The following is a 57,671-nucleotide window of genomic DNA, read 5'->3' as shown; positions in this document are numbered from 1 at the left end:
CCAAGTCGCTCTTCACCGACCAGCTCGCCGCGGTCGAGGCGGTCAGCGCGGCCCGCGGTGACGAGTACACCAACCTGGCGCTGCTCACCGACGGCCTGCGGGCGGAGCGGGAGCAGGGCATCACCATCGACGTGGCGTACCGCTACTTCGCCACCCCGCGGCGGAAGTTCATCATCGCCGACACCCCGGGGCACATCCAGTACACCCGCAACATGGTCACCGGCGCCTCCACCGCGGACCTGGCGCTGATCCTGGTGGACGCCCGCAAGGGCCTGGTGGAGCAGTCCCGCCGGCACGCCTTCCTCTGCTCGCTGCTGCGGGTGCCGCACCTGGTCCTGTGCGTGAACAAGATGGACCTGGTGGACTGGTCGCAGGAGGTGTTCGAGCGGATCGCGGACGAGTTCACCGCGTTCGCGGCGAAGCTCGACGCGCCCGACCTGACCGTCATCCCGATCTCCGCGCTGCGGGGCGACAACATCGTGTCCCGGTCGGAGAACATGCCGTGGTACGAGGGCCCGTCGCTGCTGCACCACCTGGAGCGGGTGCACATCGCCTCGGACCGCAACCTGGTCGACGTCCGCTTCCCGGTGCAGTACGTGATCCGGCCGCAGTCCACCACCGTCACCGACTACCGGGGCTACGCGGGGCAGGTGGCCTCCGGGGTGCTCAAGCCCGGCGACGAGGTGATGGTGCTGCCGTCCGGGTTCACCAGCCGGATCGCCGCGGTGGAAACCGCCGACGGCCCGGTGGACGAGGCGTTCCCGCCGATGTCGGTGACGGTCCGGCTGACCGACGAGATCGACATCTCCCGGGGCGACATGATCTGCCGGCCGAACAACGCACCGGCCGTCGCGCAGGACATCGAGGCGATGGTCTGCTGGATGGACGAGACCCGGCCGCTCCAGGTCGGCGGCAAGTACGCGATCAAGCACACCACCCGCTCGGCGCGGGCGATCGTGCGTGGGCTGCACTACCGGTTGGACATCAACACCCTGCACCGGGACGAGGCGCCCGGCGAGCTGAGGCTCAACGAGATCGGCCGGGTGCGGCTGCGGACCACGGTCCCGCTGCTGGCCGACGAATACCGGCGTAACCGGACCACCGGCGGCTTCGTCATCATCGACGAGGCCACCAACCGCACGGTCGGCGCCGGCATGATCGTCGAGGCCGGCTAGATGTAAGGAGGGGCCCCTTATTAACAGACGTCTGTTAATAAGGGGCCCCTCCTTACACCTCAGTCGAGGCGGTGGGCGCCGCCGGCGGGGAGCACGGTGAGGGTGCCGGGGGCGGCGAAGCCGCGCTCGGCGTACGCGTCGGCGACGGCGGTCGCCACCCGCTCGGCGGCGGCCGCCTCGACCAGGGCGAGCACGCAGCCGCCGAAGCCGCCGCCGGTCATCCGGGCGCCGAGCGCCCCGGCGGCCAGCGCCGCCTCGACCGCGGTGTCGATCTCCGGGACGGTGATCTCGAAGTCGTCCCGCATCGAGGCGTGCGAGGCGGTGAGCAGCGGGCCGATCTCGGCTACCCGGCCGGCGCGCAGCAGCTCGACGGTGTCCAGCACCCGCTGGTCCTCGGTGACCACGTGCCGGACCCGGCGCCGGGTCTCGTCGTCGTCGAGGCGGGCCAGCGCGGCGTCGAGGTCGGCGGTGGCGACGTCCCGCAGGGCGGGCACCCCGAGCCGGGCGGCGGCGCGCTCGCAGGACGCCCGGCGGGCGGCGTACTCGCCGTCGGCGTGCCGGTGCGGGGCCCGGCTGTCGATCACCAGCACGGCCAGTCCGGCCGCGTCGAGGTCGAAAGGGATCTGCTCGACCTCCTCGGTGCGGCAGTCGAGGAAGAGGGCGTGCCCTTTCCGGCAGCGGATCACCGCGGACTGGTCCATGATCCCGGTGGGCGCGCCGACGTAGTCGTTCTCGGCCCGCTGGGCGAGCCGGGGCCACCGGTCGGCGGGCAGGTCCAGCCCGCCCAACTCGACCAGGGCGGCGAGCACGGCCGACTCGACGGCCGCCGAGGAGGAGAGCCCGGAGCCGACCGGCACGTCGGAGGCGATGGCCAGCCGGGCGCCGGGCACCTGGTGGCCGGCGGCGCGCAGCGCCCAGACCACGCCGGCCACGTAGGCGGCCCAGCCGGTGACCCGGCCGGGCGCGTCCGCCTCGGCCGGCCCGAACTCCACCGGGTCGGCGGAGAGCTCCGAGCGGACCGTCCAGCGCGCGTCGTCGCGCGCCGCCGCGGCGACCACGGTACGCAGCGGCAGCGCGAAGGGCAGCACGAAGCCGTCGTTGTAGTCGGTGTGCTCGCCGATCAGGTTCACCCGGCCGGGTGCCGCCCAGCGGCCCGCCGGTGCGGTGCCGTACGTCTGGTGGAAGCCGGCGGAGGCGCGGGCCGCTACGTCGGTCAACGCTGCTCCAGCCGGTGGTCGCGGTAGAACGTCCAGGCGTCGCCGACCATGTCGTGCAGGGTCGGCTTCTCCGGCACCCAGCCCAGTTCCTCGCGGGCCAGCGCGGCGGAGGCGACCAGCTCGGCCGGGTCGCCCTCGCGGCGGGGGGCGATCTCCACCGGCACCGGCGCGCCGGTGACCTCGCGGACCACCTCGACCACCTGCCGGTTGGTGAAGCCGTTGCCGTTGCCCAGGTTGTAGATGCGGTGCCGGCCCGGCACGGCGGCGGTCAGCGCGAGCAGGTGGGCCCGGGCCAGGTCCTCGACGTGGATGTAGTCGCGCACGCAGGTGCCGTCGGCGGTGGGGTAGTCGTCGCCGAAGAGCTGGAGTTTCTCCCGCCGGCCGGCGGCGACCTCCAGCGCGATCGGGATCAGGTGGGTCTCCGGGTCGTGCCGTTCGCCGATCGCCCGGCCACCGCGCAGGTACGCCCCGGCCACGTTGAAGTAGCGCAGCGAGACGGCGGCCAGGTCGTGCCCGATCGCCTCGGAGGTGAGCGCCATGTCGACCGCGAGCTTGGTGGCGCCGTACGTGTTGGTGGGGGCCTTGACCGCGGTCTCCGGGATGGGCAGTTCGACCGGGTTGCCGTAGACGGCGGCGGTGGAGGAGAAGACCAGCCGGGGTACGCCCGCGGCGCGGACGGCGTCGATCAGCGCGAGCGAGCCGACGGTGTTGTTCCGCCAGTACAGCTCCGGCTTCACCATGGACTCGCCGGCGGCGATGAGGGCGGCGAAGTGCAGCACGCCGTCGAAGCCGGCGTCGGGGGTGAGCACCCGGGCCGCGTCGTGCACGGGCAGGTCGACGTGGGTCGCCTCGGGCGCGAGCGCCACCCGGTGCCCGGTGCGCAGGTCGTCGAGGACGACCACCTCGTGGCCGTGGTCGAGCAGCATCCGGGTCACCACGCTGCCGATATAGCCGGCGCCGCCGGTGACGAGCAGCTTCACGTCGGTCCTCCTGCCTGGCGGCGCGTCCGGCGACCGTCCGTGATCATCCTATGGTCGCCCGGGCCGCCCGGCCCGGTGAGCCGCCGCGGCCATTCCATCATGAAACAACGGATTCGAACAGAGCCGAACATTCCGGTGCCGCCACGCCGGCCCGTCGCCGCCGACCGCCGGTGCGGCGGGGCGTCGATGTCTACCATCCAAGTCATGCGGGAAGCCGCGCATCCCGACCCCCGGCGTCGACCGTCGAGGCGGGTTCGCCGCGAACCGGGCCGGGTGGCCCGGACCGTCGCCCGGCTCGTCGTGCGCGCCGCCGACGGGGCCACCCGCCTGGTCACCGACCTGCTGGGGGCCAGCCCGACCGCCGGCCGGGAGCGGATCAGCGAGGCCGAGCTGCGCGACCTGGTCGCCGCGAACACCGTGCTGGACCCGGTGGAGCGCCGGATCATCGACGAGGTGCTGGAGGCCGGGGCGAGCCTGGTCCGCGAGGTGATGATGCCCCGCACCGAGGTGGTCTTCCTGGCCGCCGAGCTGACCATCGCCGAGGCGGCCCGGCTGGTCCGGGCCGAGACGCACACCCGCTACCCGGTGGTGGACGGCACCCACGACGACGTGGTCGGCTTCGTGCACCTGCGGGACGTGCTGCTCCGCCCGGACGGCGACCGGTGCCTCACGGTGGGGGAGCTGACCCGGGAGGTGAAGCGGCTGCCCGGCAGCAAGCGGGTGCTCCCCGCGCTCAACGAGATGCGCCGGGAGGGCCATCACCTCGCCGTGGTGGTCGACGAGTACGGCGGCACCGCCGGCATCGTCACCTGCGAGGACCTGATCGAGGAACTGGTCGGGGAGATCCGCGACGAGCACGACGACCCGTCCGACCCGGTGCTCGACGGCCTGCCCGCCGTGGTGGACGGCCGGCTCAACCTCGCCGACTTCGCCGAGCGTACCGGCGTCCCGCTGCCCTCCGGCCCGTACGAGACGGTGGGCGGGTTCGTGATGGCGGCGCTGGGCCGGCTGCCGGTCGCCGGGGACGAGGTGCCGGTGCCGGCCGGACCGGGCCGGGTGGCGGCCGGCGCCCCGGACGAGCCGGCCGAGGGCTGGCTGTTGCGGGTGCTGGCCCTGGACGGGCGCCGGGTGTCCCGGCTGGCGGTCTCGGCGGTGCGACTGCCCGGGCAGCGGCGCGAGGCGCGGCAGCCGCCCGGGGCGGTACCGGCGCGGGCCCGACCCGCCGGCCCGTCATGACGTACGCCAGGTCTTGCTGACAGAATTGCCGCCATGTCCGACGTACCCGCCCGCCCGCGCGTCTTCTCCGGCATCCAGCCGACGGCCGACTCGTTCCACCTCGGCAACTATCTGGGCGCGTTGCGGCACTGGGTGGCCCTGCAGGACAGCCACGACGCGTTCTACTGCGTGGTCGACCTGCACGCGATCACCGCCGGGCACGACCCGAAGGTGCTCCGCCAGCGCAGCCGGGTGGCCGCCGCGCAGCTGTTCGCGCTGGGGCTCGACCCGGAGCGCAGCACCCTGTTCGTGCAGTCGCAGGTGCCCGAGCACCCGCAGCTGGCCTGGGTGCTCGGCTGCATCACCGGCTTCGGCGAGGCCAGCCGGATGACCCAGTTCAAGGACAAGTCGCAGCGCCACGGCAGCGAGCGGGCCAGCGTCGGCCTGTTCACGTACCCGATCCTGCAGGCCGCGGACATCCTGCTCTACCAGGCGAACGCGGTGCCGGTCGGTGAGGACCAGCGCCAGCATCTGGAGCTCTCCCGCGACCTGGCGCAGCGGTTCAACTCGCAGTTCGGCAGGACCTTCACGGTGCCGGCGCCGCACATCGTCAAGGACACCGCGAAGATCACCGACCTGCAGGACCCGACGGCCAAGATGTCGAAGTCGTCCTCCTCGCCGGCCGGCATCATCGACCTGCTGGAGGATCCGTCCCGCTCGGCCAAGAAGATCCGGTCGGCGGTGACCGACACCGGCCGGGAGATCGTCTTCGACGCGGAGACCAAGCCGGGCGTGTCCAACCTGCTGACGATCTACTCGGCGCTGGGCGGCCGGAGCATCGACGACCTGGTCGCCGCGTACGACGGCAAGGGCTACGGCGACCTGAAGAAGGACCTCGGCGAGGTGGTGCGGGAGTTCGTCACCCCGATCCAGGCCCGCACCAAGGGTTACCTGGACGACCCGGCCCAGTTGGACAAGCTGCTCGCCGCCGGCGCCGAGAAGGCCCGGGCGGTGGCCGCGCCGACCCTGCACGACGTGTACGAGCGGGTCGGCTTCCTCCCGCCGGTGCGCTTCGAGTAGCGGCCCCGGCGACGGAGATGGGTGACCAGTGAGGGCTTCAGGGGTGGCGCGGAGCGTGGAGCGCGGCGGTGGAGCGCCGGTGGCCGGGGACACCATCCAGATCGGGATCGCGGTGGACATCCCCGAACCGTGGGGCGGGATGCTCACCCAGCGCCGGGTCGAGGCCGGTGACCCGCAGGCCGTGCCGGCGCACGTGACGCTGCTCGGGCCGACCGAGATCCCGGTCGCGGCGCTGCCGGCGGTCGAGGCGTACCTGGCCCGGGTCGCCGCGGCCCACCTGCCGTTCCCGCTGCACCTGCGGGGCACCGGCACGTTCCGGCCGGTCACCCAGGTGGTGTTCGTGGCGGTGGCGGCGGGGATCAGCGAGTGCGAGTTGCTGGCCGCCGCCATCAACGCCGCGCCGGAGCTGCACCGCGAGGCCCGCTTCCCGTACCACCCGCACGTGACGGTGGCGCAGGACGTCGCGCCCGAGGCGCTGGACAAGGCGTACGAGGACCTGGCCGACTTCTCCGCGCTCTTCGAGGTGGAGGCGTTCACCCTCTTCTCGCACAGCGGGCAGGCCAGGTGGCAGCCGCGCCGCGACTTCCGCCTCGGCGGCTGAGCCCGCCGTCGTGAACGTGCTCGGCCGCATCGAGGCGGGCCTCAACCGCCGGGTGGACGCCACCCGGGAACGCCTGCCGGGCTTCGACCATCTGTGGCGGGCCGGCACCCTGTACGCGGACGTGCTGGGCGGGCGGCTGGCGGCGGCGATCGCCTACTACGGCTTCTTCGCGGTCTTCGCGCTTGCCCTGGTGGCGTACTGGATCTTCGGGACGATCCTCGAGGACAACGACGAGGTCAGCGACGCGGCGGAGCACTTCCTCCGGGAGAATCTGCCCTTCCTCGACCCGCAGCAGATCGCGCAGAGCAGCAACACCATCGGGGTGGTCGGCCTGGTCATCCTGGTCTTCACCGGGATCGGCTGGGTGGAGGCGATCCGCTCCTCGCAGCGGCTGATGTACGGCCTCAACCAGCAACCGGGCAACCTGGTGGTCCGGCGGCTGGTGGACCTGGGCGTGCTGCTGGTGGTCTTCGTGATGCTGGGCATCTCGGTGGCCGCCGTCGACGCGCTGGGGTCGCTGCTGCGCTTCCTGCTGCGCAGCACCGGCTCGGTCGGCCTGACCACGGTCAGCGCGGTGCTCAGCGTGCTGATCAACGCGGTGCTGGCCACGGCCCTGCTGGTGGCCGTGCCGAGGCTGCGGATGAGCCGCCGCCGGCTGCGGCCGGTGGTGCTGCTGGTGGCGGTCGGCATCACCCTGCTGAACACGGTGGGGCGCTACTACGTGGTGCGCACCGAGCGGAACCCGGCGTACACCGTGGTGGCGACCGCGGTCGGCCTGCTGCTCTACCTGTACCTGCTCAACCAGCTGGTGCTCTTCGGCGCGGCGCTCGCCGCCACCAGCCGGTACGGCCGGGTGGTGGACCTGGCCGACGGGACCGCGGCCGACGAGGTGGACGTGGAGGTCGACGAGGAGCTCGACGAGGGGCGCGACCCGGGGACGCCGGGAGGGGCGGGTTGACGTGCGGATCGTGATCGACGCGGGCTCGGCGGTGCCGCCGTACGAGCAGGTGCGCGGGCAGCTCGCCGGGCAGATCGGCACGGGCCGGCTGGCGGTGGGCACCCGGCTGCCGGCCGTCCGGCAGCTCGCCGCCGAACTCGGGCTGGCGGTGAACACCGTGGCGCGGGCGTACCGGGAGTTGGAGGCGGCCGGGCTGGTCGAGACCCGGGGTCGGCACGGCACGGTGGTGGCCCCCGGCCGGGACGACGCGACCGACCGGCTCCAGGCCGCCGCCGTCGGGTACGCCGCCGAGGCGGTCCGGCTGGGCGTGCCGGCGGACCGGGCGGTGGCCCTGGTACGGGCCGCGCTGGCCGCCGCCCGGCCGGAGTGACCTGATCCGGACAATCGAGGAAAAAGATGAATAGGGGCAAATGCCGCCCAGGCCGGTGAGCCGACCGCGCATGATGATCCCGTGGGCGCTCTCGTGACGCTGGACCTGCCGGACGACTCCCCGATGCTCGGCCTGCCGTGGATCATCACGTTCGGCCCGTTGACCGAGGCGGACGAGTGGGAGCCGGTGGTCTGCGGGCCGTACGAGCGGGCGCACGCGCTGGCCCTCGCCGAGGCGGTGGTGGCCGAGGAGCAGCTGATGGCGGTGGTCGAGCCGCTGCTGCCGGCGCTGTCGGCGGAGGAGATCCGCGGTGAGATCGCGGCCGCGCAGATCGCCGCCGAGGACGAAGCGGCCCGGGCCGAGGAGTCCGACCTCTACGGCGACTTCGAGGACGTGATCGACGAGGAGTTGGAGCGGGCCGCCGAGCAGCAGCCGGTGCCCCAGCCGTCGCCCGCGCCGAGCCGGGACGAGCTGCGCGCCGGCCTGGCCCGGATCGCTGCGCAGCTCACCGCGAAGGACTGAGCCCGGGGCGGGCGGTGGCCCGACGGTGGTCGAGCGGTGGCCTGACGCTGGTCGGGCGGTGGCCTGACGCTGGTCGGGCGGTGGCCTGACGGTGGTCGGGCGGTGGCTTGCGCTGGCCCGGCGGTTGGGCCGGAGCTGTCCGCCTCGCCGGTGACTCGGCGTCGTGTCCGTTGGCGCGCACTGAGCGTATTCATCAAGCGACCGACACCCACCCCTCTCGCCGCCTTTGCTCTGCTGCCGCAGCCGCAACACCGCGTCTGAGCAGCGGTTACCCGTGGCTGCGCCATCATGTGTCGATCACGGCGAGTAGCTGTTGCCGGGAGGGAAGCAGAGCAAAGGTGGCGGGGAGGGAGGTCGCTGGCAGGCGGGCGGACACGGAGGGTGAGCGCGGGGGTATGCCCCGCGGTGCCGCATCCGCTCCCCGGCGAGCTGCCCCAAAGGCCGTCGGCGGGGGTCAGGTGGGTGCGCTGTGCCTGCGCCACGTGGGCGGTCGGGCCGTCCGGTGACCCGCGCGGGGCGGCCTCGACGTCCGCGGTGGACGGCGGCGCCCCGGGAGGCGGACCTCCCGAGGCGCCGACGCCACCTCACCCCCCACCACAAGGGGTCGGTTGCCCAGTCGCCCGTCGGCGCGGAGCACAACGGACGACCAGGTCATCAGCGGGTTACCCGGCTCAGCGCCGTTCGAACCACGCAGCCGCGTCCACCGGCAGGACGTGCCCGTCGCCCCGCTCGGTGAGGTCGGCGCTGGCCACGACCGGCCGGCCGTGGCCGGCGATCGTCACCTCCGCGCCACTGATGTTGACCACGCAGGTCAGCACCGCGTCGCCCGCGGACCGGCGGAAGGCCAGCACGCCGGGCTCGGTCTCCAACCAGGTGATCGGGCCGGTGCCGGCCAGCGCCGGGTGCTCGTGCCGGATCCGCAGGGCGGCGCGGTAGAGCTCCAGCGTCGAGCCCGGCGCGCCGGTCTGCGCGGCCACCGACAGCGCCCGCCAGGTCGCGGGGGCCGGCAGCCAGCTCAGCTCGCTGCCGGCCGGCCCGAAGCCGTACGGGGCCAGCTCGCCGCTCCACGGGATGGGCACCCGGCAGCCGTCCCGGCTCTCCCCGGTGCGCAGGAACGACGGGTCCTGGCGCAGCTCGTCGGGGAGGTCCAGCACCTCCGGCAGGCCCAGCTCCTCGCCCTGGTAGACGTAGGCCGCCCCGGGCAGGGAGAGCATCAGCAGGGTGGCGGCGCGGGCCCGGCGCAGGCCGATCTCGCCGTCGCCGTACCGGGTGACGTGCCGCTGCCGGTCGTGGTTGGACAGCACCCAGGTGGTCGGGGCGCCGACGATTGCCGACTCGGCCAGCGCGGTGTCGACCACCTTGCGGAACGAGTCCGCCGACCAGGTGGCGTCCAGGAAGTCGAAGCTGAACGCCTGGTGCAGCTCGTCGGGGCCGATGTAACGGGCCAGCCGCTGCGGGGTCTCCGCCCACGCCTCGGCGACCGCCATCCGGCCGCCGGGGTAGCTGTCGAGGATAGGCCGCCAGGCGCGGTAGATGTCGTGCACCTCGTCCTGGTCGAAGTACGGCAGCCGGCCCTTGCCCAGCAGCTCGGACTGGCGCTGGCCGGTGGTCATCGAGTTGAAGCCGACGTCCGGCAGCCCTTCGGCCTTGATCATCCCGTGCGCCACGTCGATCCGGAAGCCGTCGACGCCCCGGTCGAGCCAGAACCGCAACACGTCCTCGAACTCGGCGCGCACCTCGGGGTGACGCCAGTTGAGGTCCGGCTGGGCCGGGTCGAACAGGTGCAGGTACCACTGGCCGTCGGGCAGGCGGGTCCACGCCGGGCCGCCGAAGATGCTCTCCCAGTCGTTGGGCGGCAGCTCGCCGTGCTCGCCCTGGCCGTCGGCGAAGAGATACCGGGCGCGCTCGGCGGAGCCCGGGGCGGCGGCCAGCGCGGCCTGGAACCACGGGTGCTGGCTGGAGGTGTGGTTGGGCACCAGGTCGACGATGATCCGCAGGCCCAGCGCGTGCGCGTCGCCGATCATGGCGTCGAAGTCGGCCAGCGAACCGAAGAGTGGGTCGACGTCCCGGTAGTCGGCCACGTCGTAGCCGGCGTCGACCTGGGGAGAGGTGAAGAAGGGGGTGAGCCAGAGCGCGTCCACCCCGAGGTCGCGCAGGTACGGCAGGCGCTCCCGGATGCCCGGGATGTCGCCGACGCCGTCACCGTTGGCATCGGCGAAGCTGCGCACGTAGACCTGGTAGACGACCGCGGTACGCCACCAGTCGTCGTCGGAGGTCAGCGGCTCGGCGTTGCTGGCGGCGGTCATCGGTGACGATCCCCGTTCTGTGGCGGGACGGCGGCGACCCGCGCCGGCGTCCGCGCGGGTGTCAGAGCAGAATGCCGGCCCACCCCTGCAAGAGTCAAGCAGAGCTTGCGCAAGAAATGACGCGCGGGCCGGCCCTCAGGCCGGGACGACCACCGCGGGCGGCGCCGGCTGCTGCCGGCCGGGGCGGTCGGCCCCCGCCGTCGCGCCGGCCACCGCGGTCGAGCCGCGCACCACCAGCTCGGGGCGGAACGAATACTCGGAGTGCGGCGCGGCGTGCCCGTTGATCTCGTCGACCAGGGCCCGCACGGCGGCCACCGCCATCGCGGCCACCGGCTGGCGCATGGTGGTCAGCGGCGGCTCGGTGAACGCCATCAGCGGGGAGTCGTCGTAGCCGACGACGGAGAGGTCCGCCGGCACCGACAGGCCGCGCTGCCGGGCGGCCCGGATCGCGCCCAGGGCCATCAGGTCGGAGCCGCAGACGAGCCCGGTGACCCCGCGCTCCAGCAGCCGTCCGGCCGCCGCCTCGCCGCCCTCCACCCCGAACAGGGTCAGCTCGGCGAGCGAGTCGAGCTCGGCCGCCGGCAGCCCGGACAGCCGGGTCATCGCCGCGCGCCAGCCGGCCACCTTGCGCTGCACCGGCACGAACCGGTCCGGACCGGTGATCAGGCCGATCCGCCGGTGCCCGAGGGCGACCAGATGGGCCACGGCCAGCTCGGCCGCCTCCCGGTCGTCGCAGGAGACGAAGGGCGCGGCGATGCCCGGGGCGTACCCGTTGATCATGACGATCGGCAGCGGGCGGCCGATCAACGCGCGGTAGCGGTCGTGGTTCGCCGCGGTGTCGGCGTGCAGGCCGGAGACGAAGACGATCCCGGAGACCTGCCGGTCCAGCAGCATCTCGACGTACTCGTCCTCGGTGACTCCGCCGGCGGTCTGGGTGCAGAGCACCGGGGTGAACCCGCTCTGGGCCAGGGTCGACTCGATGACCTGGGCGAACGCCGGGAAGATGGGGTTCTCCAGCTCCGGGACGACCAGGCCGACCAGGCCGGCGCTGCGCTTGCGCAGCCGGGCCGGGCGCTCGTAGCCGAGCACGTCGAGGGCGGTCAGTACGGCCTGCCGGGTCTCCGGGGCCACCCCGGGGCGGTCGTTGAGCACCCGCGACACCGTGGCCTCGCTGACTTCGGCCTGTTGGGCGATGTCGGACAGTCGAGCGCGCATGGCGGCACTTTAGCTCACTGGCAACTTCTTGCGTACACTCCTGCAAGCCCTTCCATTCCCTGCAACCTCTTGCTAACGTGCGCGCAACATGCGAGAGCAGCGGCGCGGCAATCAGCGCCGGTTGGCAAGAACTTTCAGGATTCCCCACTGGCGACCGCCCTTCCCCCGGCGAGCCGCCATGACGACAGGAGTACCGATGCGCATCCGTACCACGGGTGTGGTCGCCGTTCTCGGCCTGGCGCTCGCCGCCTCGGGCTGTGGCGGCGACAACAAGAGCAGCGACGAGCCGGCCGCCAGCGCCTCTCCCAAGGCCGCCGCCGGTGGCAAGCTCGTGATCTGGGCCGATGACAAGCGGACCGCTGCCCTCAAGCCGTTCACGGAGAAGTTCGGCCAGGAGAACGGCGTCACCGTCGAGGTGCAGGCCGTCCCGAACGAGGACCTCCAGAACAACTTCGTGACGGTGTCCAGCCAGGGCGGCGGCCCGGACGTGGTGATCGGCGCGCACGACTGGATCGGCAACCTGGTCCAGAACGGCGCCATCGACCCGGTGCAGCTCGCCGACGAGCAGAAGGCCGCCTTCAACGAGACCGCCATCAAGGCCGTCACGTTCAACGGCCAGGTCTACGGTGTGCCCTACGCCCAGGAGAACCTGGCGCTGATCCGCAACACCGACCTGGCCCCCGAGGCGCCGAAGACGATCGAGGACCTGGTCGCCACCGGCAAGCAGCTCAAGGCGCAGAAGAAGGTCACCGAGACGCTCTGCCTGCAGGTCGGTCAGAAGGGCGACGCGTACCACATCTACCCGCTGTACGCCTCGGCCGGCGGCTACCTCTTCGGCACGACCGCGAACGGCGACTACGACCCCAAGGACCTCGGCGTGGGCAAGCCGGAGTCGATCGCCGCGTTCAAGAAGATCGCCGCGCTCGGCGAGAAGGGCGAGGGCGTGCTCAAGCGCTCGATCGCCGACACCAACTCGACCGCCACCTTCACCGGCAAGAAGTGCGCCTTCCTGGTCTCCGGGCCGTGGGCCACCGCCGACGTGAAGAAGGCCGGCATCAAGTACGACATCTCCGCCGTCCCCGGCTTCGCCGGTGGCAAGCCGGCCGCGCCGTTCGTGGGCGTCCAGTCCTTCTACGTGGCGGCCAAGGGCAAGAACAAGGCACTCGCCCAGGAGTTCGTCGCCAACTACGTCACCAAGCCGGAGCTGGCCGTGGCGCTGTACCAGGCCGACCCGCGCCCGCCGGCGCTGACCGCCGCGCTGGACCAGGTCAAGGGCAGCGACCCGGACCTGGCCAAGTTCGTCGAGGCCGGCAAGAACGGCCAGGTGCTCCCGGCGATCCCGGCCATGGCCGCGATCTGGGACCCGTTCGGTAAGGCCGAGGCCGCCGTCATCGGCGGTGCCGACCCGGCCAGCACGGTCACCGCCGCCGGCAAGACGATCGCCGGTTCGATCAAGTAATGAGCACACCGCTGTCCGGCCCGGGGTCTGTCCAGCAGACCCCGGGCCGGGGGCCCGTTCGCACCGGGTCCCCGCGCTCGTCCCGTACCGCGCGGAACCACGCGCCGATCACCGCGGCCGGCCTCGCCGCGAAGGTGATCCTGCTCGGCCTGGTGGCCGGGATCGCGATCTGGGCGGCCTTCCCGCTCGTGCAGGCCGAGCAGTGGATCGGGCTGGCGGTGCTGGTGCTGACCACCGCCGCGCTGTTCTACCTGTACGTGGGCCGCCGGCACGTCCCGGCGAAGTACCTCGTCCCGGGCACGCTCTTCCTGATCGCCTTCCAGATCGTGCCGGTGCTCTACACCGCGAGCACGGCCTTCACCAACTTCGGCGACGGCCACCGCGGCAGCAAGGATGACGCGGTCGTCGCCATCCAGAGCGCCTCGGTGAAGCAGGTCCCCGGCTCCACCCAGTACCCGCTGTCGGTCGCCACCAAGGGCGACCCGACCACCGGCCCGCTGGTCTTCCTGATCACCGACCCGAAGACCGACACGGTCTCCGTCGGTGACGCCGACGGCCTGCGGCCACTCGACCCCGGCGCGGCCACGGTTGCCCCCGGCGGAAAGGTCACCGCGGCCGACGGCTACACCGTGCTGAACTTCGGCCAGGCCAGCGCCCGCAGCAAGGACATCACCGACCTGGTGGTGCCGACCGCCGGCGGCGCGCTGCGCTCGTCCGGCCTGTCCCGGGCGTACGAGGGCAAGGCCGTCCGGGCGTACGACGCGGGTTGTGACTGCGTCAAGGACAGCGAGAGCGGCAAGACCTGGACGGCCGACGAGGAGGTCGGCGCGTTCGTCGCCGCCGACGGCGACCGCCTGGCCCAGGGCTGGCAGGTGAACGTCGGCCTGGCCAACTTCACCCGGGTGCTCACCGACGAGCGGATCTCCGGGCCGTTCCTCGGCACGCTGATCTGGAACTTCGCCTTCGCGATCGGTTCCACCGGCGGCACGTTCATCCTCGGCATGCTGATCGCCCTCGCGCTGCACTCGCCCCGGGTCCGGGGCACCAACCTCTACCGGATGCTGCTGATCCTGCCCTACGCCATGCCGTCGTTCGCGATGCTGCTGGTCTGGCGGGACATGTTCAACACCGACTTCGGTCTGATCAACAACATGTTCGGGCTCGGCGTCGACTGGTTCGGTCAGGGCTGGTCGGCCCGCGCGGCGGTCATCCTGGTGCAGCTCTGGCTCGGCTACCCGTACATGTTCCTGGTGGCCACCGGCGCGCTCCAGGCCATCCCGCGCGAGCTGACCGAGGCCACCTCGGTCGACGGGGCGTCGCCCTGGCAGTCGTTCAGGGCGGTCACCCTGCCGCTGCTGCTGGTCGCGCTCTCGCCGCTGCTGATCTCGTCGTTCGCGTTCAACTTCAACAACTTCAACGCGATCTACCTGACCACCGAGGGGGCGCCGTTCCCGGCGGACAACCCCAGCAACGGCGCCACCGACCTGCTGATCACCTACACCTACCGGCTGGCGTTCGGTGGGCAGGCCGCGCAGTTCGGCTTCGCGGCGGCGATCTCGCTGTTCATCTTCGCCATCGTCGCGGTGGTGTCGGCGGTCAGCTTCCGGCGGACCCGCCAACAGGAGGAGGTCTACGCATGAGCACGCCTACCGGCGCCACCGTCACGGCGGACGCGAGCGGTCCGGCGGCGGTCAACCGCAACGCGCGCCGGCGGAAGAACCGCTGGTTCGCCCAGGTCGGTTGGCGGCACCTGGTCGGCCTGCTGGGCGTGCTGTTCAGTCTCTTCCCGTTGGTGTTCGTCGTCTCGGCGGCGCTCAATCCGCTCGGCACCCTCTCCTCCACCGCCCTGGTGCCGACCGGTGGGGTGTCGTTCGGCAACTTCTCCGAGTTGTTCGCGCGCACCGGGTTCGCCCACTGGTTCCTGAACTCGCTGCTCATCGCCGGCGGAGCCTCGTTCGCCTCGGTCTTCCTCTCCGCGCTCGCGGCGTACGCCTTCTCCCGGATGCGGTTCCGGGGGCGGCGGGTGGGGCTGCTCTCGCTGCTGCTGATCCAGATGTTCCCGCAGTTCCTGGCGATCGTGGCGATCTTCCTGATCTTCGGCACGGTCACCGACCTGTGGCCGGCCATCGGCTTCAACACCCCGTGGGGCCTGCTACTGCTCTATATGGGCGGCGCGCTGGGCGTGAACACCTGGCTGATGAAGGGCTTCTTCGACACGCTGCCCCGGGAGCTGGACGAGTCGGCCACCATGGACGGTGCGTCGCACGCCCAGGTCTTCTTCAGGATCATGCTTCCGTTGGTGGCGCCGATCCTCGCGGTGACCGGGCTGCTCGCCTTCATCAACACCATCAACGAGTTCCTGATGGCGAGCGTCTTCCTCACCGACACCGACGCCAAGACCCTCGCGGTCGGCATGCGGACCATGCTGCAGGGCGCCGAGCGGAACACCAATTTCGGCATCTTCGCGGCCGGCACCCTGCTCACCGCGATTCCCACCGTGCTGGTGTTCCAGTTCCTGCAACGCTTCATCGTCTCCGGCCTCACCTCCGGCGCCGTCAAGGGCTGAAAGGAGGGGGCCCTTGTTAACGCTTCCGGTAGAGCAGGGGCCCCTTCTTAACACCTAACGCAGCAGCGCGCGGACGCCGGCCAGGTAGGTCGCACGGTCCGGCGAGCCGGTGAGGATGCGCTGGGTGAAGTAGCCGGGCACCAGGCCGAACAGCGCCGCGCCGACCGCCGCCGGGTCGGCGTCCGCGGGCAGCTCGCCGGTGTCGCGGGCCCGGTGGGCGGCGGCCACGAAATGGCCGCGCAGCCGGGTGTACGTGGCCGCGACGAACTCGGCCAGCACCGGGTCCCGCTGCGCCTCGCTCCAGACCTGGAGGGCCAGCGGCAGCACGCCGTCCGGGCCGAGCTGGGTGTCGACGAAGGTCAGGGCGCGGTCCAGCACCCCGGCCAGCGGCAGCGGCGGATCGGCCGCGGCCAGCTCGGCGAAGGTCGCGTCGGCGGTGCCGACCACCGCCTGGGCGATGGCGGTGATCAGGTCGTTCTTGCTGGGGAAGTAGCGGTAGACCGCGCCGACCGAGAGGCCGGCCTCCTTGATCACGTCCTGCATCGAGGTGTGGTGGAACCCGTCGCGCACGAAGCAGCGCCGGGCCGCGTCGAGGATCTGCTGGCGGCGGGCGGCGAGGTGCTGCTCGGAGACGCGTGGCACGACACACATGCTAAAGCGAACGTTCGTTCTTGACGAAGGAACGAGAGGTGGCGCACTCTCAGTTCAAAAGAACGAACATTCGTTTTAAGGAGATGACGATGCTGCGGTCGCGTTCGCCCTGGACCCTCGCCGCCCTGCTCGCCGCGCTGGCGGTGGCCGTGCAGGCGCTGCTCGTACCCCTGTTCGCGGCGCCCGCCGCGCGGCTGGCGCCGCGCGACCTGCCGGTCGCCGTGGCCGGTCCGGCGCCGGCCGCCGCCGAGCTGTCCGGCCGGCTGGCCGCCGCCCGGCCCGGCGCCTTCGCGCTCCGCACGCTGCCGGACGCGGCGGCGGCCGACCGGGCGCTGCGCGACCGGCAGGTGTACGCCGCCTTCGTCCTCGGCCCCGACGGCCTCGCCCTGCACACCGCGCCGGCGGCCAGCCCGACCGTCGCCGCGCTGCTCACCGAGGCGTCGGCCCAGTTCGGGGGCGACCGTCCGGTGCCCGTGGTGCCGGTGGTGCCGGCCGCGCCGGACGACCCGCGTGGCGCCGGCTTCGCCGCGGGCTTCCTCCCGCTCGCGCTGACCAGCCTGCTGGTCGGGGTGCTGCTCACCCTGCTGGTGGCCGGCCGGCGGGCCCGACTGGCCGGGTTGGTCGGGTACGCGGTCCTGGCCGCCGGCGCCGGCACCCTCGTGCTGCACGACTGGTTGGGCGTGCTGGCCGGGGACCGGCTCCGGGAGGCCGCCGCGATCGGGCTGTTCGCGCTCGCCGCCGCCGCGACCGTGGCCGGCCTCGGCGCGCTGCTCGGCACCCCCGGCCTGGGCCTGGGTGCGCTGCTGGTCTTCCTGGTCGGCAACCCGCTCGCCGGGGTGGCCGCCGCGCCGGAGCTGCTGCCGCAGCCGTGGGGTGAGGTGGGGCAGTGGCTGCCGGTCGGTGCCGGCGCCACCCTGCTGCGCTCGGCGTCCTTCTTCGCCGGGGCCGGCGCCGGTCACGCCCTGGCCGTGCTGACCGGGTACGCGGTCGTCGGCCTCGCGCTGGTGGTGGCCGGGCGGCGGGCCCCGGTGGCCGTCGCCGCTCCCGCGCCGGTCCGCCCGCCGGCCGAGATCACGGTATGACGGCAGCTCGGCGGGCCGCCTACTACAAAGCGTCGTTGATGGGGGAGGATGGCCCGCGTGGAAGCTCTTCGACTCATCCTTCTCTACGTCCATCTGATCGGCTTCGCGCTGCTGCTCGGCGGCGGGATCGCCCAGTACGTCACCGGCCGGCTGCGGATCAACGCGGCCATGCTCTGGGGTGCGGTGATCCAGATCCTCACCGGTGTCGGCCTGTCCGCCCCGCTGCGGGACGGCGACGAGCCGGCGCCGGCAAAACTTGTTACCAAGTTGGTGCTCGCCCTGCTGATCTTCGTCATGGTCTTCTTCTCCCGTAAGCGGGAGTCGGTCAACCGGGGGCACTTCCTCGCGATCATCGGGTTGACGCTGGTCAACGCGGCGGTGGCGGTGTTCTGGCGGTAACCCGCCGAGCTGCGGAAACGGCCGCCGAAAAGGACGTTCCGGACGTCCGGCAGCCATCCGGCAAACGCGAGAAGTGATCTGGCCCACCCAAGGGTTACGTAGGGATAACAGGCGCTCAACAGTCGTGCACGATTGTCGGCCGGTGGGTGGGCGCGGGCGTACGCTCCCGTCCGTAACGTGGGACAGCCGGCGGCCGCATAGTGCAGGCCGGCTCAAGGGCTGCCACCGCACAAGCGCGGTGTGCAATGGGAAGGAGACGTCTTGCGCACTGTGCGTGGGATGCGGATCGCCTCCGCCTTCGTGGCGGGTGGGCTCGTGCTCGGCGCTGCCGCGTGCGGCGAGGCGCCGAAGGACGACAACGCCGGCAGCACCGGCGGCAAGAAGTACAACGCCTGCATGGTGACCGACGTCGGCGGCATCGACGACAAGTCGTTCAACACCTCGGCGTGGGCCGGCCTCAAGGAGGCCGAGAAGGCCAACGGGGACATCACCACCAAGTACGTCGCGTCGAAGGCCGAGGCGGACTACGAGGTCAACCTCAACGGCTACGTCAACCAGAAGTGCGACTTCATCCTGGCCGTCGGTGGCCTGATGGAGGGCGCGACCAAGAAGGCCGCGGAGACGCACAAGGACCAGCAGTTCGGCATCGTCGACGCCAACCCGGGTGTGGACAACATCTACCCGATGCAGTTCGACACCGCCCAGGCCGCCTTCCAGGCCGGCTACCTGGCGGCCGGGATGAGCAAGACCGGCAAGGTCGGCACCTACGGCGGTCTGCCGATCCCGCCGGTGACGATCTTCATGGACGGCTTCGCCGACGGCGTCGCGTACTACAACGAGGCCAAGGGCAAGAACGTCCAGGTCCTCGGTTGGAACAAGGACACCCAGAAGGGCTCCTTCACCAACGACTTCGGCAAGCAGGACGAGGGCAAGAAGGTCTCCGACACCCTGGTCGCCCAGGGCGCGGACATCATCATGCCGGTCGCCGGTGGCGCCGGCCTCGGCACCACCGCCGCGGCCCAGGCCTCCAACGGCAAGTACTCGGTCATCTGGGTGGACGCCGACGGCTGTGAGGCCACCCAGAACTGCCCGGTCATGCTGACCACGGTCGTCAAGAACATCAAGGACGCTGTGAAGGAGGCCGTACTCAAGGCCGCCGGTGGCGAGAAGCTCGAGGCCAAGCCCGGCTTCGTCGGCGACCTGGCCAACAACGGCGTCTCGATCGCCCCGTACCACGAGTTCGACAGCAAGGTCCCGGCCGAGCTGAAGGCCGAGGTCGAGAAGATCAAGGCGGACATCGCCGCCGGCACCATCAAGGTCACCTCGAAGGCCCAGCCGACCAAGTGACCGCTCCGCCGCCCCCCGCGATGGGATCATCAGCGAGGGCCGGCGGGCACCAGTTGTGACGATCCGGCCGCCCCGGCCCGCGCGGGAGACCTCGCGGCACCGGGGCGGCCGGTTCACCTTCCATTCCCCCAGCACCCACCCGTCGCGGTGGCCGGCGGAGCAGCCGCTACGCTGCACCATCCGCTCGCACTCCAGGAGGTTGCGCTGAGACTCGAACTGCGCGGCATCACCAAGCGGTTCGGTGATCTGGTCGCCAACGACCACATCGACCTGACGGTGGAGCCTGGAGAGATCCACGCCCTGCTCGGCGAGAACGGCGCCGGCAAGTCCACCCTGATGAACGTCCTGTACGGGCTCTACCAGCCCGACGAGGGCGAGATCCTGGTCGACGGCGCGCCGCTGAAGCTGAAGGGCCCGTCGGACGCGATCGCGGCCGGGATCGGCATGGTGCACCAGCACTTCATGCTGGTGCCGGTGTTCACCGTGGCGGAGAACGTCATGCTCGGCGCCGAGCAGGTCAAGGGCGGCATCGCCGGCTTCCTCGACCGCCGCCGGGCCCGCCGCGAGGTGGCCGAGGTCTCCGAGCGGTACAACCTGCGGGTCGACCCGGACGCGGTGATCGAGGACCTGCCGGTCGGCATCCAGCAACGGGTGGAGATCGTCAAGGCGCTCACCCGCGACGTCGACCTGCTGATCCTGGACGAGCCGACCGCGGTGCTCACCCCGCAGGAGACCGAGGAACTGCTGACGGTCATGCGGTCACTCAAGGCGGCCGGCAAGTCGATCGTCTTCATCACCCACAAGCTCGGCGAGGTCAAGGCCATCGCCGACCGGATCACCGTGATCCGGCGCGGGAAGACCGTCGGCACCGCCTCCCCCGACGCGAGCCGGGACGAGCTGGCCGCGCTGATGGTGGGCCGCAACGTGCGGCTGACCGTGGACAAGAAGCCGGCCACCCCGGGCAAGCCGATCCTGGAGCTCGCCGGGCTGGTCGTCGACGACGACCGGGGCGTACGCGCGGTGGACGGCATCGACCTCACCGTGCACGCGGGCGAGGTGCTCGGCGTCGCGGGCGTGCAGGGCAACGGCCAGACCGAGCTGATCGAGGCGATCATGGGCCTGCGCCCGGTGCTCGCCGGCACGGTCACGCTCGACGGCGCGGCCGTGCACGGCTGGCCCACCAAGAAGGTGCTCCGCGCCGGGGTCGGCTACGTGCCCGAGGACCGCAGCGTCGACGGCCTGGTCAAGGAGTTCTCCGTGGCGGAGAACCTGGTGCTGGACATCTACGACCGGCCGCCGTTCGGCAAGGGCCTGTCGCTGAAGCCGGACGCCATCGCAAAGTCGGCGAAGGAGCGGATCGAGCAGTTCGACGTCCGTACCTCGTCGGCGGACGCGGCGGTGGGCACGCTCTCCGGCGGCAACCAGCAGAAGGTGATCGTGGCCCGGGAGCTGTCCCGGCCGCTGAAGCTCTTCATCGCCGCCCAGCCCACCCGGGGCGTGGACGTCGGCTCGATCGAGTTCATCCACAGCCGGGTCATCCGGGAACGGGACATCGGCACCGCCGTCATGGTGGTCTCCAGTGAGCTGGACGAGGTGATCGGGCTGGCCGACCGGATCGCGGTGATGTACCGCGGCCGGATCATCGGCATCGTCGGCCCGGACACCCCCCGCGAGGAGATCGGCCTGCTGATGGCCGGCATCACCCCCGACTCGCCCGGCGACGCGGACGCGTCGACCGCGGGTGACGCGACCGACGCCGCCCCCGCCGGTGGCACCGGCCCGACCAGCGAGCCCGGCGACGTCCCGCCGGCCGCCGCGGGCCCAGGCAGCAAGGACGAGGCATGACGACGAATCCACCCGCGGGCTCGCCGGACAAGGAGCCGGCGACCGAGGCGCAGGCGGAGCAGAACGCGGTGGGCAACGCCGACCAGGCCACCGCCCCGACGGCCACCGCGCGGAAGCCCGACGAGGCCGAGGCGCGGCCCTCGCTGGGGCGTACCTTCCTGGAGAACCTCTGGGCGGCCAACACCGTCACGGTCACCGTGCTGGCGCTGGTGCTGGCGATGGCCATCGGCGCCATCCTGATCATCGTCTCCGACCCGGAGGTGCTGGCCACCTACGGCTACATCACCGCCCGGCCGGCGGACGCGCTGAACGCCAGCTGGTCGGTGGTCAGCGAGGCGTACGCGAACCTGTTCAAGGGCGCGGTCTTCGACCCGCAGGCCTTCTCCGACTGGCTCAACGGCGAGGCCGGCTGGCAGGCGGTGCTCGGGCCGCTCTCGGAGACACTCACCTACACCGCGCCGCTGGCGTTCACCGGCCTGTCGGTGGCGCTGGCGTTCCGCGGCGGCCTGTTCAACATCGGCGCCCAGGGCCAGGCCATCATCGGCGTCGTCCTCGCCGCGCTGGCCGGCTTCCTGCTGCCGCTGCCGCCGGTGCTGCACCTGCTGGTGGCCGTGCTCGCCGGTGCCGTCGGCGGCGCGCTCTGGGGTTTCATCCCGGGCATCCTCAAGGCGCGCACCGGCGCCCACGAGGTGATCAACACGATCATGCTCAACTACGTGGCGATCTACTTCCTGTCCTGGATCATCGTGCAGAGCTGGGTGCAGAATGCGGACCGCGCCGACGCCATCAGCCGGGCGGTGGACTCCTCCGCCCAGCTGCCCCGGCTGCTCGGCAGCGGGCTGCGGGTGCACGCCGGCATCCTGCTCGCGGTGCTGGCCACCTGGTTCGTGGCCTGGCTGCTCAACCGCTCCACGTTCGGCTTCGAACTGCGCGCGGTCGGCGCCAACCCGGACGCCGCCCGCACCGCGGGCATCAGCGTGACCCGGACGTACGTGCTGATCATGGTGATCGCCGGCGCGCTGGCCGGTCTCGGCGGCGCCAACATGGTGCTCGGCTCCACCGCCGACGCGCTCACCCCGCAGGTGGTCGCGCAGATCGGCTTCGACGGCATCCTGGTCGCCCTGCTCGGGCGGGTGAAGCCCTGGGGCGTGCTGCTGGCGGCGCTGCTCTTCGGGGCGCTGCAGGCCGGCGGCAACCGGATGCAGTCGTACTCGGGCATCTCGCTGGAGCTGGTCACCGTGCTCCAGGCGCTGATCGTCATCTTCATCGCCGCACCGGCCCTGGTAAAGGCGATCTTCCGGCTCCGGGCCGCGCGCGCGGCGCGGCTGCAGACGAGCCTGGCGAAGGGCTGGTGACCGATGTCCACCATGGCTGTCCCTGACATCGCCGTCGCCCCCGTGGAGACCGGCTTCTGGACCCGCGACCGCAAGGTCGGCGCGCTGCTGCTGGCCCTGGGTCTGCTCGCGGCCGGCCTGTTCGGCTCGCTCGCCACCGGCGAGCAGGCCCGGTTCACGCTCAGCGAGGACGCGGCCGGCGCCGCGCTGGAGATCAACGGCACGGTCGGCGCGATCCTGTTCGGGATCATCGGTGCGGCGGCCGGCGCCGCCCTGCTCGCCGGGGTGCCGAAGCGCTGGTTCACCCTGCTGCTCGGCGTCGGCATCCTCGGCTTCGTGCTGAGCTTCCTGTGCTGGCAGGTCTCCGCCGCCCCCGCCGGGCAGAACTTCATGCCGCTGGTCAACATCGTGCGGGGCACCTTCTTCCTGGCCCTACCGCTGATCTTCGGCGCGCTGGCCGGGGTGCTCTGCGAGCGCTCCGGCGTGGTCAACGTCGCGATCGAGGGCCAGCTGCTGATGGGCGCCTTCTCCGGCGCCCTGTTCGGCAGCATCACCGGCAACGTCTGGGTCGGGCTGGTCGCCGCGGCGATCGGCGGCGCGTTCATCTCGCTGCTGCTGGCCGTCTTCGCCATCCGTTACCTGGTAGACCAGGTGGTGATCGGCGTGGTGCTCAACCTGCTCGCGGTCGGCGTCACCGGCTTCCTCTACGAGCGGCTGATGCAGACCGACGCGCAGAAATACAACAGCGCGCCCCGGTTCGGCAGCTGGGACATTCCGCTGCTCAAGGACATCCCGGTGCTCGGGCCGGCACTGTTCCGCGGCAACATCTTCCTCTACCTGGGCCTGCTGCTGGTGCTGGTGATCCACATCGCGCTGTTCCGGACCCGGTGGGGCCTGCGGACCCGCTCGGTGGGTGAGCACCCGACCGCCGCCGACACCCTCGGCGTCCGGGTGCTGGCCGTGCGCTACCGCAACGTGCTGCTGGCCGGAGTGGTCGCCGGCATCGGTGGCGCCTCCTACACGCTGGCGCTCTACTCGTTCACCAAGAACATGATCGGCGGTAAGGGCTTCATCGCCCTGGCCGCGCTGATCTTCGGCCGGTGGAGCCCGACCGGGGCGCTGCTCGCGGCGCTCTTCTTCGGCTTCGCCGACCAGCTCGCCACGTATCTGGGCGCGATCGGCAGCAGCATCCCCAGCCAGTTCCTGGCCATGCTGCCGTACCTGGCGACGATCCTGGCGGTGGCCGGGCTGGTCGGTCGGGTGCGCGCCCCGGCCGCCGACGGCAAGCCGTACATCAAGGGCTGACGGTCCGCGACGCACGTGCCCGGCGGGATCGGACCCCGCCGGGCACCGTCGTCTCCGGGCCGCTGCCCGACCGATCAGCGTGAATTGGGCAGAATGGGAGACGTGATGGAGATCGACTGGGAGCGGCTGCGGGCCGCCGCCACCGAGGTGATGCGGCACGCGTACGTCCCGTACTCCAAGTTCCCGGTGGGGGCGGCGGCGCTGGTCGACGACGGTCGGGTGGTGGTCGGCTGCAACGTGGAGAACGCCGCGTACGGGGTGGTGCTCTGCGCCGAGTGCGGCGTGGTCTCCTCGCTGCACGCCACCGGCGGCGGCCGGATCGTCGCGCTCTCCTGCGTCGACGCCACCGGCGAGCCGCTGATGCCGTGCGGCCGGTGCCGGCAGCTGCTCTGGGAGCAGGGCGGCCCGGAATGCCTGATCGAGGCCAGGGGCGGCCCGCTGCGGATGGCCGAGCTGCTGCCGCACGCCTTCGACGTGGCCGACCTGGAGGCGGTGACCGGCGAGGCGCCGGTGCCGGTGGTGCCGGACCGGCTGGCCGCCTGGCGCGGCCGGGGCACCGTGTTCGTGCACCCCGACCTCTCCGCCGGGCAGCAGGTCTGGACGGCGTACTGGGAACGGTCGGCGGGCGACGACGCCGGGGCCGAGACCGGGGTGCTGGAGGAGGGGCCGAGCTGGGACGACCCGGCCGAGGCGATCACCTGGGGGCTGGCGCGGACGCCGCGGGTGGTGGTGGTGGACGCGTCGGGCACGATCTTCTGGGCCGGTGAGGGGGAGCCTCCGTTGGAGATCCCGGTTCGTTGGTCTGGTGCTTGAGCGTTGGGGCTCGGGCCGACCGTCCCCGGCTCCGGGCGGTCAGGCTTGATCCCTCCGCCGGGGACGGTCGGCCCGAGCCCGTCGTGGTCAGGACCGTCGGTCCGTGCGGCGATCGTGCCTGATGTTGATATCTGAGCTATTGATGGGAACTCGACGGTGAGTGGATTTGCGGCGGTTGATGTCATTCGGGCGAAGCGCGACGGGGGTGTGCTGAGCGACGCCCAGATCGACTGGGTGGTCGACGCGTACACCCGGGGGCTGGTGGCAGACGAGCAGATGGCCGCGCTGGCCATGGCGATCCTGCTGCGCGGCATGAGCGCGCAAGAGATCGCCCGGTGGACCGCCGCGATGATCGCCAGCGGCGAGCGGCTGGACCTGTCCCCGGTGTCCCGGCCGACCGTCGACAAGCACTCCACCGGCGGCGTCGGCGACAAGATCACCCTGCCGTTGACCCCGCTGGTCGCGGCCTGCGGTGCGGCGGTGCCGCAGCTGAGCGGTCGCGGCCTCGGGCACACCGGCGGCACGCTGGACAAGCTGGAGTCCGTGCCCGGCTGGCGGGCCGCGCTGAGCAACGTCGAGTTCATCGCCCAGCTGCGCGACGTGGGCGCGGTGATCTGCGCGGCCGGCGAGGGCCTCGCCCCGGCCGACCGCAAGCTGTACGCGCTGCGCGACGTCACCGGCACCGTCGAGGCGATCCCGCTGATCGCCAGCTCGATCATGAGCAAGAAGATCGCCGAGGGCACCGGGGCGCTGGTGCTCGACGTCAAGGTCGGCACCGGCGCCTTCATGAAGAACGTCGACGACGCCCGCGAGCTGGCCCGGACCATGGTCGAGCTGGGCGGCGCGCACGGCGTGCGGACGGTGGCCCTGCTCACCGACATGTCCACCCCGCTCGGCCTGACCATCGGCAACGCCGTCGAGGTGACCGAGTCGGTCGAGGTGCTGGCCGGCGGGGGACCGGCCGACGTGGTGGAGCTGACCCTGGCGCTGGCCCGGGAGATGCTGGCCGCGGCCGGCCTGCCGGACGCCGACCCGGCGGCGGCGCTGCGCGACGGGCGGGCCATGGACTCGTGGCGGCGGATGATCCGCGCCCAGGGCGGCGACCCGGACGCCCCGCTGCCGACCGCGCCCGAGGTCGAGGTCGTCCGGGCCGAGTCGGACGGCTTCGTCGCAGCGATCGACGCGTACGCCATGGGGGTGGCCGCCTGGCGGCTCGGCGCCGGCCGGGCCCGCAAGGAGGACCCGGTGAGCATCCCGGCCGGGGTGGTGCTGCACAAGCGCCCGGGCGACCCGGTACGCGCCGGCGACCCGCTCTACGAGCTGCGCGCCGAGGACGCCGGCCGGATCCCCGCCGCGCTTGCCGACGCGGCGCGCGCGGTCACCGTCGCGCCGGCCGCGCCGGAGCGCAAGCCCCTGGTCATCGAGCGGGTCGGCTGACCCGCCCGGCCGGCACCGGGCGCACCGGGGGCGGGCCGCCCGTACGCCATCAACGCGTGGCCCCACCGGCGGGTCGCGGGCGATGCGGGCGAGCAACGGCCGCCGCCCGGCGGCCTTCGGGCGGGTGGGCCGGGGTGCCCGGGGCGTTCGCCCGGCGGCCTTCGGGCGGGTGGGCCGGGGTGCCCCGGGCGTTCGCCCGGCGGCCCCGGTAGTACCCGGGGCGGGCTGCCGGTTGCCCCGGGAAGCCGCTATTCTCCCTGGCCAGGGGGACCGACCGGCGCCGCGCCGACGCGAGCAGACAGGACCGACCGTGCTAGTACCCGCCCCCGACCCGCGGGCCGTCCGTGAGGCGAGCCTGGAGGAACTCGTCCGGCTGGGCCTGCCGCTGCCGCCCGGCCAGTTCCCGCTGGTGTGGGAGCCGGGTGACGAGATCGAGCTGCGCCCGACCCGGGAGATCGAGGCCCGGATCGCGGTGTTGCAGCTGATCATGGCCCGCTGCTTCGGGATGCCACCGCAGGCGGCGGTGAACTGGTTGCTCCACTCGCACCTGATGGAGATGGTCACCCCGCCCGAGTGGGAGTTCGTGATGGGCGGCAAGGGCGACCATCGCTCGTTCGTGCTGCACCACGACGCGCTCTTCTCGCTGGCCTGGGTCCTCGGGCTGACCAAGCTGCTCGACCCGACGGTCCCGGTGGACGAGCGGTTGGTCGAGCGGCTGCCGAACATCGCCGCGGGGGAGACCTTCGACCACTGGCGGGCCCGGATCCTGGCCGCCCCGCAGCATCCCGCCGACGCCGCCGCCCTGCTCGACCTGCACTACTGCCTGGACTGGGCGTACCTGGAGCTGGAGGAGGCGGGCCGGCCGGTGCCCGGACTGGTCGACGCGAACGCCATCGGCCAGCGGCGGTGGGCGCTGGAGTGGGCGGTGATGCTGCGCGGGCCGTACCACGACGAGCCGCCGGGCTGGGAAGAGGTCGACCTCTCCACCTGACCGGCCCGGTGCCGGCCCGGGCGTGTCGCGGGCCGGGGCGCGACATCTCTTCGGCCGTGATACCTCACAGGTATTTTGATGACTCTGAGGTATCACGCTCGTTCCGCTGCCCGCTGCCCGCTGCCCGGTGCCCGGTGCCCGGCGGCCGATCCCCGAGGCCCTTGCTGGCCGCTCGGGCCCGCGGCGGTGTGTGCTGGGATGCTCCAGGCGGGCCGGGCTGGGCCGGGCCGGTCGACGGGGGCCAGGCGGGGGCGCGGCCGGTCGGGCGGGGGCGCGGTCAGCCGGTGGCGTGCGGGCGGTGCACGCCGAGCCGGACCGCGAGGGTCGCGGTGACCGGCTCGGGCAGCGCGGCGATCCGCTCGGCGAGCCGGGCCGGGTCGGCGTGCCAGGCGCTCGGGCCCATCCCGACCAGGGTGGCGACCTCGGTGCGGGTGAGGTCGAGCCGGGCCCGGTGCACGGTGGACGACTCCTCGGTGAAGTGCCCACCCAGGCTGCCGGCCACCCGGTCGGCCTTGGCCGGGTCGACCCGGAGCAGGTCGAGCGGGCCGACCAGTTCGGCGAGGTGCTCCCCGGCCGGGGTGACCACCAGCAGCGCGCCGGTCGGGTCGAGCACCCGGTGGAACTCCGCGCCGTTGCGCGGCGCGAAGACGTTGAGCAGGACCGTGGTGGACCCGTCGGCCAGCGGTAGGCGCTGCCACGTGTCGGCGAGCGCGGCGGCGGCCCGGGGGTGGGCCCGGGCCGCGCGGCGCAGCGCCGGCTTGGCGACGTCGAGCGCCAGCCCGACGGCGTCGGGGAGGGCCGCCAGCACCGCCGCCAGATACCAGCCGGTGCCCGCGCCGGCGTCCACCACCAGCGGATGCCCGCTCGACCCCGTGTTACCCGGCCGGTGCAGCACCTGCCGGGCGGCGTCGGCCAGGGCCGTGGCGACCGGGGCGTAGTGGCCGGCGGCGAGGAAGTCGGCGCGGGCCGCGACCATCTCCGCGCTGTCCCCGGCGTGCGGGGTCCGGCCGGCGAGCAGGTTGACGTACCCCTGGCGGGCGAAGTCGAAGCTGTGCCGGCGCGGGCAGCGCAGCGCCCGGGCGGTGCCGGCGGTGGCCTCGGCCAGCGGGTCGCCGCAGACCGGGCAGCGCAGGCGGTCCAGGATGCGCGGGTCCATGGTCAGCCCTCCGGCCAATGGGTCGGCGCCGCGGCGGGCCCGGTGCGCCGGGCGGCGAGGTGGTCGACCACCCGTTGGCTCAGCGCGCCGAGCGCCTCGATCTCCGCCGGGGTGAGCAGGTCGATCAGGTGCCGGCGGACGGCCGCGACGTGGCCGGGCGCGGCCGTCTCGACGGCCCGGCGGCCGGCCGGGGTGAGCGCGACGATCGAGCCACGGCCGTCGGTCGCGCACTCCAGCCGGGTGACCAGGCCGCGCTGTTGCATCCGGGAGATGTGGTGGGAGAGCCGGCTGCGCGACCAGAGCATCCGGTCGGCCAGCTCGCTGAGCCGCAGCCGCTGCTCCGGCGTCTCCGAGAGGTCGGAGAGCACGTCGTAGTCCGGCTCGGAGAGGCCGGCGTCCTGCATCAGCTCCCGGCCCAGCTCCAGGTCGAGCAGGCGGCGCATCCGGCGGTAGCCGCGCCAGGCGCGGTCCTCCCGCTCGTCCAGCCACCGTGGTCCCTCCATACCCCGATCCTAGCGGGGTGATTGACATGTCATCGACATGCGCCCTAGGTTGAATGACATGTCAACCAGCGAGCGGCTGTGGGAACTCTTCGGCGAGCGGGGGCGCGGCGTGCTGGTCACGCTGCGCCGGGACGGCCGCCCGCAGCTGTCGAACCTCGACTTCCTCGCCGAGCCGGGGCTGATCCGCTGCTCCACCACCGGCGACCGGGCGAAGGTGCGCAACCTGCGCCGCGACCCCCGGGCCAGCTTCCACGTCACCACCGCCGACGGCGGGGCGTACGCGGTGGCCGAGGGCACGGTGACGCTCACCCCGCCGGCCGCGGCGCCCGACGACGCCACGGTCGAGGAACTGGTCGAGGTCTACCGGCGGATCCGCGGCGAGCACCCGGACTGGGCGGATTACCGGGCGGTCATGGTGGCCGACGGCCGGCTGGTGCTCCGCCTCACCGTCGAGCGGGTCTACGGCTGGCGGCCGTGACCGACGGTCCCGGGCCGGACCCGGACCGCCGCTGACCAGGGGGTGGCCTAGGGTCTGAGCATGGTCGCAATCTCGTACGAGGACATCGTCAAGGTTCCGAAGGCGTTGCTGCACGATCACCTCGACGGTGGCCTCCGCCCCGCGACGATCGTCGAGCTGGCCGCGGAGGTCGGCCACGAACTGCCCACCACCGACGTGGCGGAGCTGGGCCGCTGGTTCGTCGAGGCGGCCAACTCCGGCTCGCTGGAGCGCTACCTGGAGACCTTCGCGCACACCGTCGCGGTGATGCAGACCCCCGACGCGCTGCGCCGGGTGGCCCGCGAGTGCGCCCTGGACCTGGCCACCGACGGGGTGGTCTACGCCGAGGTGCGGTTCGCCCCCGAGCAGCACCTGGAGCGGGACCTCTCACTGGACGAGGTGGTGGAGGCGGTGCTGGCCGGTTTCGTCGAAGGCAGCGAGCAGGCCGCCGCGCAGGGGCACCCGATCCGGGTCGGCACGCTGCTCACCGCCATGCGGCACGCGGCCCGCTCGCAGGAGATCGCCGAGCTCGCGGTCCGGCACCGGGACGCCGGGGTGGTCGGCTTCGACATCGCCGGCGCGGAGGCGGGTTTCCCGCCCACCCGGCACCTGGACGCGTTCGAATACCTCCAGCGGGAGAACTTCCACTTCACCATCCACGCCGGCGAGGCGTTCGGGCTGCCGTCGATCTGGCAGGCGATCCAGTGGTGCGGGGCGGACCGGCTCGGGCACGGGGTGCGGATCGTGGACGACGTCACCGCGGGTGATCCGCCGGTGCTCGGCCGGCTGGCCGCGTACGTGCGGGACAAGCGGATCCCGCTGGAGCTGTGCCCGTCGTCGAACGTGCAGACCGGTGCCGCCGCCTCGATCGCGGACCACCCGATCGGGCTGCTGCGCGACCTCCGGTTCCGGGTGACGGTCAACACCGACAACCGGCTGATGAGCGGGACCTCGATGTCCCGGGAGATGGCGCTGCTGGTGGAGGCCTTCGGCTATGGCTGGAAGGAACTCCAGTGGTTCACCATCAACGCGATGAAGAGCGCCTTCATCCCGTTCGACGAGCGCCTGAGGATCATCGACGAGGTGATCAAGCCGGCGTACGCCAAGCTGCTGACCTGATCAGTGCGGGCGCGGGTGGCCGGGCAGCAGCGCGGCCACCCGCCGGAGCACCTCGCGGGCCCGGGCCGCCTCGGCGCCCAGCCCGGTCTGCCGGGCCAGCACCGCCGGCTCCTCGCGCAGCAGCGCCACGCCGCGCCGGACCAGCACCCGGGGCGCCTTGCGCTGCTCGGTGAGGTCGCGGGCCAGGCGGCGGAGGAAGGTCGCCGCCCGGGGGCGCCGCAGCGCGTACGCCCCGGCGAGCAGTCCGCGGCGCTGGCACTCCGCCACGATCTCGGCGGCGAAGATCCCTTCGGCCATGAAAATCGGCGATCCGGTCACATCGAATGGCCGATTGGCCACCCGGCGGTCCGCGCCGATCGCATAAACCGGCACTTCGGTCTTGCCGTCGCGGGCGAGTCGGGCAATGGTTTCCACCGCCGCCTCGGCGTCCCAGGACAGGGGTGATTCCCAGTCCACGCGGCCGTTCCGACGTGGCAACGTAGGGTCATCGCCGTCCTTGTAGAAGTCGTCCAGGCACAGCACCGGAAGTCCGGTTCGTTGCGCGATGTACGACTTTCCGGAGCCGGATGGCCCGGCCAGTAGGACGACGCGGTGCGGGTGTTCCATTACTTTCGGTCACTCCGGCCAGACGGATTGCGAGCAAATTGCGTCAACATCTCACCACACCCGGAGAGAGGGACAACCTGGGCTTTCTCTTTGCGAGGCGGCGTGATGGAATCTCGGGGGTCCGACCCGCCGGGTCGGTCGCTGGGCGGTGCCCGAGGCAACGTTCGGCAGTTGTGATCGCGAGGGCGGTGACGTGAGCAAACGGCCAAAGACGGCGAGCTCCTTCCTGTCGCGGCTGCGTCGGCCGGCCGGCCGACTTCGCGACATGCCGATCTGGTCCAAGCTCGGTCTCATCATGATCGTGCCGACCATCGCCACGGTCGTCGTGGGCACCAGTGGTCTCGTCGACCACCTGGAGACGCTCAACAACGCGAACCGGGCCGGTGACCTGGCCAACCTCGCCAGCTACTCCGGTGACCTGGTCAACAGCCTCCAGGACGAGCGCACCGCGGCCGTCCTGTTCCTCGGCGCCGAGAAGGGGCAGGCCAAGGAGCAGTACCGCGAGGCGTACAACCGGGTCAACAGCCGGGTCGACCAGGCGAAGACGCCTTACTCCCAGCAGCGCCTCGAGATCGACAACCTGCCGGCGAGCTTCGAGAACCTCCTCGATCGGATCGACCAGAACCTCAAGGACCTCCCCGGCACCCGCAGCCAGGTCTACAACGGCCGGCTCCCGCTGACCGGGACGGTGCAGACGTACGAGGGCCTGATCAACGACCTGCTCGACATCCGCGACTCGGCCACCCAGCTCGCCGGGGACAACGACCTGAGCGAGCGGATGCGGGCCGCCGCGGCGACCGCCCGCGCCAAGGAGTTCCTCTCCCTGCGCCGGGTCGTGGTGCACCGCGCGCTGATCCAGGGCTCGCTCACCCCGGTCCTGCGCACCGACTACATCGCCACCAACACCGGCCAGCAGCAGGCCCTGCAGAGCTTCCGCGCGGTCGCCAACGACCAGGAGAAGGAGTTCTTCCAGCAGACCGTCTCCGGCTCCGACCAGCGCCAGGCCGACAGCTACAACGGCTGGATCAACGGCAAATACACCGAGAGCATGGCCGACGCGCCGTTCGGTCCGGACCAGTGGGACGCGGCCATGGTGGCCAACTCCCGGCTGATCCGCACCGTGGAGGCGAAGCTGGACGGCGACGTGGTCCGCCAGGCCGACGCGCTCCGTTCCGACGTGCAGCGCCAGGTGTTCCTGGAGACCGGCCTGCTGCTCAGCATGCTGCTGCTGGCCATCCTCTTCGCGTACCTGGTCGCCCGCTCGATGGCCCGCTCGCTGCGCGACCTGCGACAGGGTGCGCTCTCCATCGCCCAGTTCGGGTTGCCCCAGGCGGTGGCCCGGCTGCGCGACCCGCAGCTGGCCAGCCAGCACTCCCCGGCCCAGCTGGCGAACCAGATCGCCGAGCCGCTGCCGGTGCGGAGCAAGGACGAGTTCGGCCAGGTGACCGAGGCGTTCAACGCGGTCCACCTGGAGGCCGTGCGGACCGCGGCCGAGCAGGCCGCCCTGCGGTCGTCCGTCGCGACGATGTTCGTCAACCTCGCCCGCCGCTCGCAGATCCTGGTCGACCGGCTGATCGGTCACCTCGACCGGCTGGAGCGCGGCGAGGAGGACCCGGACCGGCTGGCCGAGCTGTTCCAGCTCGACCACCTGGCCACCCGGATGCGCCGCAACGACGAGAACCTGCTGGTGCTCGCCGGCGCCGACTCCACCCGCGTCCAGCGTGAGCCGGCCGCCCTGATCGACGTGCTCCGCGCCGCGCAGTCCGAGGTCGAGCACTACACCCGGATCGAGTTCGGCTCGATCGACCGGGACATCGAGGTGGCCGCGCACGCGGTCAACGACCTCGTGCACCTGGTCGCCGAGCTGTTCGACAACGCCACCGCCTTCTCCCCGCCGGACTCCCAGGTCATGGTCGAGGCCCGGCGGATCGGTGACCGCGCCACCCTCTACGTGGAGGACCGGGGCATCGGCGTCAGCGCCGAGCAGCTGCACGAGCTCAACGAGCGGCTCGCCACGCCGCCCCAGGTGGACGTGGCCGTCTCCCGGATGATGGGCCTGGTCGTGGTCGCCCGGCTGGCCTCCCGGCACGGCGTCAAGGTCGAGCTGAAGCCCGGCGTGGAGCGGGGCACGGTGGCCGAGGTCGGCCTGCCGGGCTCGGTGCTGGTGCCGCGGGCGCTCGCCGGCCGCGGGCAGCCCGGGGCGCTCCCGGCGGGCAGCCCGGCCCCGCAGTCGTCCGGCCCGGCCCCGGCCTTCGGCGCGCTCCAGGCACTCGGCAACCTGCCGGCCCACCCCACCTCGCCGCCGTCGGGCAACCAGCTCACGCTGGGCGGCCGGTCGGTCGAGCCGACCCCGCGCAACGGCGCACCGGCCTCCGCCGGGCCGCTGCCGGCCTGGTCCGACCTGACCGGCGCCAGCGGGACGACCGGCGGTGACACCTACGGGCCGCGCACCAACGGCAACGGCCAGTCGATCGACCCGCTGCCGCAGCGCCGCTCCGGCGACCCCGACCCGGCGGTCACCGGCCAGCTGCCGCCCATCCCGCGTCAGCTGCCCAGCAGCCCGGAGGCGCGGCCGTACGGCCCACCGCCGGTCTCGGCGCCGCCGGTTCCGCCGGTGTCCGCTCCGCCGGTGCCCGGCCTGCCGACGTCCGGTCAGCCGCTGCCCGGCCGGCCCGTCTCGGCGGCGCCGACGTCCGGTCAGCCGCTGCCCAGCCGTCCGGTGTCCGCGGCGCCGTCGTCCGGTCAGCCGCTCCCGACCCGGCCCGTCTCGGCGGCGCCGGCCGCCGGTCAGGCGCTGCCCAGCCGTCCGGTGTCGGCGGCGCCGACCGCCGGTCAGCCGCTGCCGACCCGCCCCGGCGCACCCGACTACGCCGCGGCCGGCCGGCCGGCCTCCGCGCCGCCGTCGCCCGCCCGCCCGTCGGCGACTCCGGCCACGCCGGCGCCGCCGGTGTGGCCGCCGGTCGCCAACCCGGAGCGCGAGGCAGCCGCTCCGCCGGTGCCCGAGCGGGTCGCCGCCAAGCTCGACATGGCCGCCGAGTCGCGCCCCGGCGCTCCGGCCACGGGCCGCCCGGCGGTGGCCGCCCCGGCCGGCGCCCGCCCGACCACGCCGCAGCAGGGTGCGAACCGGCAGCGGTACGCGGACGAGACGATGGAGCTGCCGATCTTCCGGGAGCTCGAGTCGGCCTGGTTCCGTACCCGCCGGCCGGGCCCGGAGGAGGCGGCCCAGGCCGCCGGTGGCAACGGCGCCCCGACGCAGCAGTTCGCCGCGGTCGACGCCACCGGCCGGCCCGTCCAGAAGACCGCAACCGGGACGACAGGTACGACACCGATGGCAAACACGCCGACGGGCGGAGGCGCGCCGCGGGCCACCGGCCCGAGCAACGGGGGTGTCCGTCCGGGCTTCGCCGAGAGCATGCCGACCCGGCGGCCGGGCCCCCCGCCCGGCGGATGGCAGACCGCCGCCGACGACGGCTGGCGGGCGGCCTCGGCGGCCAACGAGGTGCCGGTGGCCGAGACCACCCAGAAGGGCCTGCCGAAGCGCAAGCCGATGGCACAGTTGGTGCCCGGTGCCGTGGAGAAGCCCGCGGCGGCCGTGCAGAAGCGGACGCCGGAGGGCGTACGCGGCCTGTTGTCGGCCTACCATCGAGGTGTGCAGCGCGGCCGGACCAACCCGTCGGACAGCAACCCGACCAACCCGGAGGGGACTCCGGGTGGGCAGCAATCCTCGCAGTCTGGCTCAGGCCCGGTGGCCGGGAGCGGGCAGAAGGAGCAACAACGATGACAACTACGCAGGATCTCGGTTGGCTGCTGGCCAACTTCGCCGACCGGGTGCCCGGTGTGGCGCACGCGGTCGCCGTCTCCGCGGACGGTCTGCTCCTCGCGTCGTCACGAGACCTGCCGCGGGACCGGGCCGACCAGCTGGCCGCCATCGCGTCCGGCCTGGTCAGCCTCACGCAGGGCGCCGCCCGCTGCTTCGAGGGCGGCGCGGTGCTGCAGACCGTGGTCGAGATGGACAATGGCTTCCTGTTCCTGATGTCCATCTCGGACGGCTCCTCGTTCGCCGTGCTGGCCGCGCGCAGCTGCGACGTCGGCCAGGTCGGCTACGAGATGGCGCTGCTGGTGGACCGGGTGGGTGAGGCGCTGACGCCGGCGCCCCGCACGGCCGTGGGGATGATGGGCTGAACGTCGCGCTGACCGCCCGGTCAGCCGGAGCAACAACGACACAACGACGGGTTCCACCGGTGCGAGCCGGCACGGGGTACGAAGGAGGTGAGCGGCGACATGGCCGATCGTGACGAACCGACCGGCGCGTTGGTCCGTCCATACGCCGTGACCCGTGGTCGTACCCGTCCCCGGCTCGACATCGCCCTGGAGGCGCTCGTCGAGACGACGGTGCGAGGTCGAGCCGCTGCCAACGGCAATGGCGGGCAAGGCCGTGAGCACCAGTACATTGCCGCGTTGTGTGACGGACGTGTGCAGTCGCTCGCCGAGATCGCGGCGAGGATGCAGCTTCCGCTCGGCGTGGCCCGGGTGCTCATCGCCGACATGGCGACGGATGGCCTGGTCGCGGTCCACGAGCCGACCATTTTGGACGACTCCGACGACGCGGTGGGCACTGAACTGCTGGAGAGGGTGCTGAGTGGACTTCGCAGGCTCTGACATGTCGCACCGGCCGCCGGCCCCGAGCGGGCGCGTGACGTCGGCGAAGATTGTTATCGCCGGTGGGTTCGGCGTCGGCAAGACGACGCTCGTCGGCTCGGTCTCGGAGATCACACCGCTGACCACCGAGGCCATCATGACCTCGGCCGGTGTGGGCGTCGACGACACCCGGCAGGTGCCGGGCAAGACGACGACCACGGTGGCGATGGACTTCGGCCGTATCTCGATCGACCGGGACCTGATCCTGTACCTGTTCGGTACGCCCGGTCAGACGCGGTTCTGGTTCATGTGGGACGAACTGGTGCGCGGCGCGATCGGCGCGGTGGTGCTGGTGGACACCCCGCCGGCTGGCCGACTGCTTCGCCGCGATCGACTTCTTCGAGCATCGGCGGCTGCCGTACCTGGTGGCCATCAACTGCTTCGACGGGATGCAGTACCACGACCCGCAGGACGTCCGGGAGGCCCTCGCGATCTCCAGCGACGTGCCGGTGGTGGCCTGCGACGCGCGCAACCGGGAGTCCACCAAGCACGTGCTGATCTCGCTTGTCGAGTACGTGCTGACCATGCGGCGCTCGCGCGCCGTGGCGCCCGCCTGAGTTGACCGCGTACGCGCCCGGCGTCGGCCTCCGGCCGACACCGGGCGCGTCGTGCTGTCCACGTACGGGCGGAGGGTAGCGCCCGGCCGGCCCCGCGCTCCGGTGTGGACCGGCGGTCGCCGTCCACACCGGAGGGACGGTGGTCAGGAGATCCGGGTCCAGGCGCCCTGGCTGACCTGGTAGACGCCGAGCGAGTCGCGTTCCATGCCGCTGTGCCGGTTGGGGGAGAAGGCGTACGCCCCGGCCATCCCCTCGGACACCTGGGTACGCAGGTACGCCTTGATCCGTCCATGGTCGACGGTGCCGGAGGTGCGGGCCGCGTCGGTGATCAGGGTCAGCGCGTCCGAGGCGTACGGGGCGAAGCCGTTGAAGCCGCCGTACAGCTGGATGTAGCGGAAGGTGAAGTCCCGGCGGGCCAGCGCGCCGGTGGTGGTGTTGGTGAGGGTGGAGCCGCCCAGCGACATCGGGTGCACGGCGTAGGCGCCCTCGACGAAGCTGGCGTTGCGGGCGTCGAGGGTGTCGTCGTTTACCGCCGCCGGATCGAGATAGAGCGGCCCCCGGTAGCCCACGATGCGCAGCGACCGCGCCGCCTCACCGGTGTCCGGGGCGTGCGACCAGAGGACGACCGCCTTCGGCTCCCCGTCGGCGATCTCGCGCAGCACCGGCCGGAAGTCGCCACCGGTGCGGGGCAGCCGGGCGACCGTGACCAGCTCCACGCCGGCCTTTTTGGCCGCCTGCTTCATGGCCTTGACGCCGGAGTCGCCGTGCAGCCCGTACCCGGCGACCAGCACCACCCGCCGGTGCTTGCGCTCGACGAGCAGCCGTACCAGGCGTTGGGCGATGTCCTGGGTGTCCGGGGTGACCTTGTAGACGAAGGTGCGCTTCGCCAGCGGCAGCACGAGCCCGTCGCCGTACGCCAGCGAGATGAACGGGATCCGGATCTCCTGCGCCTGGGCGATGATGCCCATCGACGTCTCGGCCAGCGTGCCGCCGAGCAGGGCGTGCACGTTCTCCTGCTCGGCCAGCTCGCGGGCCTGCTGCGCGGCGGTACGCGGGTCACTGGCGTTGTCCCGCAGCAGGAGGCGCACCTTGCGGCGCATGTTGCCCACCTGGACGCCGTCGACGTTCAACCCCTCGAGGGTGATCCGCAGGGCGCGTTCCTGGAGGGTGCCCAGCGCGGCGCCCCGCCCGCTCAGCTCCAGGCTGGCGCCGACCACGATCTCCTGTTCGGCGGGGGCCCGGCTGCCGCCGGTCCGCGGCTGACCCTGCTCGCCCTGGCCGCAGCCACTCAGCAGCAGGCCGCCGGCCGTGGCCGCGAGCAGCCCCCGACGGGTCAACGTGGACGGATTTCTACCCGGTGTCGCCATCGCAGTCGCCTTCCCAGCCCGGCGTCCCTGCCGTGGCTGTTCCGCCGGAAATGCTCCCGGCCGGCCTCACCCGTCGTCAACTTGTCCGGGTGTGGGCAGGAACACGCAGGTGGAAGGCGGTTACTCGGCGGTCAGGAACGGTAACCGGCCGAGCGGAACTCGTACTCCCGGTCGTCGTCCCGGTCGCCGGTGTCCCGGCTGAAGTCCCAGCCGCCGGCGGCTTCGCGGCCCGGCCGGCCGCCCACCGCGAAACCGCCGATCTCCTGTCCCCGGCGCCAGCCGCGGAAGTAGCCGGTGGTGTTCTCGGCGAGGCTCGCCGCGTCCCGGACGATCCGCAGTGGCCGTTCCTCGCGCAGCGGTGAGCCGGGCACCAGGTTGGCCTGGGGGACCCGCTTGGGCAGCCCGGCCTGGGTGGCGTCGCCCACCGACGGGCGGGCGGCCTGCTCGGCCGCCTGCCAGCCGCTGTCCATGGTGGAGGTCCAGTCCAGGTCGGCGTCGTCGTCGTGCCCGACGAACCAGGCGGACTTGGCGGCGGCGAAGATGAGCAGGTCGCCGTCGCCCTCGTCGGAGACCGGCGGGGGCCGGAACTCGGCCGGCGCCGGGCGGTGCTCCGGCTGCCGGGGAGCGACCGGCGGGGCGGGCGGGCGGGACGCGCCCGCGTCGACCAGCCGCAGCGGCGGGGTCTCCAGGCGCGGGTCGGTCGGCGGGTTCGGCTCGCCGCGCAGCGCCCGGTCCGCCAGCGGCGGGGGCTCCACCAGCCGCAGCATCGGCGGCTCCTGCGGGAGGTCGTCGGCCAGCCACGGCGGGGTCACCCGGCTGCGGGTCGAGCCCGGGTCGGTCGGCGCGTCGACCTGACGCCCCTCCCGGTACTGGTTGTCGGCGGCGCTGTCGGCCAGGTCGTCGGTGGGGTTGACCAGCGGCCAGTTGGCCCGGGAGCCGGGCGGGGCCGGCGGCTCCTGGCCGGGCCGCGGGGTGGGCACCGGGATGCTCAGGTCGGTGGCGCTGAACCCGCCGGTCGGCGGCTCGGCCGGGGTGGTCTTGGGGCGCGGCGGGATCACCGTGCGCTGCCGCTCGGCCCGCGCGCTGTTGATGGCCGCGGTGGTGAGCGTGGGCCGGAACGGCTCGCCCGCCTCGGCCGGCGGGACCTTGCCGCGCTGAGCCGGGGCGATCGGGGTGATGCCCGGCGGCGGGGGCGGCGGTGCGGAGACCGGCCGGTTGGTCGGGCCGTCCACCCGGCGGGCGGCCGGTGCGGCGGGCTCGACCCGGGCGGGCGGCCCGGAGATCGGCGCACCCGGCCCGGCGGCCGGGGTGACGGGTGCCGGCGCCACCGGCGGCGGCGCGACCGGCGCGGGCGCCACCGGGGGTGGGCCGAGCGGACGCGGCATGGCCGGCGCGCCGGTGGGGGCGGCCGGCTCCGGACGGCTGCGCCGGCCGCCGGACGGGACCGGCGCCGGGCCGCCGCCGTGCAGGGCGCGCAGGGCGGAGTTGGCCGGGGGCAGCTCGCCCACCGGGTCGCCACGCCGGGCGGCGGCCCGCCGGCCGGGCGCCGGGGCGACCCGCTCGTCGAGGGCGCCGACGAGGGCCTCACAGCCCGCGTCGCATGCGCGTACCGAGGCGACGGCCTGGCGGACGGTCTCCGCGACGGCGGCGGTGAGGGAGCGGTTCACGGTGGCCCGGCGGGGGGTCTCCGTGATGGCGACGCGCAGGGCGGTCACCGCCTCGTTGATCTCGGCGGCCCGGGCCACGCCGTCGGCGGCCAGGTTGGCCACCACGGTGTCGGCGGAGAACTCCCGCCCGGGCGCGACCTGACCGGCCAGCATGCCGGGCTCGGGCAGCGCGTCGAGCACGGCCAGCGAGACCGGCTCCGCCGGGTCCGGGTACGCGCGCAGCGCGGCCGGGTAGAGCTCGCGCAGCACCTCGCGCAGCGCGACGGCGGCGGAGTGGCGACCGCTGGCCAGCGCGGCGTGCGCGGCGAGGACCTGCTTGTATCCGGCGAGGTCGCGCGGGGCGGGGAGGGTCACCGCGGAGAGCGCGCCGGCCTGCAGGGCGCGGGCCAGACCGACGGCCCGGCGCTCGGCGGGCGGCGACTGCATCTCCTCCAGGGACTCGTCGTCGGCGAACCGCTCGGCGAAGTCGTCCACCAGGTCGTCGTCCGCCAGCGCCAGCGGGCGGCCGGCGGCGCTGAGCAGAGCGGTGACGGTGTGGTCGTCGCTGTCCGCGGCGATCGCCGCCCCGCTCGGCCCGCCCGACCGTTCGACGAGCAGGGCGACCAGCCGGGCGTAGCCCGTCGCGTCATCCCCGAGCTCGCAGACATGAAGCAGACGGCCTGCGTCGTCGACCACAGCGGACGTCAGCGTCGCGCCGGCCGAAGCCGGTCGGTCGGCCGGATCCGCCGAGGCCAGACCGCAGTAAACGCGCACGAGCGCCACGGCGTCGTCCTCCTCCCGGAACACACGTGTTCCTCCGCCAGAGACTGATGCTCCCCGGTGCGGCTCAGTCGCGCCAGTCCACAACGGCAGAGATCTTGCCGACAATGGTGCGCCAACCCAGGCTTGCGGTTTGTGCCCCGATTTTCTTCAGTCGGCGGCGGCCGAGAAAACCACCGACTCCGCCGTTGACAGAGGCCCGCAGCGCCTCGTCGAGGTCGTCCAGGCTGGAGCCGGCGGAGAGCATGTCCAGCACGGCGGGTAGCCGCAGCCCGTACGCCACGTCACGGGCGACCTCGCCGGCCTCGATCAGCAGCGCGGGATCCCAGGTGTCGTGGCCGCCGCGCAGGTTCTCCACGACCAGGTCCAGCTCGTAGGTGTCCTCGTCGAGCGGGGCGATGTCGGCCGGCTCGACCCGTTCGGACAATTCATTCCAGCTGTCCAGTTGGGACAGGTCATTGGGCGCGCCGGAACGGACGAAACTCACCAGGGATTCCGGCGTCTTGAACACCAGCAGGCGGCCCCGGTGGCTCAGGAAGACCGGCACCTCCTCGTCGCCGGCGTCCTCGTCGGCGTCCTCGTCCTCGGTCTCCTCGTCGGAGTCCTCGTCGTCGCCGGTCCGTCCGGACTCCGGCTTCTCCTCCTCGACCTCGGCGAACTCCTTGGCGAGGTCCTCGTCGAGGATCACCACCTCGTCGGAGTCCTCGTCCTCGGCCGTGGCGGCCTGGCGGCGGGCGAGGAACGGGTCGTCCTCGTCGCGTTCGGTCACGTCCGTCGGGGTGAGCTCCCGCGCCGGCCGGTACGCGCGCAGCGTGAAGCCGGTGCCGGCGGGCAGGGCGATCTCGATCGGGTCGATCCGCAGCTCGTCCCAGAGCGAACGGTCCCGGTCCGTGGCCTCGGCCGTCGCCTCGGCGACGTCGGAATCGACCGACCCCTCGGTCTCGTCGAGCTCGGGCTCGTCGGCGTCGGGCCGTTGGGGCGACTGGCGGGCCACGCTGACCTCCGTGTGCGTCGGGTTGCCCACTCGCCGGCGCTGCGGCCGCCGAGTGACTATGGGCACATACCCTAGTGGTCGCGTCCGGGGAAGCGGAGCCGCACCCCGGTAGCGCTCCCGCCTGCCGACAAGTAGCGTTGCTACCTATGAAGGCCCAGGCGCTGCACGGACACCTCGATGCGCTGCTGCTCGCCGTGCTGGAGCGGGGCGCGCTGCACGGCTACGCGATCATCGAGGCGCTGCGCGTGCGCAGCGGCGGTGCGCTGGACCTGCCGACCGGCACCATCTATCCGGCCCTGCGCCGGCTGGAACGCGCCGGATACGTGGCGAGTTCGTGGAGCACGGTGAACGGCCGGGAGCGCCGCACGTACCAGCTGACCGACGCGGGCGGCCGGGCGCTGGCCGGCGAGCGGACCGGCTGGCGGGAGTTCAGCTCCACCGTCGGCCGCTTCCTCGGCCCCGACCAACCACCGGCCCCGGCCTGATCCGTGGCCGGCCCGGCGTGACCACCCGCGGTGCGCCGCCGTTCGGGCCCGGTCAGCGGGTGGCGAGCAGCCAGGTGCGGGCCGCGCGGCCCAGGCTGAACCAGGCCGCCCCGCCGGCGACCAGCCCGACGATCATCGGGGGCCAGGTCAGCGCGGCGTCCCAGAGGTTCAGCGACCAGGCGTACAGCGCGCAGCCGGTCACCGCGCCCACCGCGAGCAGACCGGTCATGCCCAGGCCCGCCAGCCGCGCGGCCGGCGGCAGCCCGGGACGGCCCCGCCGGGCGGCCCCGGCGAGCGCCAGCAGGCCGACCACCGCGAGCAGCGCCACGCCGGCCCAGATCCAGTTCACCGAGGCGGAGAGGAGCAGGTAGCCGGCCGGCGGTCGCGGGCCGTCCTGGCTCCAGCTCGACCCCTGCCAGGTGAGGTCGCCGGCGACGATGAGCACCGCGGCGACCACCAGCCCGCGTACGGCCAGGCCGCGCAGCGCGCCCGCGGCCAGCTCGGCCTGGTACGCCGGGACCAGCTCGGCCGGGCTGCCGAACTCGTCGACCGCCCGGCGCTCGGCGTCCGGCCCCGACAGCCCGTCCGCCTGGTACGCCTCGACCGCGTCCCACAGCGCGTGCCGGGCCTCGGTGAGCAGCTCCGCCTTCGACCGGGCGGGGCCGTGCAGCCGGACGTCCAGATTCCGCAGGTGGGCCTCCACCTGGGCCCCGTCAACGCCACGCATGCGCCCACCCTGCCACGAGCGGGGCCGGCGTGGGGTCCGGGAAATCCCCGGTGCCGTCCCTCAACCGGGCTCAGGGGCGGAGCGCCAGGTAGCCCCGTTCGGCCGCCTCCTGGAGCAGCCACTGGTCCCGGTACCAACCGGCGGCGGCGGCGAGGTCGGCGTGCCGGCCGCGCTGGATCACCCGCCCGGCGTCCAGCACCACGATCTCGTCGAAGCCGGCCAGGCCGCTGAGCCGGTGGCTGATCAGCAGCACCGAGTGCCCGGCCGGGGTGGCGTCCAGCACCGAGGCGAGCACGGCGTCGGCGGCGGCCGGGTCCAGCCCCTCGGTCGGCTCGTCCAGCACCAGCACACCGGGCGCGGCCAGCACCGCCCGGGCCAGCGCGAGCCGTTGCCGCTGCCCGCCGGAGAGCTGCCCGCCCTCCTCACCCACCACGGTGTCCCAGCCGTGCGGCTGGGCGCGTACCCAGTCGAGCAGGCCGGCGGCGCGGGCCGCGGCGGTCAGCTCCTCGTCGGTGGCGTCGGGGCGGCCGAGCAGCAGGTTCTCCCGCACGGTGGCGTGGAAGACGTACGCCTCGGCGAGCAGGCCGCCGACCGCCCGGGGCAGCTCCTCGGCGGCGTACCCGGACAGCTCGGCGCCGTCCAGCGTGACCCGGCCGGCAGCCGGGGTGACGGCGCCGGTCACCACGGCGGTCAGGGTGCTCTTGCCGGCGCCGCTCGGGCCCACCACGGCCACCCGCCGCCCGGCCGGCAGGTCGAGGTCCACCCCGTCGAGGGCGGGGGCGGCGCCCGCCCGGTACCGGACCGTCACCCCGGCCAGCCGGAGGTGGTGCGGACCGCCGCCGACGGCGGCCCCGGTCTCCCCGGGTGCCGGCGCGGCCCCGGGTGCGGCGGGCTGCCCGGGCGCGGGCGGTGCGGTCGCCGTGGGCGCGGCGGTCTCCCCGGACACCGGCGCGGTGAGCAGCGCGGCGACCCGGTCCAGGCCGGCCCGGAGCAGGGTGTGCTGGCGGGCGGCGCCGACCAGGGCCAGGGCGATCTCGACGGCGGCGAGGGTGCCGACGGCGAGCACGCCGATCAGCACGCCGCCCACCCCGGCGCGCAGCGCCACCAGCACCACCGCGCCGGCCGTGAGGCCGGCGAGCAGCACCCCGGCGGCGTCCACCGCGAAGCCGGTCGCGGCGAGCCGCCGTTCCAGCCGGGCGAGCCGGTCGGCGCGGCCCCGGGCCGTCCGCAGCGCCGCCCCGGTCGCGCCGAACGCGGCCAGGTCGGCGGCGCCGTGGGTGAGGTCGACCGCGTCCCCGGCGAGCGCGCCGCGCAGCGGGGCCACCTCGTCGGCGCTGCGCCGGGTCAACCGGGTCGCCAGCAGCGGCAGCACGACGCCGGCGAGCAGCAGCCCGGCGGCGAGCACCCCGGCCGCCGGCCCGGACACCAGCGCCGTCCCGGCGACCGCGAGCACCCCGACCAGCGCGGCGGCGGCTCCCGGCACGAGCACCCGGAGCAGCAGATCCTGCACGGCCTCCACGTCGGAGACCAGCCGGCTGAGCGTGTCCCCGGTGCGCCGGGCCGGCCCCCGCTCGGCGGCCAGCGTGGCGAACACCCGGGCCCGCACGTCGGTGATCAGGCGAAGCACGGCGTCGTGCCCGGCCAGCCGCTCGGTGTAGCGGAACACGCCCCGGCCGATCGCCAGCGCCCGGACCGCGACGATGGCCACGGTCAGCCGGTCCAGCGGGGGCTGCCCGGCGGCGCTCATCAGCAGCCAGGTGGCGGTGGCCATCAGGGCCAGCCCGGCCAGCTCGGTGGCGGTGGCGAGCAGCCCCGCGCCGACCAGCCGGCCCAGGTAGGGCCGGGCCAACCGGAGCACCGCCCGCTCCGCGGACGCCCGCCCGGTCCCGGCCGCGCCCTGCCCGGTGCCGGGCCCGGTCACGGCCGCACCCCGGCCGGGGTCAGCTCGGTGAGCCGGCCGTCCTCGATCCGGATGATCCGGTCGGCGTCGGTCAGCAGCGCCGGCCGGTGCGCCACCAGCAGCGCGGTGCGCCCCGCGACCAGCCGCCGGGTGGCGGCCAGCACGACCGCCTCGCTGGCCGAGTCCAGCCGGGCGGTCGGCTCGTCCAGCAGCACCACCGGGGCGTCCCGCAGGAAGGCCCGGGCCAGGGCCACCCGCTGCCGCTGGCCGCTGGACAGGCCGTGCCCGCGCTCCCCGAGCACCGTGTCCAGCCCGTCGGGCAGGGCGTTGACCACCTCGTCCAGCGCCGCGTCGCGGACCGCCCCGGCGAGCGCGGACGGCGGGGTGTCCGGCGCGCCGAGGGTGATGTTGTCGGCGAGCGAGGCGGCGAAGAGGTGGGCCCGCTGCGGCACCCAGGCCAGCCGGCGCCGCCAGGCGTCCGGGTCGACGCCGGCCAGGTCCACCCCGTCCACGGTGACCCGGCCGCTGGTCGGGGTGACGAAGCCCAGCAGCAGGCCGAGCAGGGTGCTCTTGCCGGCGCCGCTGGGGCCGATGACGGCGATCCGCTCGCCGGGGCGGATGGTCAGCGTGACGTCGCGCAGGGCGGTGGTCCGCTCGTACTCGACGGTCACCGCCTCGAACCGGATCTCGCCGCGGCCGGTGGGCGCGGGGGCCGGCGGGCCGGGTCGCGCGGCGGCCGGGGTTTCGGTGACGGTGAGCGCCTCGTCCAGCGCGGTCAGCCCCTCCATGCTGGCGTGGAACCGGCTGCCGGCCGCCCGCAGCGGCAGGTACGCCTCGGGGGTGAGCAGCAGCACCAGCAGCGCGGTGGAGAGGGTGAGGCCACCGCCGAGCAGCCGGATGCCGACCGGGACCGCGACCAGCGCCACCGACAGGGTGGCGACCAGCTCCAGCACCAGCGCGGAGAGGAAGGCGATGCGCAGCGTACGCATGGTGGCGGCGCGGTGCCCGTCGGCCATCCGGCGGACCACCTCGACCTGGTTGCGGGCCCGGCCGAAGGCGCGCAGCGTGGCCAGCCCGGCCACCATGTCCAGGAAGTGCCCGCCGAGCAGGGCCAGCCGTCGCCACTGCCGTGCGGTGGCCGCCTGCGCCTGCCAGCCGAGCAGGGCACCGAAGATCGGGATCAGCGGGAGGGTGAGCGCGATGATCAGCGCCGAGCTCCAGTCGGCCAGCCCGACCCGGGCCAGCACGGCCAGCGGGACGGTGACGCTGAGCACCAGCTGCGGCAGGTAGCCGGTGAAGTAGGCGTCCAGTGCGTCCAGCCCACGTCCGGCCAGCGTGGCGAGCTGCCCGGCCCGCTGCCCGGCGACCCAGGCCGGCCCGTGCGCCCCCACCGCGCCGAGCAGCTCGACCCGCAGGGCGGCCTTCACCGTCGCCGCCGCCCGCGCCGCCACCGTGCCCTGGGCCCAGGTGAGCGCCCCCCGGGCCGCCACCGCGGCGAGGAAACCGGCAAGCGCCGGCCGGTCCAGCCGCCCGTCGATCGCGGTCGCCAGCAGCGCGGCCAGCGCGGTCGCCTGCCCGACGATGACCAGCGCGGTCAGCCCGCCCAGTGCGGCGAGCACGGCGAGGTCGCGCCGGGCCGCGGGGACCCGGCGCAGCAGACGCGGGTCGAACGGGCGGCGGTTCACCAGTACACCGGTGCCCTGCCGTCGATCCGTCCCCGGAAAACCCACCAGCACATCGCCTGGAAGCCTAGTAGGGCCGGCACGAGCGGCAGCACGAGCCAGCCCAGCAGCCGCAGGGTGGGGGTGCTGGCCGCCGCGTCGGCCACGGTCAGCCCGGCCGCCGGGTCGGTGCCGGAGACCAGCGCGTAGGGCCACCGGGCCGCCCCGACCAGGAGCACCGGCAGGGCCAGCGCCGCGCAGGTGGCGGCGAAGGCCCACCCCGGCCGCCGCCGGGCGAGCGCCGCGCGGGCCACCAGCAGCGCCGCGACCAGCGCCGACGGCAGGAGTACGGCGGCGACCGGCTGCTGCGCGGCGGCGCGTACCCGATCGGAGAGCAGGCCGACGACGGTGGCCGTGCCGACCGCGGCGAGGGCCACCGGAACCAGCCGGCGGGCCAGCCGCGCGGTCGCCGCCCCGGCGGCGGGCGGCAGCCGGAGGGTGAGGAACGTCGCACCGTGCAGCGCGACCAGCGCGGCCATGGCGAGCCCGGCGGCGGCGACGAACGGGGTGAACAGGTGACCGACCCCGGTGACGTGGCCGTCGGCGGTCAGCGGCAGCCCCTGGAGCAGCCCGCCGAGCAGGGCGCCCCAGCCGAGCGCGGCGAGCAGGCTGCCGACCACCACCACCCGGTCCCAGCCGGCCCGGGCACCGGCCGTGGCCGGGCGGCTGCGCAGCTGGACCCCGGCGGTCACCAGGATCACCCCGGCCAGCGCGCCGACCACGGCCGGGTAGTAGCCGGAGAGCAGCTCGCCCTCCAACGTGGGGAAGGCGCCGAAGAGGATGCCGACCGCTGCCACCAGCCACACCTCGTTGCCGAGGAAGAACGGGCCGAGCGCGGTGAGCGCGTCGCGCCGGGCGGCGGGGGTGCCGCCCCGGGCGAGCAGCAGGCCGACGCCGTAGTCGAGGCCGCCCAGCACGAAATAGCTGGCGAAGAAGAGGCCGAGCAGGGCGTACCAGGCGAGTTCCACGGTGGTCTCCCTCAGGCGAGCACGGGTTGGCGGGGGGTGTCGTCGGCCTCCGGCGCGGGCGGTCGGCCCAGGGCCGGGTCGGCGGCGCCGCGGGCGGCGGCCCGGGCGAGCAGCACCCAGTTGGTGACGGCGAGCGCGCCGAGCAGCAGGCTGAAGCCGATCAGCGAGGCGAGCATCACGCCCGCGGGTACGGCGGAGACGGCCCGCTCGGTGGGGAGCAGCCCGTACGCGACCCAGGGCTGGCGGCCCACCTCGCGGGCGAGCCAGCCGAGGATCACCGTGCCGAAGGGCAGCGGCAGGGCGAGCAGGAGCAGCCAGAGCGGGAACCGCCAGCGGATGATCAGATCCCGCCAGAGCAGCGGCAGCAGCAGCCAGAGGCAGCCCAGGCCGAACCCGATCAGGATCATGAAGCCCAGCCCGACGCTGGCGAGCGTCGGCGGCGTGTAGTCGCCGGGGCCGAACTGGGCGGTCCACTCGGCGATCTGCGCGTCCCGCTCGGGGCCGCCGCCGAACTTGGCCGGCTGCACCTGCCCGACCGGCCCGAACTGGGCGAAGCCGAAGCCCTGGACCAGCGAGATGGAGAGCGCGGAGACGACCAGCCCGATCCGCAGCGAGGTGCGGAAGAGCAGGAAGTCGGGGGTGCGCCGGAGCAGGTGCCCGGCGCTGACCGCGGCCATCAGCATCCCGCCGGTGAGCAGCGACGCGGCGACCACGTGCCCGAAGGCCATGCCGAGGGTGGGGTTGGTCAGCAGCGCGGAGAAGTCGGTGAGGTGGGCGATCCCGTCGCGGACCTGGTAGCCGACCGGGTGCTGCAACCAGGCGTTGGCCACCATGATCCAGAAGGCCGAGGCGTACGCGGTAAGCGCGACCCCGCACAGCAGCGCGAGGTGCACCCCACGGCGCAGCCGGTGCCAACCGAAGATCCACATGCCGAGGAACGTGGACTCCAGGAAGAACGCCACAAGCGTCTCGATGGCGAGCGGGGCGCCGAAGACGTTGCCGACGTAGCGCGACAGGCCGCTCCAGTTCAGGCCGAACTGGAACTCCATCACGATCCCGCTGGCGATGCCGAGCACGTAGTTGATCACGTAGAGCTGGCCCCAGAACCGGGTGAGCCGCTCCCACTTGGGGTTGCCGGTGAGGAACCAGGCGGTCTGCAACCCGACCAGCAGGGTGACCAGCCCCAGGGTGACCACGACGAAGAGGAAGTGGATCGAGGTGGTGGTGGCGAACTGCAGGCGCGCGAGGAGCAGGGTGTCCATGACCGCTCTCCAGGGGTTGGCTCGCTTGTCATAGCGATCCTACACGTAGCGTTTCTACCTATCGGGCCGCCGTCGTGCACGAGACACCCGGGGCCCGGGGTCAGCTGAGGAAGAGCGAGATCGGCAGCGCGACCAGGGTGCTGGCGACGGCCAGCGCGGTCGCCCCGATCAGCCGCGGCGGCCGGTCGGCCACCAGCAGGCGCTGCACCCGTACGTCGAGGTCGCGGTCGCCGACGCCGAGCGCGCCGTGCGGGGTGATCCGGTTGTCGCAGGCGGCGAAGCGGCGCAGCGCACCGGCCAGCGGCGCCTCGGCGTGCAGCTCGCGGGCCTTGTCGTCGGCGCGCATCTCGACCAGCAGGGCCACCCGCTCGTACGCGTCGGCGACCCAGCCGAACCAGGGCAGCGCCCGGCGCAGCGCGGTGAACGGCAGCAGCACCAGGTCGTGCCGCTCCTGGGCGTGCGCCCGCTCGTGGGTGAGCACCGCCGCCAGCTCCGCCCGGTCGAGCAGGCTGAGCGTGCCCGCGCTGACCACCACCCGGGGCCGCACCCCCGGCAGGCAGTACGCCGCCGCGCTCGGATGGTCGAGCACCAGCGCCCCGGGCACGGTCGGGTCCTGGCGGGCCACCAGGGTCAGCAGGTCCCGGTGCCGGCGCTGGGCCCGGACCGTGCCGTGGACGCTGCGCACGGTCGTGGTGAGCAGCACCGCGCCGATGCCGAAGCCGACCCCGACCCCGACCAGGTGCGCCACGCCCAGCCCGGGGGGCAGGGCGCCGTGCGCCAGGTCGTCGGCGAGGGCGACCAGCGCGCTGCCGGTGGGCCGGTCGTACGCGGCCAGGCCGAGCGCCATCGGCAGGCCCATCGCGGACAGGCCGAGCGCCAACCCGACCGCCTGCCAGCAGAGGATCGCCACCCGGGGCGCCCGCCAGGTCCAGGTGGCGGAGAGGAACTGCGCGGTCAGCCAGCAGGCCAGGATGGTCGCGGCGAAGTGCACGGCGTACGCCATGGCGGCCGCCCTACCGGTCCGTCGCCTCGTCGGCGGCGCGCGCCCGGCCGGCGCGCGGGTCCTCGATCCGGTCGGTCAGCCCGGCCGCGCCATCGGCCTCGTCGCCCAGCGCCGCGCGCAGCACGTCGGCCTCCGTGCCGGTCACCGAGCGGGCGAAGCGGACCAGCGCCGCGTCCCGGCTGCCGCCGAGATCCAACGCGTCGAGCATCAGCTGGGCGATGTGCGCCTCGCGGCTGGCCGCAGCCCGGTAACGCCAGGCCCGCCCCTCGCGCTCGCGCTGCACCATGCCCTTGCCGGCGAGCCGGTCCAGCACGGTCATCACCGTGGTGTACGCCAGCTCCCGCCCGCGCAGGGCGTCGGCGACCTCGCGCACGGTCACCCCGTCCGACGTGCCGGGCACCGAGTCCCACAGCACGTCCATCACCGCACGCTCAAGCTCCCCCAACCGAGTCACCCCCCAATCCTACCCCCCGTAGTAGACCCCACCCCGTCCCGCCCGAAGGACCGGACGCCGCCCGTCCCGGGGCCAACCCTGACCCCGGAGGGGCCAACTACATGGAAAGAGTGGCCTCCGCCCTGGCGGAGACCACTCTTTCCATGAAGCTGCGCGGATCTTGCGCCGGTAAGGACGCTCGTCAGAGAAGGGACGCCGGCACCGGCAGCCCGCAGGCAGGAGGACCCGACGCTGGGCGTACACCAGCAAGCCGTAACCCCCGCGCGGACCAGGCCCACCGAGGGTTTCGGGGGAGCCCCGCCCGCGGAGGGATCAAGCCTGACCGCCCGGAGTGGGTGGGGCTCCCCCGGAAATCCCCACAACGAGCAGCTCAAACACCCTTCGGGTGCCAGACGGTCTTCGTCTCCAGCAGGACCGTCATCCGGGTCACCCCGGGATCAGCCGACCAGTCGTGGTCGGCCGGCGCGGGGCGGAGGACCCGCTTGAGGTTCTCCGCCGCCTTGACCTCCAGCTCGGTCGCCAGCTCGGCGTCGGTCACCCCGGTCAGGTCGATGGCGTTGACGTCCATGTGACTGGCCAGCGTCGGCACGGTCTCGGTCAGCTTGCCGGTGAGGATGTTGACCACCCCGCCCGGCAGGTCGGAGGTGGCCAGCACCTCGGCCAGGGTCACCGCCGCGAGCGGGGCGGCCGGGGAGGCGGCCACCACCACGGTGTTGCCGGTGACGATCGCCGGGGCGATCACGCTGACCAGGCCGAGCAGCGCCGGCGCCTCGGGGGCCACCACGGCCACCACGCCGGTCGGCTCCGGGGCGGACAGGTTGAAGTACGGCCCGGCGACCGGGTTCGCCCCGCCGTAGACCTGCGGGAGCTTGTCGGACCAGCCCGCGTACCAGACCCAGCGGTCGATCGCCGCGTCGACCTCGTCGGCCGGCACGCCCAGCGCCACGAACTGCTCGCGCCGGCCCTCCAGCATCTCGGCGACCCGGTAGAGGATCTGCCCGCGGTTGTACGCGGTCGCCCCGGCCCAGCCCTTGACGGCGGCGCGGGCGGCGACCACGGCGTCCCGCGCGTCCTTGCGGGAGGCCAGGGAGACGTTGGAGTCCTGCACGAGATACGACCGTCCCGACTCGCTGCGCGGGAACTTCCCGCCGATGAAGAGCTTGTACGTCTTGCGTACCGCGACCCGCTCAGACATTGAGGTACGCCTCCAGCCCCTGCCGGCCGCCCTCGCGACCGTAGCCCGACTCCTTGTAGCCGCCGAACGGCGAGGTCGGGTCGAACTTGTTGAACGTGTTGGCCCAGACCACGCCGGCACGCAGCCGGTCGGCCATCCACAGGATCCGGGAGCCCTTGTCGGTCCAGATCCCGGCCGACAGCCCGTACGGGGTGTTGTTGGCCTTCTCGACGGCCTCGGCCGGGGTGCGGAAGGTCAGCACGGAGAGCACCGGGCCGAAGATCTCCTCCCGGGCGATCCGGTGTGCCTGGGTGACCCCGGTGAAGATGGTCGGCGCGAACCAGAATCCCCGCTCGGGCAGCTCGCAGGCGGGCGACCAGCGCTCGGCGCCCTCGGCGGCCCCGGCGTCCGACAGCTCGGTGATCCGGGCCAGCTGGGCGGCCGAGTTGATCGCGCCGATGTCGGTGTTCTTGTCCAGCGGGTCGCCGACCCGCAGCCGGGCCATCCGCCGCTTCAGCGACTCCAGCACCTGCTCGGCGACGGACTCCTGGACCAGCAGCCGGGAGCCGGCGCAGCAGACGTGCCCCTGGTTGAAGAAGATGCCGTTGACGATGCCCTCGACGGCCTGGTCGACCGGGGCGTCGTCGAAGACGATGTTGGCGGCCTTGCCGCCCAGCTCCAGGGTGAGCTTCTTGCGGGTGCCGGCGACCGCGCGGGCGATGGCCTTGCCGACGCCGGTGGAGCCGGTGAAGGCGACCTTGTCCACGCCCGGGTGCTCGACCAGCGTGCGGCCGGTCTCGCCCGCACCGGTGACGATGTTGACGACGCCGGCCGGCAGGTCGGCCTGCTGGCAGATCTCGGCGAAGAGCAGCGCGGTCAGCGGGGTGGTCTCGGCCGGCTTCAGCACCACCGTGTTGCCCGCCGCGAGGGCGGGGGCGATCTTCCAGGCCAGCATCAGCAGCGGGAAGTTCCACGGGATGACCTGCGCGGCCACCCCGAGCGCCTTCGGGTTCGCACCGAAGCCGGCGTGCTCCAGCTTGTCGGCCCAGCCGGCGTAGTAGAAGAAGTGCGCGGCGACCAGCGGCAGGTCGACGTCCCGGGACTCCCGGATCGGCTTGCCGTTGTCAAGCGACTCCAGCACGGCCAGCTCGCGGGAGCGCTCCTGGATGAGCCGGGCGATCCGGAACAGGTACTTGGCCCGGTCCCGGCCCGGCATCGGGCCCCAGACCTGCTCGTACGCCCGGCGGGCGGCGCGGACCGCGCGGTCGACGTCCGCGCTGCCGCCCTCGGCGACCTCGGCGAGGACCTCCTCGGAGGCGGGGTTGATCGACTTGAAGCTGCCGCCGTCGGTCGGGTCGACGAACTCGCCGTCGACGAACAGGCCGTAGGAGGGCCGGAGGTCGACGATGGCGCGCGACTCGGGGGCGGGGGCGTATTCGAACATCGCGCTCAGTCCAGGGTGAAGTAGTCGGGGCCGGCGTAGACGCCGGTCGTCAGCTTGGTGCGCTGCATCAGCAGGTCGTTCAGCAGGCTGGACGCGCCGAACCGGAACCAGTCCGGGTCCAGCCAGTCCGGGCCGACGGTCTCGTTGACCATGACCAGGTACTTGATCGCGTCCTTGGTGTTCTTGATGCCGCCGGCCGGCTTCACGCCGACCTGCCGGCCGGTGGCGGCGCGGAAGTCGCGAACCGCCTCCAGCATCACCAGGGTCACCGGCAGGGTGGCCGCGACCGGGACCTTGCCGGTGGAGGTCTTGATGAAGTCGCCGCCGGCCAGCATGGCCAGCCAGGAGGCGCGCCGCACGTTGTCGTAGGTGGCCAGCTCGCCGGTCTCCAGGATCACCTTGAGGTGGGCGTCCCCGCACGCCTCCTTGGTGGCGACGATCTCGTCGTAGACCTCCGAGTAGCGCCCGGCCAGGAACGCGCCCCGGTTGATCACCATGTCGATCTCGTCGGCACCCGCCTCGACGGCCGCCCGGACGTCGGTCAGCTTGATCTCCAGCGGGGCCTGGCCCGACGGGAAGGCGGTCGCCACGCTGGCCAGGTGCACACCACTACCGGCCAGCACCTCGGCCACGTACGGGACCATCGCCGGGTAGACGCAGACCGCGCCGACGTGCGGGCAGGACGGGTCGGCCGGGTCGGGGCGCAGCGCCTTGGCGGCCAGCGCCCGTACCTTGCCGGGGGTGTCGGCCCCTTCCAGGGTGGTCAGGTCGACCATCCGGATCGCCAGGTCGATGGCCTCGGCCTTGGCGGTGGTCTTGATGGAGCGGGTGCCGAGCTGTGCCGCCCGCTGCTCCGCGCCGACCTGGTCCACGCCCGGTAGGCCGTGGAGGAAGGTCCGCAGAGCGGTCTCGGATCGTCCCAGCTCGGAGAGGTCCGACCGGGCCGACGTCGCTGTCGCCGTCATGCCCCGAATAGTACGCACCCGCGAGTCATGTGATCTTGGTCACCGACGGCCGGACGTGAGCGTCACACGTGAGCGGCGTCGCTGGTCACCGAGCACCTGCCGTCTTCGGGGGCCGGGACCGGTAGGTTGAGCGATCGTGGACGTACACGTCATTGACCACCCGCTCGCCCAGGCGCGGCTGACCGCCATGCGGGATGCCCGGACCGACTCGCCGTCGTTCCGGGCCGCGCTGCGCGAACTCACCACCATGCTGGTGTACGAGGCCGCGCGCTCCTTCCCCGTCGAGAAGTACCCGATCGACACCCCGGTCACCGCCACCGAGGGCACCCGGCTGGCGAACCCGCCGCTGCTGGTGCCGGTGCTGCGGGCCGGTCTCGGCATGGCCGACGCCGCCCTCGGCCTGCTGCCCGAGTCGTCGATGGGCTTCGTCGGCCTGGCCCGGGACGAGGAGACGTTCGAGCCGCGGGCGTACATGGAGTCGCTGCCCCGCGACCTGAGCGGCCTGCCGGTGCTGGTGCTCGACCCGATGCTGGCCACCGGCGGCTCGCTGGAGCACTGCTGCCGGCTGCTCGCCGACCGGGGCTGCACCGAGATCACCGTGCTCTGCGTGCTGGCCGCCCCGGTCGGCATCGAGCGCCTGGAGCGTTCCGGCCTGCCGCTGCGCCTGGTCACGGCGAGCATCGACGAGGGCCTGAACGACAAGATGTTCATCGTCCCCGGCCTCGGTGACGCGGGCGACCGCCAGTTCGGCGGCATGCCCCGCTTCTGACCACGCCCGTCCGCGCGCCGATCATGGAGTTGTGGTACGTCGCAAAGGGTGCCGAACGGCAGGAACCCGGCGCCACACGTCCATGATCGGCCGACGGCGGGCGCGTTGCGGGGCCGGTGGGGGCGGGGAGGGGCTAGCGTTTCGGGCCATGAGTGGTGTCACGCTCGCCGAAGAGTTGCTGCTTCTTGCCTACGACGACGAGACCGGCAAGGCGACCATGCCCCGGATCAGTCTCGACCTGGGCATGGCCGCGGCCGTCCTGGTGGAACTGGCCCTGGCCAACCGGATCGCGTACGCCGACGGCAACCTGGCGGTGACCGACCCGACGCCGACCGGTGAGCCGGTGACCGACCAGGTGCTGGCGAAGATCGCGGCGGACACCCCGCACACCCCGTCGTCCTGGGTGCAGCGGCTGCGCCACGGCCTGCGCGACCGGATCCTCGGCGACCTGTGCGAGCGGGGCGTGGTCCGGGACGTCGACGAGACCGAACTCGGCTTCATCCACGTGCACCGCTACCCGGTCACCGACCCCTCGGTGGAGGTCGACATCCGGCGCCGGCTGGCCGCGGCGCTGACCAGCGGCCAGCTCCCCGACGAGCGGACCGCCGCGCTGGCCACCCTGGTCGCGGTGCTGCGGATGGAGCCGGCGCTCGGCCTCACCGGCGAGGCCGCGGCGGACGCCCGGCGCCGGCTGGAGGAGATCGCCACGAACGCCGGCTTCGCCGGCACGGTCAGCCTGGACGACTCGGTGGTCCGGCCCTCGATCAGCCTGGTGGTCTCCGCGCTGGCCCACGCCGTCGACGCCGCCCTCGGCAAGCGCCCGGAGTAAGGACAGGTGTAAGGAAGGGCCCCCTATTAACGCATTTTGTATAGGAGGGGCCCCTTGTTAACACCCCAGGTGTTAACAAGGGGCCCCTCCTAACCGACGGGCTGGGTCACTCCAGGCCGAGCGCCGCCGCGATCTCGGTGCGCAGCGCAGCGACGGCCGCGCGCGCCCGGCCCCGGGCCGCGGCGACGTCGCCGTCCGCGACCGGCTCCACCACCTCCAGGTACGCCTTGAGCTTCGGCTCGGTGCCGGAGGGCCGGATCACCACCCGGGCCGCCGGCGTACGCAGGATCACCACGTCGGCGTCGGGCAGCAGGTCCCGGGTCTCGGTGACCGGCTCGCCGAGCAGCGTGGTCGGGGTGGCCGCCCGGACCCGGGTCATCATCTCGGCGATCACGCGCAGGTCGTCGACGCGTACCGAGAGCTGGTCGGTGAGGTGCACGCCGAACTCGGCGGCCAGCTCGTCCAGCCGGTCGGTCAGCGTGCGCCCGTGCGCCTTCAGCTCGGCGGCCAGCTCGGCGACGGTCAGCGCGGCGGTGATGCCGTCCTTGTCCCGGACGTGCTCCGGGGCCACGCAGTAGCCGAGCGCCTCCTCGTAGCCGAAGACCAGCGGCTGGGCGCCGCCGCCGGCCCGGACGATCCACTTGAACCCGGTGAGCGTCTCGTCGTACGGCAGGCCCCGGGCTTCGCACATGGCCCGGAGCAGCGACGAGGACACGATGGTGGTGGCGTACAGGCCGCGCACCCCGCGCCGCATCAGGTGGTCGGCGAGCAGCGCGCCCACCTCGTCGCCGCGCAGCATCCGCCAGCCCGGCCCGGCGCTTCCCGGCCCGGCCACCTCACCCGCCACCGGGGCGCCGGCGTCGCGTACCGCCACCGCGCAGCGGTCCGCGTCCGGGTCGTTGGCGATCGCCAGGTCCGCGCCGGTCCGTTCGGCGAGCGCCACCAGCCGGTCCACCGCCCCCGGCTCCTCCGGGTTGGGGAAGGACACGGTGGGGAAGGCCGGGTCCGGCTCGGCCTGGTCGGGCACCACGCCGGGCACCGGGAAGCCGGCGCGGGCGAAGGCGGCGGTGAGCACGCTGGCGCCCACCCCGTGCAGCGGGGTGTACGCCACCGAGAGGTCCCGCGGCCCGCCGGGCGCGACCACCGCGGCGGCCCGTTCCACGTACGAGACCGCCAGGTCGTCGCCGAGCACCTGGCCGGGCGGGCCGAGCGGCACCTGGGCCAGCGGGCCAACCGCCCGGATGGCGGTCTCGATGCCGGCGTCGGCCGGCGGCACGATCTGCGCACCCGCGCCCAGCTCACCGCCGAGCCCGGTGCCCAGGTAGACCTTGTAGCCGTTGTCCTGCGGCGGGTTGTGGCTGGCGGTCACCATCACCCCGGCCGCCGCGTCCAGCCGCCGGACCGCGTACGCGAGCACGGGGGTGGGCAGCGGGCGGGGCAGCAACAGCGCCGGGCGGCCCGCGCCGGTGGCGACCTGGGCGGTCCGCTCGGCGAACTCGCGGGAACCGTGCCGGGCGTCGTACCCGATCACCAGCGGACCGGTCGCGCCCTCGGCGGCGAGCCAGGCGACCAGGCCGGCGGCGGCCTGGGTGACCACCGCCAGGTTCATCCCGTTCGGCCCGGCGCGCAGCGGGCCGCGCAGCCCGGCGGTGCCGAAGGTCAGCGGCCCGGCGAACCGGTCGGCCAGCTCCGCACCGCTGGCCGGGAGCCGGTCGAGCACCGCGCGCAGCTCGTCCCGGCTGGCCGGGTCGGGGTCGTCGTCGAGCCAACGCCCGGCCTGCTCGCGAAGGTCGTCGATGTCAGTAGGGTCCGCCGTCATGCCTTTTGATAGCACGACGGCGGATCACCACCGCACCTCGCCCTGGCTCAGTTGGCCGCGGTGAGCTGCCACGACTTTGCCATCGCGTCGAAGATCGGCTTGCTCGCGGCGAACTTCGGGTCGTTGGCGGAGAGGTAGAAGGAGTAGGCCTTGCCCCCGCTCACCGTGCCGCGCCAGATGCCGTGCCGCATCGTCTCGCCCTCGCCGCAGGTGTATTCCAGCTCGGCCGCCGGCCGGCCGGCCAGCTCCTTCTCGGTGATCGAGAGTTCCTTGTACGGCTTGGCGCAGGACTTGTTCTTGGTCAGGTTGCGGGACGCGCCCTCCGCCCAGCCGACCGGGTTGCTGCCGCCCCACTTCTCGGCGATGATGCGCACCTTGCGCTTGCTGTCCGCCGGGTCCACGAAGTCGACGTAGACGCCGCCGGTCTGCCGCTGCCAGCCCTTCGGCACCTTGACGGTGACGCCCTTGACCGAGACTTCCTGCAGCTCGACGCCCGGGTCGGCCGCCGGGTCCTCCTCGATCGGGATCGCCTGCGGGCTGGCGGGCGGCTTGTCGTCGCCGCCGGCGGAGAGCGCGATCACCGCGATCAGCAGCACCGCCAGGCCGCCGGCCGCGGCGAGCTGCACCTTGCGCGGCCAGCCCTTGACCGTGTCGACCAGTTTGCCGCCGGCGGCCTTGAGCTTGTCCGCCGCGCCCGCCCCGCCAGCGGCGGCGGTGGCCGGCGCGGCGGTCCACGGCTGGCCGGTGCCCGGCACCGACCACTGGTTGCCGCCGTAACCGGCGGCCACCGGCTGGGTGGCGTCCAGATACCCGGCGCCGACCCGCTGGGTGGCGTCGGGGTGGCCCGCGCCGATCCCCGGGTGGCCCGCGCCGATCCGCTGGGTGGCGTCGGGGTGACCGCCGATCCGCTGGGTGGCGTCCGGGTGGCCGGTACTGATGCGCTGGGTGGCGTCGGCCTGGCCCGCGCCGATCCGCTGGGTGGCGTCCGCAGCGCCCCAGCCGGCGGCCGGCGGCGGCATCGCGCCGGTGGGGGTGTGCAGCGGGCCGGCCAGCGCGTCGGCGCTGGTGTCCTCCAGGCCGGCACCGATGGCCGGGGCGGGGCGTTCGCCGCGGCGCAGCGAGGACAGCCGGTCGGTCAGCGACTCACCCGGGCCGATCATCGCCCGGCCGCCGATCTGGCCGGTCGGCTTCGGCTCCGGCCGGGCCGCGGGCGGCGGCGTGGTCGCCCGCGGCACCGGCACCACCGAGTACGGGTCGGTGACCGAGTTGACCGCCACCGCGTTGCTGGCCAGCGCCCCGCCCAGCAGCTCCCGCAGCATCGCCCGGGCGGTGTGCACGTCGAGCCGGCGGGCCGGGTCCTT

At 73.6% G+C, this 57,671-nt stretch carries 50 protein-coding genes and 1 pseudogene (2 of these 51 only partly in view); 28 read left to right on the top strand and 23 right to left on the bottom strand.

All coding sequences use genetic code 11. The annotated features are described in order from the left end of the window. Nucleotides 1–1,175: the 3' portion of a sulfate adenylyltransferase subunit 1 gene (locus K7640_RS06745; RefSeq protein ID WP_222953848.1), read on the top strand. 127 nt of this gene lie to the left of the window's left edge; 1,175 of the gene's 1,302 nt are visible here — the last part of the coding sequence; the start codon falls outside the window, past its left edge; the stop codon is at nt 1,173–1,175. A gap of 59 nt (nt 1,176–1,234) precedes the next feature. On the opposite strand, the gene galK is transcribed toward K7640_RS06745, so the two are convergent. Then, nucleotides 1,235–2,392 carry a galactokinase gene (gene galK, locus K7640_RS06740; RefSeq protein WP_222953847.1) on the bottom strand — a complete coding sequence of 386 codons (1,158 nt, stop codon included), beginning with the start codon at nt 2,390–2,392 and terminating at the stop codon, nt 1,235–1,237. Further along, nucleotides 2,389–3,318, bottom strand: a complete 930-nt coding sequence (gene galE, locus K7640_RS06735; protein ID WP_255608430.1) for a UDP-glucose 4-epimerase GalE — start codon at nt 3,316–3,318, stop codon at nt 2,389–2,391. The genes galK and galE overlap by 4 nt, the downstream gene beginning before the upstream one ends. Nucleotides 3,319–3,576: 258 nt before the next feature. Between galE and K7640_RS06730 the strand changes: the two genes are divergently transcribed. The 6 genes from K7640_RS06730 (at nt 3,577) to K7640_RS06705 (ending at nt 8,118) form a co-directional block, all read left to right on the top strand. Beyond that, a complete protein-coding gene (locus K7640_RS06730; RefSeq protein ID WP_222953845.1) occupies nt 3,577–4,608 on the top strand; it encodes a hemolysin family protein in 1,032 nt (343 codons plus the stop codon). Nucleotides 4,609–4,641: 33 nt separating this feature from the next. Beyond that, nucleotides 4,642–5,667 (top strand): tryptophan--tRNA ligase, encoded by a 1,026-nt coding sequence (gene trpS, locus K7640_RS06725; RefSeq protein ID WP_222953844.1) that lies wholly within the window; start codon nt 4,642–4,644, stop codon nt 5,665–5,667. 28 nt (nt 5,668–5,695) lie between these two features. Then, nucleotides 5,696–6,268 carry a 2'-5' RNA ligase family protein gene (locus K7640_RS06720; RefSeq protein WP_222953843.1) on the top strand — a complete coding sequence of 191 codons (573 nt, stop codon included), beginning with the start codon at nt 5,696–5,698 and terminating at the stop codon, nt 6,266–6,268. A gap of 10 nt (nt 6,269–6,278) precedes the next feature. After that, nucleotides 6,279–7,226 carry a YhjD/YihY/BrkB family envelope integrity protein gene (locus K7640_RS06715; RefSeq protein WP_222953842.1) on the top strand — a complete coding sequence of 316 codons (948 nt, stop codon included), beginning with the start codon at nt 6,279–6,281 and terminating at the stop codon, nt 7,224–7,226. Between the two features lies 1 nt (nt 7,227). Then, nucleotides 7,228–7,596, top strand: a complete 369-nt coding sequence (locus K7640_RS06710; RefSeq protein ID WP_222953841.1) for a GntR family transcriptional regulator — start codon at nt 7,228–7,230, stop codon at nt 7,594–7,596. Nucleotides 7,597–7,677: 81 nt separating this feature from the next. Continuing rightward, on the top strand, nt 7,678–8,118 hold the full coding sequence (locus tag K7640_RS06705; protein WP_222953840.1) for a hypothetical protein: 441 nt from the start codon (nt 7,678–7,680) through the stop codon (nt 8,116–8,118). A gap of 671 nt (nt 8,119–8,789) precedes the next feature. Here K7640_RS06705 and K7640_RS06700 read toward each other — a convergent pair. Together K7640_RS06700 and K7640_RS06695 are read right to left on the bottom strand one after the other, a co-directional pair. Continuing rightward, nucleotides 8,790–10,424 (bottom strand): glycoside hydrolase family 13 protein, encoded by a 1,635-nt coding sequence (locus tag K7640_RS06700; protein ID WP_222953839.1) that lies wholly within the window; start codon nt 10,422–10,424, stop codon nt 8,790–8,792. Nucleotides 10,425–10,559: 135 nt separating this feature from the next. Next, complete coding sequence (locus K7640_RS06695) at nt 10,560–11,639, bottom strand: LacI family DNA-binding transcriptional regulator (protein WP_222953838.1); 1,080 nt, start codon at nt 11,637–11,639, stop codon at nt 10,560–10,562. A 196-nt stretch (nt 11,640–11,835) separates the two neighbouring features. Between K7640_RS06695 and K7640_RS06690 the strand changes: the two genes are divergently transcribed. The 3 genes from K7640_RS06690 to K7640_RS06680 are packed head-to-tail and all read left to right on the top strand — an operon-like array spanning nt 11,836 to nt 15,664. Next, on the top strand, nt 11,836–13,098 hold the full coding sequence (locus K7640_RS06690; protein WP_222953837.1) for a maltose ABC transporter substrate-binding protein: 1,263 nt from the start codon (nt 11,836–11,838) through the stop codon (nt 13,096–13,098). Next, complete coding sequence (locus K7640_RS06685; protein WP_222953836.1) at nt 13,098–14,738, top strand: ABC transporter permease subunit; 1,641 nt, start codon at nt 13,098–13,100, stop codon at nt 14,736–14,738. The genes K7640_RS06690 and K7640_RS06685 overlap by 1 nt, the downstream gene beginning before the upstream one ends. Then, nucleotides 14,735–15,664 carry a sugar ABC transporter permease gene (locus K7640_RS06680; protein WP_222953835.1) on the top strand — a complete coding sequence of 310 codons (930 nt, stop codon included), beginning with the start codon at nt 14,735–14,737 and terminating at the stop codon, nt 15,662–15,664. The genes K7640_RS06685 and K7640_RS06680 overlap by 4 nt, the downstream gene beginning before the upstream one ends. Nucleotides 15,665–15,718: 54 nt before the next feature. Here the strand turns inward: K7640_RS06680 and K7640_RS06675 are convergent, their stop codons facing one another. Then, nucleotides 15,719–16,306: a TetR/AcrR family transcriptional regulator gene (locus K7640_RS06675; protein ID WP_222953834.1), complete on the bottom strand. Its 588-nt coding sequence runs from the start codon at nt 16,304–16,306 to the stop codon at nt 15,719–15,721. Between the two features lie 98 nt (nt 16,307–16,404). On the opposite strand from K7640_RS06675, the gene K7640_RS06670 reads away from it, so the two are divergent. The 9 genes from K7640_RS06670 (at nt 16,405) to K7640_RS06630 (ending at nt 26,868) form a co-directional block, all read left to right on the top strand. Further along, nucleotides 16,405–17,397, top strand: coding sequence for a hypothetical protein (locus K7640_RS06670; RefSeq protein WP_222953833.1), 993 nt, complete (start codon nt 16,405–16,407; stop codon nt 17,395–17,397). A gap of 57 nt (nt 17,398–17,454) precedes the next feature. After that, a complete protein-coding gene (locus tag K7640_RS06665; RefSeq protein ID WP_222953832.1) occupies nt 17,455–17,796 on the top strand; it encodes a hypothetical protein in 342 nt (113 codons plus the stop codon). A gap of 279 nt (nt 17,797–18,075) precedes the next feature. Beyond that, nucleotides 18,076–19,143, top strand: a complete 1,068-nt coding sequence (locus K7640_RS06660) for a BMP family protein (RefSeq protein ID WP_222954322.1) — start codon at nt 18,076–18,078, stop codon at nt 19,141–19,143. Between the two features lie 147 nt (nt 19,144–19,290). Next, entirely contained in the window at nt 19,291–20,988 is a 1,698-nt protein-coding gene (locus K7640_RS06655; protein WP_308042477.1) for an ABC transporter ATP-binding protein, read from the top strand. Beyond that, a complete protein-coding gene (locus K7640_RS06650) occupies nt 20,985–22,343 on the top strand; it encodes an ABC transporter permease (protein WP_222953831.1) in 1,359 nt (452 codons plus the stop codon). The genes K7640_RS06655 and K7640_RS06650 overlap by 4 nt, the downstream gene beginning before the upstream one ends. Before the next feature lie 3 nt (nt 22,344–22,346). Beyond that, nucleotides 22,347–23,627, top strand: a complete 1,281-nt coding sequence (locus K7640_RS06645) for an ABC transporter permease (RefSeq protein ID WP_222953830.1) — start codon at nt 22,347–22,349, stop codon at nt 23,625–23,627. 93 nt (nt 23,628–23,720) lie between these two features. After that, a complete protein-coding gene (locus K7640_RS06640) occupies nt 23,721–24,440 on the top strand; it encodes a cytidine deaminase (RefSeq protein WP_222953829.1) in 720 nt (239 codons plus the stop codon). Between the two features lie 156 nt (nt 24,441–24,596). After that, complete coding sequence (locus K7640_RS06635; RefSeq protein ID WP_222953828.1) at nt 24,597–25,877, top strand: thymidine phosphorylase; 1,281 nt, start codon at nt 24,597–24,599, stop codon at nt 25,875–25,877. A 310-nt stretch (nt 25,878–26,187) separates the two neighbouring features. Next, nucleotides 26,188–26,868, top strand: coding sequence for a DUF4272 domain-containing protein (locus tag K7640_RS06630; protein WP_222953827.1), 681 nt, complete (start codon nt 26,188–26,190; stop codon nt 26,866–26,868). Nucleotides 26,869–27,145: 277 nt separating this feature from the next. On the opposite strand, the gene K7640_RS06625 is transcribed toward K7640_RS06630, so the two are convergent. After that, nucleotides 27,146–28,024: a putative RNA methyltransferase gene (locus K7640_RS06625; protein ID WP_222953826.1), complete on the bottom strand. Its 879-nt coding sequence runs from the start codon at nt 28,022–28,024 to the stop codon at nt 27,146–27,148. 2 nt (nt 28,025–28,026) lie between these two features. Then, nucleotides 28,027–28,527: a MarR family winged helix-turn-helix transcriptional regulator gene (locus tag K7640_RS06620; RefSeq protein ID WP_222953825.1), complete on the bottom strand. Its 501-nt coding sequence runs from the start codon at nt 28,525–28,527 to the stop codon at nt 28,027–28,029. 58 nt (nt 28,528–28,585) lie between these two features. Between K7640_RS06620 and K7640_RS06615 the strand changes: the two genes are divergently transcribed. Then, entirely contained in the window at nt 28,586–29,005 is a 420-nt protein-coding gene (locus tag K7640_RS06615) for a PPOX class F420-dependent oxidoreductase (RefSeq protein WP_222953824.1), read from the top strand. A gap of 60 nt (nt 29,006–29,065) precedes the next feature. Next, nucleotides 29,066–30,142 (top strand): adenosine deaminase, encoded by a 1,077-nt coding sequence (locus tag K7640_RS06610; protein ID WP_222953823.1) that lies wholly within the window; start codon nt 29,066–29,068, stop codon nt 30,140–30,142. Here K7640_RS06610 and K7640_RS29995 read toward each other — a convergent pair whose 3' ends face one another. Further along, entirely contained in the window at nt 30,143–30,439 is a 297-nt protein-coding gene (locus K7640_RS29995; RefSeq protein WP_255608345.1) for a hypothetical protein, read from the bottom strand. A 502-nt stretch (nt 30,440–30,941) separates the two neighbouring features. Between K7640_RS29995 and K7640_RS06600 the strand changes: the two genes are divergently transcribed. From K7640_RS06600 to K7640_RS06585, 4 genes and pseudogenes are all read left to right on the top strand, one after another. Beyond that, nucleotides 30,942–34,529 (top strand): sensor histidine kinase, encoded by a 3,588-nt coding sequence (locus K7640_RS06600; RefSeq protein WP_222953821.1) that lies wholly within the window; start codon nt 30,942–30,944, stop codon nt 34,527–34,529. After that, entirely contained in the window at nt 34,526–34,930 is a 405-nt protein-coding gene (locus K7640_RS06595; protein ID WP_222953820.1) for a roadblock/LC7 domain-containing protein, read from the top strand. The genes K7640_RS06600 and K7640_RS06595 overlap by 4 nt, the downstream gene beginning before the upstream one ends. 99 nt (nt 34,931–35,029) lie before the next feature. Next, complete coding sequence (locus K7640_RS06590; RefSeq protein ID WP_030329021.1) at nt 35,030–35,407, top strand: DUF742 domain-containing protein; 378 nt, start codon at nt 35,030–35,032, stop codon at nt 35,405–35,407. A gap of 1 nt (nt 35,408) precedes the next feature. After that, a pseudogene (locus K7640_RS06585) lies at nt 35,409–36,003 on the top strand (ATP/GTP-binding protein). A gap of 143 nt (nt 36,004–36,146) precedes the next feature. Here K7640_RS06585 and K7640_RS06580 read toward each other — a convergent pair. The 3 genes from K7640_RS06580 to K7640_RS06570 form a co-directional block, all read right to left on the bottom strand. After that, complete coding sequence (locus K7640_RS06580) at nt 36,147–37,370, bottom strand: ABC transporter substrate-binding protein (protein WP_222953819.1); 1,224 nt, start codon at nt 37,368–37,370, stop codon at nt 36,147–36,149. 131 nt (nt 37,371–37,501) lie between these two features. After that, entirely contained in the window at nt 37,502–39,823 is a 2,322-nt protein-coding gene (locus K7640_RS06575) for a transposase (protein ID WP_222953818.1), read from the bottom strand. A gap of 40 nt (nt 39,824–39,863) precedes the next feature. Continuing rightward, nucleotides 39,864–40,820: a DNA primase gene (locus K7640_RS06570; protein WP_222953817.1), complete on the bottom strand. Its 957-nt coding sequence runs from the start codon at nt 40,818–40,820 to the stop codon at nt 39,864–39,866. A gap of 116 nt (nt 40,821–40,936) precedes the next feature. Between K7640_RS06570 and K7640_RS06565 the strand changes: the two genes are divergently transcribed. Beyond that, the gene (locus K7640_RS06565; protein WP_222953816.1) at nt 40,937–41,275 is read left to right on the top strand and encodes a PadR family transcriptional regulator; all 339 of its coding nucleotides are present in this window, start codon (nt 40,937–40,939) and stop codon (nt 41,273–41,275) included. A 52-nt stretch (nt 41,276–41,327) separates the two neighbouring features. Here K7640_RS06565 and K7640_RS06560 read toward each other — a convergent pair whose 3' ends face one another. The 10 genes from K7640_RS06560 to deoC all read right to left on the bottom strand — a co-directional run bounded on the left by K7640_RS06560 (nt 41,328) and on the right by deoC (nt 52,893). Beyond that, nucleotides 41,328–42,002, bottom strand: a complete 675-nt coding sequence (locus K7640_RS06560; protein ID WP_222953815.1) for a permease prefix domain 1-containing protein — start codon at nt 42,000–42,002, stop codon at nt 41,328–41,330. A 70-nt stretch (nt 42,003–42,072) separates the two neighbouring features. Then, nucleotides 42,073–43,923 carry a thiol reductant ABC exporter subunit CydC gene (cydC, locus tag K7640_RS06555; protein WP_222953814.1) on the bottom strand — a complete coding sequence of 617 codons (1,851 nt, stop codon included), beginning with the start codon at nt 43,921–43,923 and terminating at the stop codon, nt 42,073–42,075. Beyond that, the gene (cydD, locus tag K7640_RS06550; protein ID WP_222953813.1) at nt 43,920–45,587 is read right to left on the bottom strand and encodes a thiol reductant ABC exporter subunit CydD; all 1,668 of its coding nucleotides are present in this window, start codon (nt 45,585–45,587) and stop codon (nt 43,920–43,922) included. Before cydD ends, cydC begins: the two co-directional genes overlap by 4 nt. Continuing rightward, on the bottom strand, nt 45,584–46,591 hold the full coding sequence (locus K7640_RS06545; RefSeq protein WP_222953812.1) for a cytochrome d ubiquinol oxidase subunit II: 1,008 nt from the start codon (nt 46,589–46,591) through the stop codon (nt 45,584–45,586). Before K7640_RS06545 ends, cydD begins: the two co-directional genes overlap by 4 nt. Nucleotides 46,592–46,602: 11 nt before the next feature. Next, the gene (locus K7640_RS06540) at nt 46,603–47,853 is read right to left on the bottom strand and encodes a cytochrome ubiquinol oxidase subunit I (RefSeq protein ID WP_222953811.1); all 1,251 of its coding nucleotides are present in this window, start codon (nt 47,851–47,853) and stop codon (nt 46,603–46,605) included. Nucleotides 47,854–47,953: 100 nt separating this feature from the next. Next, nucleotides 47,954–48,856, bottom strand: a complete 903-nt coding sequence (locus tag K7640_RS06535; protein ID WP_222953810.1) for a M56 family metallopeptidase — start codon at nt 48,854–48,856, stop codon at nt 47,954–47,956. A 10-nt stretch (nt 48,857–48,866) separates the two neighbouring features. Continuing rightward, on the bottom strand, nt 48,867–49,310 hold the full coding sequence (locus tag K7640_RS06530) for a BlaI/MecI/CopY family transcriptional regulator (protein WP_222953809.1): 444 nt from the start codon (nt 49,308–49,310) through the stop codon (nt 48,867–48,869). A gap of 370 nt (nt 49,311–49,680) precedes the next feature. Next, nucleotides 49,681–50,505: an aldehyde dehydrogenase family protein gene (locus K7640_RS06525; protein WP_222953808.1), complete on the bottom strand. Its 825-nt coding sequence runs from the start codon at nt 50,503–50,505 to the stop codon at nt 49,681–49,683. Then, nucleotides 50,498–51,928 carry an aldehyde dehydrogenase family protein gene (locus tag K7640_RS06520; RefSeq protein ID WP_222953807.1) on the bottom strand — a complete coding sequence of 477 codons (1,431 nt, stop codon included), beginning with the start codon at nt 51,926–51,928 and terminating at the stop codon, nt 50,498–50,500. Before K7640_RS06520 ends, K7640_RS06525 begins: the two co-directional genes overlap by 8 nt. Before the next feature lie 5 nt (nt 51,929–51,933). After that, on the bottom strand, nt 51,934–52,893 hold the full coding sequence (gene deoC, locus K7640_RS06515; protein WP_222953806.1) for a deoxyribose-phosphate aldolase: 960 nt from the start codon (nt 52,891–52,893) through the stop codon (nt 51,934–51,936). 136 nt (nt 52,894–53,029) lie between these two features. On the opposite strand from deoC, the gene upp reads away from it, so the two are divergent. After that, nucleotides 53,030–53,662: a uracil phosphoribosyltransferase gene (gene upp, locus K7640_RS06510; protein WP_222953805.1), complete on the top strand. Its 633-nt coding sequence runs from the start codon at nt 53,030–53,032 to the stop codon at nt 53,660–53,662. A 148-nt stretch (nt 53,663–53,810) separates the two neighbouring features. Beyond that, entirely contained in the window at nt 53,811–54,491 is a 681-nt protein-coding gene (locus tag K7640_RS06505; RefSeq protein WP_222953804.1) for a GPP34 family phosphoprotein, read from the top strand. A gap of 106 nt (nt 54,492–54,597) precedes the next feature. Here the strand turns inward: K7640_RS06505 and K7640_RS06500 are convergent, their stop codons facing one another. Then, the gene (locus K7640_RS06500; RefSeq protein WP_222953803.1) at nt 54,598–56,310 is read right to left on the bottom strand and encodes a phospho-sugar mutase; all 1,713 of its coding nucleotides are present in this window, start codon (nt 56,308–56,310) and stop codon (nt 54,598–54,600) included. A 47-nt stretch (nt 56,311–56,357) separates the two neighbouring features. After that, nucleotides 56,358–57,671, bottom strand: the 3' portion of a protein-coding gene (locus tag K7640_RS06495; protein ID WP_222953802.1) for a protein kinase. The gene runs 801 nt beyond the window's last position; only the last 1,314 of its 2,115 coding nucleotides appear in the window; its start codon lies beyond the right edge, outside the window; its stop codon occupies nt 56,358–56,360.

The organism is Micromonospora sp. PLK6-60 (assembly GCF_019890675.1).
Taxonomy (GTDB): domain Bacteria; phylum Actinomycetota; class Actinomycetes; order Mycobacteriales; family Micromonosporaceae; genus Micromonospora.
The sequence above is the reverse complement of the archived record's forward strand: the minus strand, read 5'-3'. Positions and strand labels throughout refer to the sequence as shown.

Coding starts and splice junctions, on each gene's coding strand:
- K7640_RS06540 (WP_222953811.1), bottom strand. CDS start 47,853: ATGGACACCCTGCTCCTCGCGCGCCTGCAGTTCGCCACCACCACCTCG.
- K7640_RS06695 (WP_222953838.1), bottom strand. CDS start 11,639: ATGCGCGCTCGACTGTCCGACATCGCCCAACAGGCCGAAGTCAGCGAG.
- deoC (WP_222953806.1), bottom strand. CDS start 52,893: ATGACGGCGACAGCGACGTCGGCCCGGTCGGACCTCTCCGAGCTGGGA.
- K7640_RS06700 (WP_222953839.1), bottom strand. CDS start 10,424: ATGACCGCCGCCAGCAACGCCGAGCCGCTGACCTCCGACGACGACTGG.
- K7640_RS06730 (WP_222953845.1), top strand. CDS start 3,577: ATGCGGGAAGCCGCGCATCCCGACCCCCGGCGTCGACCGTCGAGGCGG.
- K7640_RS06680 (WP_222953835.1), top strand. CDS start 14,735: ATGAGCACGCCTACCGGCGCCACCGTCACGGCGGACGCGAGCGGTCCG.
- K7640_RS06500 (WP_222953803.1), bottom strand. CDS start 56,310: ATGACGGCGGACCCTACTGACATCGACGACCTTCGCGAGCAGGCCGGG.
- K7640_RS06685 (WP_222953836.1), top strand. CDS start 13,098: ATGAGCACACCGCTGTCCGGCCCGGGGTCTGTCCAGCAGACCCCGGGC.
- K7640_RS06660 (WP_222954322.1), top strand. CDS start 18,076: ATGCGGATCGCCTCCGCCTTCGTGGCGGGTGGGCTCGTGCTCGGCGCT.
- K7640_RS06625 (WP_222953826.1), bottom strand. CDS start 28,024: ATGGACCCGCGCATCCTGGACCGCCTGCGCTGCCCGGTCTGCGGCGAC.
- K7640_RS06565 (WP_222953816.1), top strand. CDS start 40,937: ATGAAGGCCCAGGCGCTGCACGGACACCTCGATGCGCTGCTGCTCGCC.
- galE (WP_255608430.1), bottom strand. CDS start 3,318: ATGCTGCTCGACCACGGCCACGAGGTGGTCGTCCTCGACGACCTGCGC.
- K7640_RS06525 (WP_222953808.1), bottom strand. CDS start 50,505: ATGTCTGAGCGGGTCGCGGTACGCAAGACGTACAAGCTCTTCATCGGC.
- K7640_RS06595 (WP_222953820.1), top strand. CDS start 34,526: ATGACAACTACGCAGGATCTCGGTTGGCTGCTGGCCAACTTCGCCGAC.
- K7640_RS06620 (WP_222953825.1), bottom strand. CDS start 28,527: ATGGAGGGACCACGGTGGCTGGACGAGCGGGAGGACCGCGCCTGGCGC.
- K7640_RS06610 (WP_222953823.1), top strand. CDS start 29,066: ATGGTCGCAATCTCGTACGAGGACATCGTCAAGGTTCCGAAGGCGTTG.
- K7640_RS29995 (WP_255608345.1), bottom strand. CDS start 30,439: ATGGCCGAAGGGATCTTCGCCGCCGAGATCGTGGCGGAGTGCCAGCGC.
- K7640_RS06535 (WP_222953810.1), bottom strand. CDS start 48,856: ATGGCGTACGCCGTGCACTTCGCCGCGACCATCCTGGCCTGCTGGCTG.
- K7640_RS06560 (WP_222953815.1), bottom strand. CDS start 42,002: ATGCGTGGCGTTGACGGGGCCCAGGTGGAGGCCCACCTGCGGAATCTG.
- K7640_RS06580 (WP_222953819.1), bottom strand. CDS start 37,370: ATGGCGACACCGGGTAGAAATCCGTCCACGTTGACCCGTCGGGGGCTG.
- K7640_RS06590 (WP_030329021.1), top strand. CDS start 35,030: ATGGCCGATCGTGACGAACCGACCGGCGCGTTGGTCCGTCCATACGCC.
- K7640_RS06645 (WP_222953830.1), top strand. CDS start 22,347: ATGTCCACCATGGCTGTCCCTGACATCGCCGTCGCCCCCGTGGAGACC.
- K7640_RS06650 (WP_222953831.1), top strand. CDS start 20,985: ATGACGACGAATCCACCCGCGGGCTCGCCGGACAAGGAGCCGGCGACC.
- K7640_RS06690 (WP_222953837.1), top strand. CDS start 11,836: ATGCGCATCCGTACCACGGGTGTGGTCGCCGTTCTCGGCCTGGCGCTC.
- K7640_RS06670 (WP_222953833.1), top strand. CDS start 16,405: ATGCTGCGGTCGCGTTCGCCCTGGACCCTCGCCGCCCTGCTCGCCGCG.
- K7640_RS06520 (WP_222953807.1), bottom strand. CDS start 51,928: ATGTTCGAATACGCCCCCGCCCCCGAGTCGCGCGCCATCGTCGACCTC.
- K7640_RS06505 (WP_222953804.1), top strand. CDS start 53,811: ATGAGTGGTGTCACGCTCGCCGAAGAGTTGCTGCTTCTTGCCTACGAC.
- K7640_RS06615 (WP_222953824.1), top strand. CDS start 28,586: ATGTCAACCAGCGAGCGGCTGTGGGAACTCTTCGGCGAGCGGGGGCGC.
- trpS (WP_222953844.1), top strand. CDS start 4,642: ATGTCCGACGTACCCGCCCGCCCGCGCGTCTTCTCCGGCATCCAGCCG.
- K7640_RS06640 (WP_222953829.1), top strand. CDS start 23,721: ATGGGAGACGTGATGGAGATCGACTGGGAGCGGCTGCGGGCCGCCGCC.